The following is a 57,671-nucleotide window of genomic DNA, read 5'->3' as shown; positions in this document are numbered from 1 at the left end:
CTTTTTGAAAATTATACTTATCCAAATCAGATTTGCTCATGTAGCTTTCGTCTACTTTATCAAACCACAGCAATGCTTTTGGATAATTGCCTTGTTCGAAAAAAAACTGAGCCACTTCCTTGTATGCCTGATTTTGTTTGGTACTTGTTGGGTAATCATTCACAAATTTTTCCATCAGCGCATCTGCATTCGACTGATTGGTTCTTATGGCGCAATTGGCGATATAATAGGCACAATCAGACTGCACTTCTTCTGTGGTTGCTTTGTTTTTTATACCTTCGAAAATAAGTTGGGCAGAAGTATATTGTTTGTCGTTATATAAAGCCAGCGCTTTGTCAAAATCTTTTAAATCGTAGGTATAAATAGCTGATTTTTGTGCTAAAACCGTGGTAGAGATTAAGAGAATTTGGATTAAAAAGAACCAGGAAAGTTTACGCATTTTTATTTTATTTAGTATTCAAATGTATCATTTAATACCCTTTATAACGAAACGTTTCGGGCATTTATTATGAACAAATTTTGAAACTGCTTTTATTTTTTTAACTTGCTAACGCTCAAAATACTGGTTTCCAAAGTTTCTAAAAACGATACCCTTCTCGTTACCGAAGTGCGCATTAAGGATGGGAACGGCATCCTTTTTCTGGCTTCTTTAGCCAGGAAAAGATATAGTGAACAGCCTGACCCGCTTTTTTCTGGCGGGTAATGCCAAAAAAATGATACTAATTTTTGTCTAATCGCTATTTTCATGTGCTTTTGTTAGGAAATCATTGAAATTTATTTTGAATCCAACCGTTATCTTAGTACTTTTACCATTCAAATCAAATTTACTATGTCAAGAACCGTACTGTCTCTTAAAGATGTCACTATATACCAAGAAGGAAGAAAAATTTTATCTCAGATTAATTTAGAAGTTCAACACGGAGAATTTATCTATATTATTGGAAAAACAGGTTCTGGAAAAAGTAGTTTCATGAAAACTTTGTACGGTGATTTGCCACTTACGGAAGGCGAAGGAAACATCGTGGAGTTTGATTTGGCTGCTTTGAAAGAAAATGATATTCCGTTTTTACGACGTAAAATTGGAATTGTTTTTCAAGATTTTAAATTGCTTCCAGATCGTTCTGTAAAAGACAATATGCTTTTTGTTCTTAAAGCAACAGGCTGGGTTGACAAAGAAGGAATGGAACGCAAAATTGATGAAGTTCTGGATAAAGTGGGAATGAAAGATTTTGTGAATAAAATGCCACATCAACTCTCTGGTGGTGAGCAACAACGTGTTGCTATAGCACGCGCTTTGCTAAATGATCCCGAATTTATTCTGGCCGATGAGCCTACCGGAAACCTTGATCCACAAACGAGTTCGGAGGTTCTAGAGGTTTTGAAAAAAATTAACGCCAACGGAAAAACTATCATTATGGCGACTCACGATTATGCTTTATTGATGAAATTCCCGTCTAAAACACTAAAATGTGAAGATGAGCGTATTTTTGAAGTGGTGCAAAGAACGGTGTAATGCTCTCGATACTAATTCCGGTTTATAATTATGATGTTTTTGCCTTGGTTGAAGCACTTCATAAACAATGCTTGGAACTAAAAATTGAATTTGAAATTCTTTGTTTGGATGATGCTTCAACACAATTTATTGTTGAAAACCAAAAAATTAAGGAATTTATAAATACTTCTTTTCTGGTATTAGAAGACAATATTGGTCGGAGTGCTATCAGGAATTTATTAGCCCAAAAGGCGCAGTATGAAAATTTGCTTTTTCTGGACGCTGATACAATTCCCGTTGATCCTGATTTTATTACTACTTACGTTTCTGAAATTAACACTGTCAAGAAAATTGTTTATGGAGGGATTTTGTATCAAACTGCAGAACCTAAAAAAGAAGCAATTTTACGATGGATTTACGGAAAAAAAAGAGAAGCTTTGAGTGTTGAGCAACGCAATCAAAATCCATTCATTAGCTTTTTGACCTTGAATTTCTTGATTAAAAAAAGTGTTTTTTCTACAGTGAAGCTCAATGAAAGCATTCCAAATCTCAGACACGAAGATACTTTGTTTTCGTATGAATTAATGCAAAATCAAATTGAGATTGCTCATATTAAAAACCCAGTTTATCATTTAGGGATTGAAGATAGCAAAACTTTTTTGAGAAAGTCTGAAGAAGCAGTTGTAGGCTTGAAAAACTTAGTAGATTCTCAATTGATTTCTTCTGAATATGTTAAGTTGTCTTATTATTTTGAACTCTTAAAAAAATATTATCTTACATCATTATTTGCCTTGGGATTTAAAATTTTCAAACCTTTGTTTCGCAAACAACTATTGAGCAAAAATCCTTCGATGTTGCTTTTTGATTTGTATCGATTGGGGTATTATTGTGGTTTAAATTAATTTTTTACAATTGATTCAAATAGGTTTTTCCATTGATTCATAATACTTTCTAAATCATATTTTTCTACACTTTCAATGGCTTTTTTCCCCATTTCTATTCGTAAATTTTCATCTTCTATTAAAAGGTTTAATTTTTCAACAAAAGAATCTTTATTTCCGTCTTCAATAAGAAACCCGTTTTCATTATCCCGTATGATTGCTTTTGGCCCAACTGGACAATCATAAGCGATACATGGTAATCCACAAGCCATTGCTTCAAGAAGTACCATTGGTAGAGCTTCATTTCTAGAAGTCATTACCAGAAGGGAAGCTTCTTTATATTTCTCCTCTATGTTTTTTACCGGGTTCAAAAATCTTATATTGGACTCAATATCAAACTTTTTTACTATATTTTGAAGTTCTAAGTCTTTATCTATCTTACCGTAAATTTCCAACAACCAATCGGGATGTTTTTGCACTACAACCTGCCAGATTTGTAATAATCTATCTATTCCTTTCTCATAAGAATGCCTTGCAACAGCAATAATTTTTGTTTCTTTTAAATTAGCCCATGTTGTTGTTTCCAACCACAAAGGATTGGATATTAAAATGCCATTAAAAAGTGTCCATTCTTTTAAGCTTTCTTCGGATAATGCCACAAAAAATAAAAATTTAGAAGCACAATAATTTCGATATTTATATTTTAGTGTGTTCCTAAGTCCTAAAAAACGAGATTCTTTGTATTCATTAAATCTCGAACCATGAGCTTCAAAAATCATAGGAACATTTGTATGTAGTAATAACGGAATTGAGAATGATTTTAAAGCAAAATCACAAACAATTATACAATCGGGTTGAAACTCTTTAATATATTTTTTTAGTTCTTTTTTATATCGAAATAAGTTAAAAACTTTAACATTATTCAAGGTAATGTCATGAAAGTTAATTTTATCATTAAATTCAAAAAAAAGATTCTCATTACCTTGATTTTGAGTTACAATAGCAATCTCATAACCAAATTTTTCTATCAGATAATTTGTTTTTATTGATAAAACCCTTTGTACTCCTCCTTCTTCGTTTGCTCTTTGCGTTATATAGAGTAATTTCATTTTTTAAATTCCAAAAATTCACTATAGTCTCGAATATAATCTTCTTCATCAAAAACTTCGGAAGCTAAAACAAGGCAAACTGCACCCGACGAAAAATTTTCAAGCTCGCGCCAAATATTATTCTTAATCAGTAATCCTTTATCAGGCTTGTTTAAAGTAATCGTACTTACTGTTTCACCATCTTTTAAAACCACATCAAAACTTCCTGAAATTGCAATTAGAATTTGCTGTAGTTTTTTGTGGGAATGACCTCCTCTTTTTGATGAACTTGGAATATCATATAAATAATAGACTCTTTTTATTTCAAACGGAATAGTAGCATTTTCAATTACTGCGATGTTGCCTAAAATATTTTCAACTTTTGGAAAATTAATTAGATCTATATTCATAATTCTATATCAATTTTATATTTTTTGTGAGACAATATCATATCTGAATTCTTATTTTCGTACCAAATATATAACTCTTTAAAAGTATTATGCAAGATAATTCACTGGTGACTATTATTTGTCTGTGTTATAATCACGAAAAGTATGTTGTTGAGAGTTTGCTTTCGGTGATAAATCAGGAGTATCCTTTTATTGAGTTAATCGTTGTTGATGATTGTAGCACTGATCAATCTAAAGAATTTATTTCTAAATGGTGTCTTGATTTTCCTGAAATTCAATTCATTGCTAACCCAACCAATTTAGGAAATACAAAATCTTTTAATAAAGCGCTAAAATTAGCCAAAGGTAATTTTATTATTGATTTGGCTGCTGATGATATTTTATTACCTAATTGTGTTTATTTGCAGATCAAAACCTTTAAAGAAAGTAAATATAAAAATCTTGGAATTGTTTACGGAAATGCCGAATTAATAACTGAAAACGGCAAATTTGATTCTTTTTATTTTCCTGTGGACAGTCTTAAAAGAACAATTGAAGAGAGGCAAACTGGAGATATTTATTTGAATGTCATTTCTAATGGAAATAGTATCTGTTCTATTTCTTCAATGGTTAAGAAAACTGTTCTTGACGATTTGAAAGGTTATGATGAAAATTTAGCTTACGAAGATTTAGATCTTTGGATTAGAGCTGCACGTTCCTATGAAATAGATTATATTGATGCTGTTATAGTTCAGAAAAGAATTTTAGATACTTCTTTAACTTCTTCTTTTTTCAGCAAAAACAATCGAAAATTTAAAAAAATCAATCAATCCACTTATTTAATTTTAAAGAAAACATTGCTTTTAAATGTAAATAAAAAAGAAGACTTAGCACTCAAAAAAAGAGTACATCATGAAATAGTTCACACCTTTAAAATTAAAAGCTATAGTTTGTTTTGCAAAAATATTGGATTGCGATTATGGTTGTTTTGGAGAACGAGCTTTAAAAGATATTAAAACAATTTCAAAACAAATTTCTCTCAATATACTAAATGCCAAAGATGCTTAAAAAGTAAATCTTTCTTCTCAGTGCGTATATTTATAACTTTATTTCTTTAACCCTAACTGTAATTTCCAATTTTGATACAGTATAATTTTTACAATACGCAAATAACTAAATAACTGGTTCACGTTGGTGATAAGATTAGTTAGGATATTCAAATTACTCAATTAAATTAGTTTTTATACTCTTTTTCAAATGTTACTAAAGTGAGTTTAAAATGTCTTTTAATTATGTTTGAAAGATACATGTAAAGGATATCGGGAGGAAAGCAAAAGCATTTGTTAATTGTCGCTTTTTATTACAAATACTGCCACTTTGACATTGTGTTTTTTTAGGTCATTTGTCCGTCACTCTTCCGTCGGTCTTCCGTCCAAAGCTTGTGTGGTTTTTTTAGAATATCTATTCATTTTATGCCATATCGACAGAAATAGTATTTCATTATTTTACCTTTTTTTTCCACTTCAAAAATAATTCCCAAACTTCTGTCAATTCAACTAATTTTAATAACCAACAAAGAAAAATATAAGTCATAAGTCCAACTATGATTCCTAAAAACAATTGAAACATGACATCGGTTGTAAAGCTCAGCAAAACAAATACAACTGCTGCCATTACACTCGTAGCTGCAAAAATTGGTAACATGTCTTTTAGTTGACTTACAGCTCCATAACCATAAAGTTTTCCTGGGAGGTATGCATTGATAACAAATGACAATGCTGATGTAATAACATGACCAATTATAATGGCTTTTACTCCCAACGGAATTGTGATGATCATTGCTACAATTGTCAAGGGCAATTTAGACAAATCTACTTTTAAGAATAAATCTGAGCGACCCACTGCATTTAATAAATTCATATTGATGGCACTCATAGGAAGAAAGATACGCGCAAAGACCATCCATTGCAAAAGCGGAATCAGCGAAACCCATTTTTCAGTAAGTAACACTATTATAATAGGTTTTGCCAGTAAAGCAATAAGTGTCATCAGTGGAATAATCAAGAAAGCCGACATACGGATCATACGTTTGTATATAGAAACTAACTTTTCTTTATCGTTTTGTACGGATGCGAGAACAGGAAATGTAGCCTGTTGTATAACACTAACAATTGTTCCTGCTGATAGATCTGCAAAACTCTTAGCTCTTGTATAATAGCCCAGTGAAGCCGTTGGATAGAATCTGCCTAAACAGATATTATAGACATTATTTAAAAGCTGAGCATACAATCCAGCCATTAGAATTTTTGATCCGAAACCAAATAAAGAATTGAAAGATTTTTTTGAAAATGAAATTGACGGACTCCAACTGGCTAAAAACCATAACGAAAGAGATGAAGCCAAAGTTCCTGTGAGACTTTGAATTACTAATGCCCAGACTCCGTATCCTTTTACAGCTCCCACCACGCCAAATAATCCGCCTACAACTACCGCTATAACATTACTTTTCGCAATAGATTTAAAATCGAAAGCAATTGTTAGTTTTGTTTTTTGAACTATTGCAATAGCATTAAAGAACAAACCCAGACCTAATACTCGTATTAAATCTATTAATTGCGGTTGATTAAAAAAAACCGAGATATAAGGTGCCGAGAAAAAAAGAAGTAAGTAGAAAAAGCCACTTACAACTAAATTGAATAAAAATACGGTTGAAAAATCAATCTCTTTTCTATCTTGTTGTTGAATTAATCCCACTCCTAGACCACTTTCAACAAATGTTTGTGACAAGGCCATAAAAATTGCCAACATTCCTATTAACCCAAAATCCTCTGGTAGCAAAATTCTGGCAAGTATAATACTCACAACAAATTGTCCTATCTGAACAGCAAATTTATCAACAGCAGACCAAAAAATTCCTTTTGCTGCTATTGATTTTAGAGAGTTATTATACATCTATAAAAGATTAATTTTTTATTTTTTTAAAGCCGTACATCGATCACTTGCCCTGTATAGTTAGATAATAAAACCTGAATAGTTCTAAGGGCAACTGTTTCTGGTTTTAATAATGTACTCTCTGGCTCATTACCAAAATTTTTTATTCTCATAGGTGTTAACGTACGCTCTGGATTTATACAATTCACTTTAATACCGAACGTTTCCCATTCTTGCGAAATTGCTTGTGCAAAATTAACAATAGCAGCTTTGGTAGAAGAATAAATACTGTAAAAAGCTCTACCTCTTGTATACGAGCTAGAAGTAAAAAACAAAATATGCCCTTTTGATTTTTTTAAATAAGGTAATGAAGCAAGGGCAATATTGACCATTCCGAGATAATTAGTATGTATCGAATCTAACACATTATCATAATTCATAGTTTCTAATGGTTCTTTGTATAATATGCCAGCTGTATTAATAATAAAATCAATTTTTTGTTCTACTTGAAATACTTTTTCAATAGCATCTGTGACAGATTTAATATTAGAGACATCTACATTGTTTTCGCTGCGGGAAAAACTATAAACACGAATCCCGTTTAATTTTGCTAAGTCTACAATACTTTTTCCTATTCCATAACCACCTCCAAAAACAACCATGACTTTATTCTCTAAAGCTTTTTCGGATAATTCTATATCTTGAATTTCAACAGAGCGCAATTGAAACAATTTATCTAATAAATAAGTATCTTCCGGATATGTCAACTTCATATTAACCTCTTCGCCGTTTACCACATAGATATTTTCTTCAGGTAAATATTTTTTTACTACGCCACAATCATCGGTTGCCCTAAAATTTTCATCCTGAAGAGCCAATTGATAAGCATGCGCAATAACCTCCTGTTTAAATCCCTGAGGAGTTTGCCCTTTTAGCATTTTTATTCTCTCAGGAATTGCAGTTATCAGATCATCCTGAACTTCTATAATTGTATCCGCCGAATTAATAGCAACATCTACTGCTTTATAATGATCCAGCGCTTTTACAACATCATCAATAATTCTCTGACTCACCAATGGACGGGCAGCATCATGAAAAATTAAATTAGCATCTTTTGAATCATGGTATGCATTAATTGCTGCAAGACTTGAATGATATCGTTCTTTACCTCCTATTAAAACTCTTTTGACTTTTTTCCATCCATTTTTTATAATCATATCTTCAACCAAAAAAAGGTAATGATTGTTGATAACAATTGCAATTTCATCAATTAACTCATTTTTTTCAAACGCAGCAACAGCATGCTCTATCACCATCTTTCCCGCAACTTTAAAAAACTGCTTTGGTAAAGATTTTTCTACCCTAATTCCTGATCCTCCTGCTAAAATGACAGCTATATTCATCTATTATTCTTTAAATTATCAAAATAAATTATTCAAAAATTTGAGCTTCTAAGTAATGCATTATATTTTGAGATGCTGTTACATTATTCTTTTGTACTAAATTATTCTGAATAAAATCCTGACGTATTTCTCTCATCCAATCATTTTCATTCAACACCACATTCTCAATAAAATCTGTCAATTGTCTCTTTGTTCGAGATTGATAATGAACCGCTACAGCTTTTTCGCCAAATTCGCTCCATTCTTTCATCACAGACTCATTACGAATCATAAAAAGGGAAGGTTTTCCTGTAATGAGATATTCTGCCATAAACGAACCACAATCATGAATCAGCGCATCAGAGGTTAAAAAAAGAGCTGTATAATCAGCATTCTCAAACTGACCATTTTCTAAATTTAACCATTTATTATAATAATTATCCGTTTTTTCTTTACCCCAAATAGGATCATTTTCTAATTTAATTCTTAATAATGGATGCGGTTTAAATGCTATTTGCAATTTATCTTTATAAGTGGTGGCCAATTCTATAAAAAAATCAAAATACTCCAAAAAATTAGATACTTTATTGAGTTCCTTCATCGAATGATGCGGTGCCCATATCACCTTTTTTAGGGTTGCATTTTTATTTTTCCAAACTAAATTATCTGACATTTTAGTGCTTAACAACTTATCGAACCCTGGATACCCCGTTACAACGTTGTTTTTCCCTCTATTTCTTTGTTTTTCAAATGCTATTTTTTGATGAATAGGCGTTTCTGAAAAGATTCTCCAAACAAGGTTATGAAAATTTAAATCATAGAAAGCATCATAATTGGTTGTCATAATCGCATACGGAACATAGCAAGTCAAGGTTCTTGAAAAATGTTTTATATAATACCTATAATCTTGTAAACCTTCATAAGGATTTGTAAAAAAGACGATATCCGGACAATGCGTTTTTTTAATATCTAAATATTCTCCCGTTATGTTATCATAAGTTTTAATAATATCAAACCCTTTCTTTTTAAATGAATTATATGTTTTATTCATTTCAAAAAGCATATTTTCCATACCATAATCTACTACTGGACAAGCAAATAGCATAGGTTCAAATTTGGGATGTTGTAACATTAAATCAAAAAGTACATCATATTTCCAAACTGACTCGTGATTCAAAAAAAATGCAACTTTTACTATTTCTTTTTTTTTTATCTTTTTGATGGCTTTTAGATGTCTTTGTGGTGCTTTTCTAATTAAATAAGAAGTATAAATATCTCTAATTTTTAAAAAGTTATAAATTTTAATAAGTGAAATCCATAAATTTTCAGGTACGTATCGCTTTATGATCAATTTTAATGCTGTCATTATTACTCAATCAAAATTAATACTCATTTAAAATTTCGATAATAAAACCCACTTCACTTTCAGTCAAAATGGGGCTCATAGGCAAACTCAATACCTCGTTATGAATCTTTTCAGTGATCGGAAATGATAAGCTATTCCAAGCTGAGAAAGCCTTTTGTTTATGTGGTGGAATTGGGTAATGAATCATGGTTTGAATATTATTTTGAACTAAATATTCTTGCAATGCCGCTCTGTTTGGAGTTCGTATAACGAACAAATGAAAGACATGATTTTTTGAAGAATTCCAATAAGGAAGGCTTATTTTGTCGTTTTTAATTTCTGTTAAATAACGCTTTGCGATCGCTCTGCGTTTATTATTATCACTGTCTAAGTTAGGCAACTTTAGATTTAAAAAAGCTGCCTGCAACTCATCTAATCTCGAATTGAAACCAATGTAGTCGTTATAGTATTTTGCATTCGATCCGTAATTTCGAAGAGAATAAAGGACTTTTGCTAATTTTGGATCATTCGTAATAATAGCCCCGCCATCACCCAAGGCACCTAAATTTTTTCCGGGGTAAAAACTATACGCTGCGCTTGATTGCTGATTGTTTATTTTGGATTTTAGATTGCTGATCGCTCCATGTGATTGGGCAGAATCTTCAACAATAATAAAATTATTTGTCTCCGCAATTTCATTTATCATTTCCATTTCAGCCAGTTGTCCGTATAAATGAACTACTAAAATTGCTTTTGTTTTTGATGTGATTTTTTCTGCAATCAATTCTGGATCCAAATTGTACGTTTCTAATTTTGGCTCTACCAAAACAGGAATTAAATCCGCTTGTAAAATAGCCAAAATACTAGCTACATAAGTATTTGCAGGAACGATAACCTCATCGCCTTTCTCTAGTTTCCCCAACTGAATGTAACCTTTAAAAATCAAAACCAAAGCATCAAAACCATTACCAACACCTATGCAATAATTTGCATTGCAATATCTGGCGAATGATTCTTCAAATAGTTGCACTTCTTTTCCCAGAATGTACCAACCCCCATTCAAAACTGATTTCAATTTCAATTGAAAGTCTGCTTCGTACGGTTCGTTTATTTTTTTTAGGTCTAGAAATGGTATCATTTTATATTTTTTAAGCTTAATTTAAACAAAAACTTCGTTTAGTTTACTGTAATTTGCTGTTTCAACACTATAAAAATCTTGAACGATAGTACTGGCGTCAAAACTTTCTTTCCAGTATGACAAACCTTGATTGAGTTTTCTGCCTTGATTCTCATTCGAAATACCAAAATCTAAAAAACGTTTTTCAGCAAAAGCCTCATTAATTAAATATTGAAATAAGAAATCAAGACTTCCTAGATTTTCAGCATCTTCATTTTTTGAAATATACTGACAATGGACAACTGTTTCCGTTTCAAAAACAGTGACTCCAGCAACAATTTGATTTTCAAAATAGACATTAAATTGACGGATATTATCTGGAAACTTTGCTTTTAAATACACTATTTCGCTAATCGAATGGACCGGTTTTACTTGATGTTTTTTTTCTAAATTCGGAATTAAAATTGTATTCCAAAAGCTATCAAAATCAATCTCTTCCCTAATTTCTAATTGATTTGAAAGTGCTTTCTCAATACCTCGCTTTCTAATTTTTGAAAGATTATTTTCTTGCGATAAATCGATTACAGAAAGAGAATCTCGGCGAATGATTGTAGCTTCGGCTAAAAATAAAGCATATAAAATCTCGTCAGCAGGTTTTATATGGTAAATCGAGGGAAGTGTCTTTAGATATAATTTTTCTATTTTATTTTCATTTAAAAAGAGTAAAACAGACTGAAAAATTTCGATAACAGATTTTAATTTAGTCTGAGCCTTATACACCAGTCCACCATACGTCAAACCTTGATGAGAATGCAATTCTTTATCCTTTATATTTGCGGGCAAAACAGCCACTAATTTCTGATTTTCATAAACCAATAACGAAAAATCTTCAAACCGATCTTGATGATATTCCATAAAATCGCGATGGAACAAAAACGTAGCATTTTTGGCCTGATCTATAAAATCATTCCAGATATTATAATCTTGTTTAGCGTATTTTTTTACCTCGTATTTCATTATTTTTTTGCCACTGATTTATAGGATTTCAATAATTTTTAATCCACCAGACAAATCATTTGAATTTTTAAAATCTGTGACCAACTTATTTTTAAATTTTATTTATGCTCAAATGCGGGCAAATACCATTTGAATTTTACCGCCATTAACCGAACTGTGATGATCACTACAGAAGTTAATAAATATAAAATATCATCGTCCAGATTTAATTTCTTCAAAGCAAAAAAAACGGCACCTCCGAAAATACAAATGGTAGCATAGATTTCTCTTCTAAAAATAGTGGGAATCTCATTGCACAAAATATCCCGAATTACACCTCCAAAACAAGCGGTCATTGTACCTAAAGCAATACAAATTATGGGATGCAATCCGACCGAAATTCCTTTTTCAAGTCCGATAAGTGTAAAAACACCCAGTCCAATAGTGTCAAATAAAAACAAGGAGGTTCGTAATTTATCAAACTTTTTTCGGAACAAAATTGCCAAAATAAATCCTAAAATAATCACATAAACGTACTTCAAATCAAGCATCCAGCCTACTGGAGTTCTGCCAATTAAAACATCACGAAGCGTTCCTCCACCAACCGCAGTGACAAAAGCGATAATAAAAACCCCAAAAGGATCGAGCTTTTTATGCATCGCAGTTAATGCGCCCGACATTGCAAAGGCCATCGTACCGATAATATCTAATAATTGGAACATTTTTTTTAGGTGCTAAGATTCTAAGTATCTGAGTTGTTGAGATTGAATTGAAAATCAAAATTTTCAGCTACATATTCTGTGTATAAAAGTTATAATCTTTCAATACAATTCGAAGAAAATCTTTGTCATTACCTGATTGATTTTTGATTCCGGTAACACTCTCTATTTTAGAAACTAATTTGCGAATGGTTTCGTGATCGTTTTTAACATCTGCTTTTTGAAACGTTTCCTTGATGATACGCATATCATTATCTGATAATTTGATCACCAAAGGATATGTTGGTACATAAGCCACTCCTATTTCCTCGAGAATTGTATGGCTGATATTGATTTTATTTTTTAAAGTAATCACGGCCGTACCCGCTACCATGTCACCTAATCTCTGGCCTTGTTTGCTCGAAATAACCGTTATAAGTGCAATGATTCCGTTTAAAATCGTAATATCAATTAATCTGAAGAACCATCGCATCAAATAATCGCCAAATCCAGCCTGATAACCATCAATCTTTACAACTTTTATTTTGCTGATCTTTTTTCCGATGGTTTGACCCTCAAAAATACTCTCTAAAGTGATCGAATAAACCATAATTGGAAAATACATGAAGAAAATTATCGCCATTACGGACCAATTATCAAGATTTTTAAACAATCTGTCTATGTTTAATAGATAAAAAAAGACCATCCAAACCACAATTCCGTAAGCTATTTTTATAAGCAAATCCACGAAATAGGCCAGCATTCGCTCGCCTACAGAAGCAGAGATGAAATTTATTTTAACATTTTGTGTTGTATTTATAGATAATTCTGACATATTTTATATTTTAGCATGCAATGAGAGAAGTCGCCTTCATAAAACAAAATAAAGAAAAATGGCTGGAGTTTGAACTCGCTATTTTTGGTAAAGCTAAAAAAAATCCTGATGAGTTAGCTAATTTGTACATTCAAATGATGAATGATTTGTCGTATGCACAAACATATTACCCAAAAAGTAAGACTGTAATTTACTTAAATTACCTTGCATCACAGATTTATCAGAAGATTTACAAAACCAAACGAACAGAGAAAAACAGATTGATAGAGTTCTTCAAAATCGAGGTACCACTGCTGCTTTATGACTACAGAAGATATTTATTGTATGCTTTTGTGTTGTTTTTTCTAACAGTCGGGATCGGAGTGGTTTCTGCCATTTACGATCAAAATTTCGTTAGGTTGATTCTGGGGGATTATTACGTCAATATGACCTTAGAAAACATCAAAAAAGGAGATCCAATGGCGGTTTACGGATCAGGAAGCAACTGGGGAAGTTTTATCGGAATCACCATGAATAATCTATACGTGGGCGCAAGATGCTACATTTATGGTATCTTTTTCGGAATTGGTACTTTTTACATTTTCCTTCAAAATTGTATCATGTTAGGGTCTTTTCAGTACTTTTTTTATGAGCAAAATGTGTTTTGGAAAAGCGTTCGCGGCATCTGGATTCATGGTTCTATGGAAATTTTTGCTATTGTCATCGAAACAGCAGCTGGCTTTATTTTAGGTGCTTCTATTCTTTTTCCAAAGACTTTTTCGAGAATTAATTCATTCAAAATAGGTTTCAAAAATAGTTTCAAAATATTCCTGAGTACATTTCCTTTTACGATAAGTGCAGGATTTCTGGAAGGTTTCATCACACGATATTCTATTCAGATGCCCAATTGGCTCAGTAGTTTCATTATTTTATTCACCTTGAGTGTAATCTCTTTTTATTACCTGATTTATCCTTTTATTGTCCATAAAAAAACAACTTCAATATAATGTTTGAACTTTTTAAAAAACGAGATTTTAGCAGTTACATTTCAGATACTATTGCATTTTTTAAAACTTTTGGAAAACATTTTTTCAAGAACTACGCCATCATCAACGGTGGTTTTCTACTGATTTTATGTGTCCTGATGTATTTTATTTTTAAAATCTATTTTGAAGTTTTGTTTGCCAATACCGGAGCCGAACAAGGAAGCTATTTTTTGCAATATTTTAATGAAAATTTTGCTCTTTTTGTTGCTTCATTTATCCTTTTCGGAATTTTAATAATTGTTCTATCGTTGCTAAATGTGGCCTATCCAATTATTTATTTGCAACTTGTTGGAGAGAAGAAAGGTGCCGAAATTACAATTTCAGAAATCGTAGTGCGATTGAAACAAAACACAGGAAGATTATTAAAATTCTTTTTGGGATTATTGTTCATCATCATGCCGATTATCATATTGGTTTTTGCCTTGCTGATCGTTTTATGCTTTATACTTATTGGTTTTCCTTTGCTTCTCATTGCCGCTCCAGCTACTATGGCTTGGATTTACTTAAGCTTTTATACCTATCTTACCCAAGAAACGAGTTTCTTTACAGCAATAAAAAATGGTTTTTCTTTACTCAAACAGCAATTTTGGGGCATCGTCGGCACTACTTTTGTCGTGTTGATGCTCATACAAATAATACAAAGCTTTTTGACTATGATACCTTATTTAATTGGTATTGTTGCGTTTCTAACGTCTAATAGATCTGCCGGTTGGAATACAGACAATAGTTCCTCATTAGGCATTTTTATCTCTATAATCTTTATTTTTGCGGTGTTATTAAGTTATTTTTTCAACAACTTAGTCATTATCAACCAAGGAATTATCTATTATAGTTTAAGAGAAGAAAACGAAAACCTGACTTCTAACAGCCAAATTGACCTAATCGGAACCGATAATGAATAAAGTTTTACTCGTTTTTTCTTTTTTATTTTTCTGCACAATCTCGAATGCACAGGATTCTTTGGCTAAAGCCGAACCTCCAAAGATGGCCTCTGTAAAATTTACCGAAGAGGATATTTACATAGATGTTGACAGCCTTGAAGCCAAAACATTTGAGAAAAATTTCAAAAAAAAATACAAAGATTCCGAATTTGTTTACGAATATAAAACGCCTGAAAAAAATACCTGGGACCGATTTAAAGAATGGTTAGCCAATGTTTTTAAAGATTTATTTCGATTTAGCAGTAACGAGACTTCTATGAATTTTGTTTCGATTTTATTGAAAGTCATAGCGGTTTTAATTGTAGTTTCTGTCATTTATCTGATTGTAAAAGCCTTAATTAACAAAGAAGGACAATGGATTTTCGGAAAAGATTCTAATCGAAAAACTATTTATTATTCGGATATAGAGAAGAATATTCATTTGCTGGATTTTAAAAAATTAATCGAAGAAAGCCTCGAAAAAGGAGACAAAAGACTTTGTATCCGCTACTATTATCTTTGGTTATTGAAGGTAATGGCGCAAAATCATTATATCGAATGGGACATCGAAAAAACCAATACCGATTATTTGTACGAAATTCAGAGTCCTACTCACAAACAAGAGTTTACCTATTTGTCATACTTGTACAACTATATTTGGTACGGCGAATTTGAAATTGATGACAACATGTTCCAAAAAGCACAAATTAGCTTTAAAAATTCTATAAAAAAGTTTAGCAATGAATAAAACATTAAAAATATACATTGCTATTTTGGTCATTGTTTTTGCCCTTATTTTGGTGGCAGATCGCAACCGTCCAAAACCTATTGATTGGCGTCCGACTTACTCTGTAAACGATAAAATTCCGTTTGGGTTGTATGTTTTTAATAAAGAAATTGGCGGGCTTCTAAAAAATCAGAAGATAGAACGAGTTTCGGCAATCACACCTTACGAATTTTTAGATGCAAAATACGATGCTGATACGTTGGTTAACGACTACAAAATAAAAGGTACTTTTTTAACTATTTCAGAATTTGGAGGTATTGACGACCAATCGATTCAAGAGATTTTTTACTTTGTTTCTCACGGAAATAATGCTTTTTTGAGCATGAAAACATTTCCGCAGTCTTTGTTAGACAGTCTAAAACTAGATTATCGAGCCGATTTTCAGATTTCGGATAGTACCTCTTTCTGGATGGCCAATAAAACCGTGAGCTCGCAAAAATACCGCATGACAGAAGGAATGGGTGATTATTATTTTTCTAAAATTGATACGCTAAACACCACCGTTCTTGGGTATCAGGGCAATAAAGCTAAAGAAAAGAGAATCAATTTTATCCAGATACCGTATAAAAACGGGTATTTTTATTTGCACACGCAACCAGCTGCATTTACCAATTTTCATTTGCTTAAAGGAAATCATCATCAATATGCCCAAAATGTGCTTTCGTATCTGCCGGAAGGTGATGTTTTTTGGTACACGAAAGGACAAAATAGCGAAACAATTTCGGAATCACCTATGCGTTATATTTTAAGTCAGCCGGCCTTAAAATGGGCTTGGTACCTATTTTTAATCGGAATGCTGATTTTTATGCTTTTTAATGCTAAACGCAAACAGCGTGTGGTCCCGATCTTAAAACCGCTCCCTAACTTAACAGTCGATTTTACCAAAACCATCGGAAACTTGTATTATCAGGAAGGCGATCACGGCAATATTATCGACAAAAAAATTATTTATTTCCTAGAAAGAATCAGAAATGAATATCTAATAGAAACGACCAGGTTGGATGAGGATTTCATCAAAAAATTACATCATAAATCAGGCAAAGAGGAAGATGACATTCGAAATCTAGTCTTTCTAATCAATGAGCATCGAAAAAGTTATCACGGAAGCCTCGAAGAAGATTTAATCACAATTAATAATGCCATCGAGAAAATATTAAATTAAAAATTATTCAAAAGAAACATACCAAATCATGGACGAAATCAATACAACAACAGAACTCACCAACGAAAATGTGAATTTTGAAACCAGACTTAATTTAGCGCCGCTTTTAGACCACATCAACGACATCAAAAAAGAACTGGGAACGGTGATTGTAGGTCAGGAAAAAATGATCGATCAGCTTCTTGTAGCGATTTTATCAAACGGACACGTTTTGTTAGAAGGTGTACCAGGAGTAGCCAAAACAATTACGGCAAAATTATTGGCAAAAACATTGAATATTGGCTTTAGCCGAATTCAATTTACGCCAGATTTGATGCCTTCTGATATTTTAGGAACATCTATTTTTAACTTAAAAACTTCTGAATTTGAGTTTAAAAAAGGTCCGATTTTCTCTAATTTAATTTTAATTGACGAAATCAATCGTGCGCCTGCCAAAACACAAGCCGCACTTTTTGAGGTGATGGAAGAACGCCAGATCACGATTGACGGAACAAAGAATCTGCTTGAAACGCCATTTTTGGTCATTGCAACCCAAAACCCAATCGAACAGGAAGGAACTTATCGTTTGCCGGAAGCACAATTAGACCGTTTTTTATTCAAAATTACTATTGATTATCCAAAATTAGACGAAGAAATTCTCATCATTCAGAGAGAACATTTGTTGGAGAATCAAGGCAAATTAGAAGCTATAAAAACTATTCTTTCTGCAGAAAACATCAAAGCATATCAGGCCTTGATAAAGCAAATCAGAGTCGAGCAGAATTTACTGGAATACATTGCACGAATTGTGGTAAACACGCGCGAAAATGCCTTTTTGTACTTAGGAGCTTCACCTCGTGCCTCTATCGCTATTCTAAATGCTGCCAAAGGTTTTGCCGCCATTCGTGGTCGTGATTTTGTAACGCCGGAAGATATTAAAGAAGCAACTGTTCCCGTTTTGCAACACAGAGTTATTGTGGCGCCAGAGCGAGAAATGGAAGGAATCGCAAGCCCTGAAATCATTAAACAAATTATTGAAACAGTCGAAATTCCGAGATAACGTTTATCAAAATAACGATTTGCTGTCAGGAAAAGTGAGAAGTGAAACCTGAAACTTAAAAAGTTGCAACCATAAAAAACATAAAAACTTGAAATTTATAAAAAGTCTCTACCTCAATAACTTCTTTTTCTATGTGCTTTTGGGCATTATCGGATTGTTTGTTTGTGCTTTTATCTTTCCTAATTTATACAACGCCGTTTGGTTTATTATTCTGGTTTTAGGCACCTTTTTGGCGCTTGATATTCTGCTTTTGTACTTTACCAAAACCGGGATAGAAGCCACACGTGAAACTCCTGAAAAACTGTCGAACGGAGATCTGAATCCAGTGACAATTTCGATCAGAAATCGGTATACTTTTGCTATTTCAATTAAAATAATTGATGAAATTCCGTTTCAGTTTCAAGTACGTGATTTTAAAATTTTCAGAACCATAAAAGCAGCTGCCGAAGATAAAATCGGGTACGATTTACGTCCAACCCAGCGCGGAGAATATTATTTTGGCAGTTTGAATGTGTATGTTTCTTCACCTTTGAAATTAATTTCGAGAAGATTTACTTTCGATAAAAATAAAATGGTACCTACTTATCCGTCTTACATTCAGCTACGAAAATATGATCTGTTGGCTTTTTCGAACAATCTTTTTCAGTACGGAATCAAGAAAATTCGCCGAATTGGCCATACAATGGAATTCGAACAAATAAAAGAATATGTTCAAGGTGACGATTTAAGAACACTAAACTGGAAAGCGACTGCTAAGAAAAATGCGTTGATGGTCAACCAATTTCAAGACGAAAAATCGCAGTCAGTTTACATGGCAATAGACAAAGGACGTGTGATGCAAATGCCTTTTAACGGCTTGAGTTTACTGGATTACGCAATCAATTCTACCTTGGTTTTATCCAATGTGATTTTGAAAAAGCAAGACAAAGCTGGGATTTTTGCTTTTTCTAAAAAAGTTGAAAACAGAGTTTTTGCAGAAAAAAGAGGTTCGCAGATGCAAAAAATACTCGAAACGTTGTACAACATCAAAACTGACTTTTTTGAGAGTGATTACAGCCGATTGTATGTTGACATCAAGAAAAACATCAACCAGCGAAGTTTGATTATTTTGTATACTAATTTTGAAACTATGGATGGCTTAAATCGACAACTGCCTTATTTGAAAGGAATTGCCAAAAGTCATTTACTGGTAGTAGTGTTTTTTCAAAATACCGAATTGAACGCCATTATCAACAAAAAAACAGATACGATTCAGGAAGTGTATGACAAAGTAATTGCAGAAAAATTCATCTTCGAAAAACGTCTCATCGCCAACGAACTAAAGAAATACGGTATTCATACTGTTCTCACCCAGCCCGAAAATCTGACTTTGGATGCTATTAATAAATATTTGGAGATCAAGGCAAGAGGGATTTTATAGCTTTTTGTGAGATGGTTTTTGTGAAATGTAAAATCATCGCCTCAGCTAAAAAAACTGGAAATCGAAGAATATTAGAAATGTATTACCTTACTATAAAACCTTTTATCGCTTTATTTATGAAATGTTGCCACAATGAATAGATTAACAAAAGAGATTATTTGGTCGGTTGTACTGCTCATAATCAGTTACCTGGCATGTAATCCTAATCTAGTATTTCCACACAAAGAAACCAGCGTTGACATCAATATCCATGACACCTATTTTGTCATAGAATCAACTAATATTTTAATTTTAACAATTCTCTTTGTCTTCTTCTTTACTTATTTAGTTAGGATGATTAGCACTCGTTTTAGAATTATTACTATCAATTCTATATTTCTTCTCTCCAATCTTTTGATGATTGTTTTAATAGCGCAAGTCATAAAAATTATAAAAATCTTTACGATAGAAGCTGGAATAACTATTTATCCCCCACTTTCTGCCCCACCCCAGATACATCGGGATAATGCATTTGAAGCGCTATTTTATTTTTTTGTTATCGCAGAAATTATAGTGGTTGCGACATTCATTTTTTCAAGTTTAAAAACCATAGCTATTTTGAAAAGAGCCATAAAAACAAAATAATTCCAATCTAAATTTTATAAAACCAATTAAAATCAACCAGACCAAATGAAAAAATCGTTCTTTATTGTTTTTTTACTCGCTGCTTTTATTTCAAAAATAAATGCACAGGAAAAAGATACCGCTCAGGCATATTATGATAAAATAGAGAAATCTATTAAGTACGAAAGTGGCAGGATTATACTAGCTGAAGGAGATGGAGCATTAAATGTCCCTAAAGGATTCAAATTTTTAAACGCAGAACAAACCCAGCATGTTTTGACTGATTTATGGGGAAATCCCAAGGATGAAGGTGTACTAGGTGCTTTGGTTCCTGATGGAAAGGGTGTAACAGGTACAAGTAGCTGGATGTTCATAATAAGCTATCAAGGAGATGGTTATGTAAAAGATGATGATGCAAATGACATTGACTACGACGATTTATTGAAAACCATGCAGGAGGATACAAAAACAGGAAATGAAGAGAGAAAAAAAGGAGGATATTCAGAGGTGCATTTGATTGGCTGGGCATCAAAACCCTTTTATGATAGTAATTTAAAAGTACTTCACTGGGCAAAAGAATTAAAATTTGGCACCGATGAATTTAACACTTTAAATTATGATTTGCGAGTTTTAGGACGTAAAGGAATGTATAATATATCTGCCGTTGCATCAATGAGCGAACTTAAAGAAGTAAAAGCAAGTATTCCGGAAATTTTAAAAAGTGTTGAATTTGATAAAGGAAATAAATATTTAGATTTTGATGCAGATACTGACACTGTTGCTGCTTGGACAATTGGTGGACTTGTAGCAGGGAAAGTTCTAGCAAAAGTTGGTTTTTTTGCGATTATTGCAAAATTTGGGAAAATCATATTTTTTGGACTTATAGCAGCATTTGCAGGTGCAAAGAAATTTTTATTTGGTAAAAAAGATCAGGTGATGACCAAACCAAAAGAAGATGAATTATTAGAAGAAACCACTTCTTCTGAGGAATAACTAAATGATAAGAAACGCTTCAATAATTATGGAGCGTTTCTTTTTTAGCCTTTCTTTAAAACCTTGTACCTGTAAAACCTTTACCTCTTTAAAAAAAAACTCAGTACCTTAGCACCTTAAAAACTTAGTCGCTTATAAAAATGAAACAAATTACTTCTGTACAAAATCCGTTTATAAAATCGCTCGTTTTATTGCAGGAAAAGGCAAAAGCCCGCAAACAAACCGGAACATTTTTGATAGAAGGTTTACGTGAAATTTCGCTAGCACTAAAAGGAAGTTACGAACTAGAAACCATTTTGTTTTTACCAGAATTGGTGACGGAGCATGAGATTTCGAAACTGGTCAATTCTTCTGTTCAATTGATCGAAATTAACAGAGAAGTCTATCAAAAGCTAGCCTATCGCGACACCACAGAGGGCGTACTTGCAGTTGCAAAAACAAAATCAATGCAATTATCTGACTTAAAATTATCTGATAATCCATTAATTTTAGTTGCCGAAGCACCCGAAAAACCAGGAAACATTGGAGCCCTTTTGCGTACTGCGGATGCTGCAAATCTGGATGCGGTTTTGATTGCCAATCCAAAAAGTGATTTGTACAACCCCAATATCGTACGATCTAGTGTAGGCTGTTTATTTACCAACCAAATTGCCACCGGAACAACGTCCGAAATTATTGCTTTTCTGCAGGAAAAAAGAATTGCTTTTTACTGTGCTACTTTACAAAATTCGACTTCTTATCATACACAGAACTTTACAACTTCAACTGCTTTGGTTGTGGGTACAGAAGCAACGGGACTAACGCAGGACTGGCGAGATGCCGCTACTCAAAATATCATCATACCTATGCAAGGCGAAATCGACAGCATGAATGTTTCGGTGGCAGCAGCTATTTTAATCTTTGAGGCTAAACGGCAGAGAGGATTTTAGATTTAGATTTTTAGTTAATGATTATGAATTGATAGTCAATGACTTTCTGATCGATATTTTTGGTTTAATTGAAGTTTCATTATTGTGAATTGAAGCTTGATAATTATTCTTCTGAGGAACAAAATTTGTGTTTTTGGCCTTTATTTTGTTTTTCAAAATCAAAAATTTAAACTCCAAAATCAGCAATGGTTTCCCTTGCGTATATTCAAACTAATGCTTATTTTTAAGGATTGAACCTGCCGTTATGATAGAAATAGATATTGAAAAAGAAAATAAAGCAATTGCACACGAATACAAAGAATTACTTCGAATTAGTTACCAAACATTATCGGTTACCGACAAAAAACTTATTCGAAAAGCTTTTGATGTAGCTGTTGATGCTCATAAAGAACAGCGACGCAAATCTGGCGAGGCGTATATCTTTCATCCTATTGCAGTTGCAAAAATTGTAGCCTCAGAAATTGGTTTGGGAGCTACGGCAATTGCTGCGGCTTTATTACACGATGTGGTCGAAGATACTCCTGTTACTGTGGAAGATATTGAACGTTTATTTAATCCGAAAGTAGCGCAATTGGTTGAAGGTCTTACCAAAATTTCAATGGTTCAAAAAGATCTGAACGCTTCTATGCAGGCAGAAAATTTCAGAAAAATGATTCTGACCCTGAATGATGATGTTCGTGTTATTTTGATTAAACTAGCCGATCGTTTGCACAACATGCAAACTATGGAGTCGATGGTAGAATACAAACAGACCAAAATCGCCTCGGAAACGCTTTATATTTACGCACCACTCGCCCATCGTTTAGGTCTTTATAACATTAAAACCAAACTAGAAGATTTAGGTTTAAAATATACTGAACCAGCAGTTTACAACGACATTGTTAGTAAAATTAGGGAAACAAAAGAAGAACAAGACGCATACATCAAAGATATTTCGGATGTTTTGAAAAAGTCTTTAGATGATGAAAATATCGATTATATCATCAAGGGCCGCCCAAAATCTATTTATTCGATTCGTCGAAAAATGCGTGCCCAAAATGTAAGTTTTGATGAAGTGTACGACAAATTTGCGCTTCGAATTGTGTATAAATCCGACCAACACGACGAAAAATTTGTGGCTTGGAAAATCTATTCTATCGTAACCGACCATTACAGGCCCAGCCCGAGTCGTTTGCGTGACTGGATTTCATCGCCAAAATCAACGGGCTACGAGGCTTTGCACATTACTGTTATGGGGCCAAAAGGTCGCTGGGTCGAAGTACAGGTACGAAGCGAGCGTATGGACGAAATTGCAGAAAAAGGATATGCGGCGCACTATAAATACAAAAATGGAGCAAACGAAGAAAGTGGCCTGGATGTGTGGCTGAATTTACTTCGTGAAGCTCTGGAAAATCAAGAAACCAATGCGGTTGATTTTGTAGAAGATTTTAAAATGAATTTGTATTCAAAAGAAATCTTTGTTTTTACACCCAAAGGCGAAATTAAATCGTTGCCAAAAGGTGCAACGTCACTTGATTTTGCCTTTAGTATTCACTCCGAAATCGGAATCAAAACAAGAGGAACACGCGTTAATGGACGTTTGGTACCGCTAAATCACGAACTTAAAAGTGGCGATCAAGTCGAAGTGATTACTTCGGCCAACCAAAAACCAACAGTCAACTGGCTAGAATATGTAACCACGGCCAGAGCGAAAACTAAAATTAAAAACGTCCTTAACGAAAACACCAAGAAAATTGCCGAAGAAGGAAAAGAGTTGCTTACGCGTAAGCTAAAACACTTAAAAATTACTATCAACGAACAAGTTATCAATGAGTTGGTTAATTTTTTCAAACTCAAAACCAGTTTAGATTTATTTTACAGAGTTGGAATTGGCGCTATCGAAAATCAGCAGTTAAAAGATTACGCGGCACAGAAAAGCAATTCGATCATCAATTTCTTTAAAAATAAAATCAAAAGAAATAAAGATACTGCAGATGATGACATTCACAAACAAGTCATCAGTAGTAACTATGATATGCTGGTTTTTGGCACTGAACATGACAAACTCGATTATAAACTTTCGCCATGCTGTAACCCAATTCCGGGTGATGATGTTTTTGGTTTTGTAACGATTAATGAAGGGATTAAAGTTCATAAAAAAGACTGTCCGAATGCTATCGGGATGCAGTCGAATTATGCGTATCGCATCATGAGTGCCAAATGGATCGATTCGTCTCAAGAAGAATTTAAAGCTATTATCAACATAACCGGAATGGATGTTTTAGGACTTACCAACCAGCTAACCAAGGTAATTTCGAACAATATGAGCGTCAATATACAGAGTATTTCGCTAAGTACCGATGCCGGAATTTTTCACGGTCAAGTAGCTGTGATTGTTCAGAACAATACGATTTTGAAAAAGATGATCACGGCGATAAAGAAAATTGACGGAGTTGATAAAGTGACAAGAGAGTATAGAACCTAACTTTTTGACTGTTCAGGAAAGGTTTTATAACGAAACTTTTATTCATTAAAAATAAAAAATTATCTTTGCCGGATATGACACTCATTTCAACTGACAACACTAAAAATCAAGAAATTGTAAAAAATGTTTTTACAATGTATCTTGAGCAAAAAGGGCATCGCAAAACTCCTGAGCGTTATGCTATACTTCAGGAAATTTACGATAGCGAAGAACATTTTGATATAGAAAACCTCTACATAAAGATGAAAAACAAAAACTACCGTGTGAGTAGAGCCACTTTGTATAACACGATCGAGTTATTGTTGGACTGCGCTTTGGTTAGAAAGCATCAATTTGGGCAAAATCAGGCTTACTACGAAAAATCATATTTTGATAAACAGCACGATCATATTATCATGACTGATTCTGGTGAAGTAATCGAATTTTGTGACCCAAGAATTCAAACCATCAAAAAAACCATCGAAGAAATATTTGATATCGAAATAACGAATCATTCTTTGTATTTCTATGGCAACAAAAAGCAAAAACAATAATCCACAACAGGATATTATTCAAAAATAAAAAAAGAAAATTAACTACATTAATCAGTAGGACATTCAACTTGTCCTAACGCAAATTAAAACAGAATGACCGTAGATTTATTACTAGGATTACAATGGGGAGATGAAGGTAAAGGAAAAATTGTAGACGTTCTTACCTCAAATTATGATATTATTGCCCGTTTTCAGGGAGGACCAAACGCAGGACACACATTAGAATTTGACGGAATAAAACATGTACTAAGAACCATTCCTTCTGGAATTTTTCATAAAAAATCAATCAACATTATTGGTAATGGAGTTGTAATAGATCCGGTAGTTTTTCAAAAAGAAATTGAAGGTTTAGAGAAATTCAACCTTGATATTAAAAGTAAATTGATCATTTCGAGAAAAGCACATTTAATTTTACCAACACACCGTTTATTAGATGCTGCCTCTGAAGCATCAAAAGGAAAGGCAAAAATTGGTTCTACTCTTAAAGGAATTGGACCAACTTACATGGACAAAACGGGTAGAAATGGCTTGCGTGTTGGCGATATAGAATTGGAAGATTTTAAAGAACGCTACAGAGCATTGGCAGACAAACATGAGGCAATGATTGCTTTTTATGATGTGGCCATTCAGTACAATCTTGAAGAACTTGAAAAAGAGTTTTTTGAGGCTATTGAAGAATTAAAAAAATTAGATTTTATTGACAGTGAAGAATACATGTACCAAGCTCAAAAAGCAGGTAAATCTATTTTATGCGAGGGTGCTCAGGGTTCGTTGTTGGATGTTGATTTTGGAACATATCCTTTTGTAACATCATCAAACACAACTGCTGCAGGAGCCTGTACTGGTTTGGGAATTGCTCCTAACAAAATCAAAGAAGTATACGGAATTTTTAAAGCCTATGTAACTCGTGTGGGTAGCGGCCCATTCCCTACTGAACTTTTTGACGAAGATGGGGCTACAATGGCAAGAGTTGGAAACGAATTTGGATCTGTTACAGGAAGACAAAGACGTTGTGGATGGTTAGATTTGGTAGCTTTAAAATATGCTATTCAGGTAAACGGAGTGACGCAATTAATGATGATGAAAGGCGATGTTCTTTCAGGTTTTGAAACGTTGAAAGTTTGTACTGAATACAACTACAAAGGACAAAATATCACTCACTTTCCTTATAATATCGAGCCAGAAAATGTGACTCCTGTTTATAAAGAATTTAAAGGATGGCAAGCAGATTTGACTGGAATGACCACTTATGAGCAATTGCCAATTGAGCTGAAAGAATATATTGAATTTATTGAGAAAGAAGTTGAAGTGCCAATCAAAATTGTATCGGTTGGGCCAGACAGAAAGCAAACGATAATGAAATAACAACTACTAAACGCTCTGATAACCAGGGCGTTTTTTTATACAAAAATAATTTTCTCTATGAGTAACCCAACAATTAAAATAACTGAAACTTCTTTGTTATCAGACAATTGGTATGTACTAAATAAAGTTACGTTTACTTATCAAAATAAAAACGGCAAGACCGAGCAACATATTCGTGAAGTGTATGACCGTGGAAACGGTGCTGCAATTTTGCTATATAATTCAGCTAAAAAAACGGTTGTTCTTACGAGACAATTTCGCTTACCTACTTTCCTTAACGGAAATAAATCCGGAATGATGATTGAGGTTTGCGCCGGGCTTTTGGATCACGATAATCCTGAGCAAGCTGTGATTCGGGAAACAGAAGAAGAAACTGGTTACCTCTTGCAAAAAGTAGAGAAAGTGTTTGAAACGTATATGTCTCCAGGATCTGTCACAGAGATTTTATACCTATTTGTGGGTGAATACGATCAAAGTATGAAAGTTAGCGAAGGAGGCGGACTTGACAGCGAGCAAGAAAATATTGAAGTCCTGGAATATACTTTTGAAGAAGCTTACGCCATGATTGAATCTGGGGAAATAACAGATGCTAAAACTATTATGTTATTGCAGCATGCGAGAATAAAAGGGTTGGTTTAGTATAATAATTTGAAATAGTTTATGTCGCAAAAATCAGAAAACAATATTTGGAAAGATTTCGCAAAAGAAACTGATGGAATTTTTAAAGAAGGCTATTCGTGGATTTCTGACTCAACAGAAATTGAATATAAAAAGTGGAAAATAATATTTGATAATTTCACCATTTGGTCAGGAAAATATAGTGCAGAAACAACACGAATAATTACACCGATTATTCTGATCGATAATTTTAGATTTGAAATTTATCGAGAAGGATTTACAAGGAAAATAGAAAAATTATTTGGTGCTCAAGATCTAAAAATAGATGATAATCAATTTGATAAATCTTTCATTATCAAATCAAATAATAAATTTAAAATTAAAAAATTATTACAAAACAAAGAACTCAAAAATCAGTTAGAACTTCAAAAAGAAGTTAATCTTCAAATATCTGATCAGAAAGGAATATGGGGAGAAAAATTGCCGAAAGACCAATTTGAATTGTCTTTTTTTCTTAATAGGAAAGTTCGTGATTTGGAACTTTTAAAAGCTATATTAAAACTTTTTAAGATCATTTTAGATGACTTACATGAAATGAAAGCAATAGAATGAAAATCCAATAAAAAAATCAAAAAATTGTGTAAGCGGTTTCAAAAGTCAATAAATAACTTTACAGACATAAAAAATACCATTTATGAAAAAGTTATACTTAGCCTGCAATATACTCCTTTTGCTTGTTTTAGTTTTATTAGGTTCCTGCAAAAAAAATGAAACCAATAAAACACCAGAAAAGAAACCTTATAAGACGATCCAACGTACAAAACCCAAATCGATTTCTTATACATTAGTAAATACTAAAACTTGGCTCGAAGCAAATAAAACAGATACTACAAAATTAGCGATTGCGTATGCTGTAAACCGAACAGACGAGCGCAATTTTACTAAACTCGATTCGGTTATCGTACCTACTGACTTCAGCGGCGATTTGGTTTATTATTTGCCATTTCCATTGCACGTTGCTGCTTTAGAAAACGTCACTAAAGTACTTATTTTCTCTTACCCTACCCAAACATTTGCCGCTTACGAAAATGGCGAACTCGTTTATGAGGGTCCAACCAACATGGGAAGAAAAAAAGACCAAACCCCAACGGGATTGTTTTTTACCAACTGGAAAGCCGAAAAAACGACCAGCACCTTTAACGATGAGTGGGACTTAAAATGGAATTTTAATATTGAAAATAAGGTAAGTATACCCACTTTACACCGAACAAATATTAACTTGAATCGCCTTTTATAGGGCGATTTTTTAATTTATAGAAATTATGACAATAATAGGATGGATTGTAATGACTTATATAGGCATACTAATTTTAGTAATGCATATATGCGTATTTTTTATGTTCAGAGAGTATTTTATTTCTCGCAGGGGTGAAAAAAGAAGTAAATCTCAAAACCGTAGTATATAGCAGACACTAATGTCCCGACAGCAATTACTCCAGTCATCCAAACAATTTTATGATTTGTTGAAATAGTCGATTTTGTTAATTCAATTTGACTCTGATGTAAAAGTCTGTTTTCTTTTTCAAGGGATAATTTAGAATAGTATGTGTTAACATAACCACTTTCTTTAATAAAAGTATAACCATGAGTGGTCAATGAATAATATTTTATTGGATGTGTTCCAAAGTCTTCGATGTGCAAGTCCTCTGTTAATTCTTTGATATAATTATCCTGAATAAGACGCTCCAAATTCTTTTCAATAATGAAGTTAGTGATATAGTGTGAAAGAAGTATATCCTGACGTAAAAAGATGCATATTTCATGTATTGTCAATTTATTGCTTTCTTTCTTACTTAAAAGAAAAAGCATCTTATCTAAAATTTCTAAGTCAAACATTTATTAAAGTTTACAATAACACGAATATAATCAATTTACTAACAACTAAGGGTTTTAGTAATCTACTTAAATTCTATTATAACAATCTATAGTTAATGTAGTATTTCAGACCTTTAAACACGTACTCTTAGAGTATATTTGTATCATTTAAAGTTTATCCATGTTTATGTTGTGTTAAAACAACAACAAAAATTTGTGTTTAGTGTATTTTAAATACATATTTTAATTACATTTGCACTGTACAAATATTATTATTAGTATTAATAATGTATATAATTACTAAACTAAATTACGGATTTCCATAAGTTAGTTAAATAAAGAAAACCCAGTAGCGCTAACTACTGAGTTACTTTTAAAGTCTTACTTAATATAGAGTAAGATGTAGTTAATAAATTGTACAATTGCATCGATTGCGCCAATGAAAGAAGCAATTTCGAGAACAATAGTAATGAATTTTCCCCAGCGGGGCATTTTAGCCGTAGGATTACTCTCTACGCAGTCTATTTCACAATAGTCCTTTTTGTTTTTCATAGTGATGAAAATTTAAGTTAAACAATGAACTTTAAAGCTTCTGTACTTTGAGGCTTTATTTATTCTATAAAGGTAGCCCTTATCTTTATTTCAGATAATACACATTTTAATACATTCAAACAAAGTTATTAACAATATGGACAGCGTTTTACCGCTGTATTTAATCACAATAAAAGCCACTCAGTAATTGAAGTGGCTTTTTTAATTCTTAATATCATGAAAAAAGCATCTGAAAATTTTGATTACGCTCCACTTTGTCAATTCTTAGAAAAAGATGGAAGTAAAAAAGCACTCAAAATGCTGGAAAAAATAAAAGAAATGAAGACAAATGATGAATTTATCATCTTTAAAATTGAATTGGGATATAAAGCGTTGTTAAATGCCTTTTAATTTTTCCTTTAATAATTTTAGTAGCTCGACAATTTCACTACGTTCAGGAGTTGGAGGAATGCCATCTATTATTTTTCTTCCAAATCTATCAATAATTTCTGATTGAATTTTGATAATCTCTAATAGGTTCTCATTTGTCATAATCTAAGTATTTAAAAGTTAAGCTAATATAAGCAAATTACTATTTTTTATCATAAACCAAAGTACCTGTAGGAGATGTAACTCTAATTTGTTTATCAGATATTTTGAGAAAAGTGTAAGTTTGATTTATTCCACCCACACTAAATTTGGTAACATAAGAGCTTTTTCCTATTATTTCCTCTGCTTTGTATTGACCGTTAGAGCTTTCAATAGTAGATTTCCAACATGTTGAAAGACCAACTCCAAATATGCACCAGTCATCCGATTTAAAATCAAAACCGCTTTGAGCATCACCTGTACCCATTGACCATTTTCCCTGTATCCAAGTGGGCGGATTTAAAGGCGATGAATTATTTTTGGAATCATCGGATGAAGAACAGCCAAAAATTAGAAATAAAATACAAAAGTAGAATAGTTTATTCATAGTATAAAAGTTAAGGTTTAATTACAGTCTTTAAAGTTATCACACGCTATTTTCAAAGCCCCTTTAGATAAAAAACCTATTAAATCATCAGCTACGGAATTATACGATAAGTCGTATTTTCCATACCTAACTTTATTTACATAATAAGCTTCAAATTCAGTAACAGATCTTTTTGATTCTTCATAACTGTAGCCCTTATTTTTAGAAGAAGCATATAGATATAAAGTAGAAGAATTGATCGATTCCTGTATTCGTTTTAAATTGTAGTCGTACCTAGATTGTTTAGAACTTAATGTCTTTTGAACAAGGTCAACATCGATAGAAGATTGTGGTTGCTTTATTTCGTAACCTTGATGTTTATTTTCGTAGTATTCCCACTGATTAAGATAAGAATTGTATTGCTTGTAGCCTGTCAAATTACCTCGACTATCAAAATATTCAAATCGTTTGAGATAAGTATTATACTTTTCTGTAGCTGTTTGAGCAAATGAGTTTACTGTAAAGAGAAGTAGTAAAAAGTAGATAGCTTTCATAGGTTTTAGATTTATTATCACTAAAACCCTAAGTGAAGTTGTTATACAAAAAAGCGTGGGTTTGTAACCGTACCAAGAATCGGGGTTCTGGACAAACCTTGCACCAAGATAAGTTACGCCCACGCCAAAGCATGAGCATAGTCTTATTATCGTGTGGTGCATTTTGAAATTGTCCAGATTTCGATACCATGATAATAGCTAACGCTAATATTTTAATGACAGTAAAAGTAATAAATTACAACAGATTTCAAAGATTTGTCTTTAAAAAATAACCTAACTACATTTGTATTCAAGTCTTTAAAGAATAAAATTCATTCAATTATAGCATTTAGTTACACTAAAATTTTGTTTAAGTGTAAAAATGTTCTAAATTTGGCGAAAGAAAAAAGAAGACCCATGTTTAATAAGGATTTTAATTCGATACTTGAAGTCGCAAGGGAGTTTGCAACAGAAGAAAAGTGTATAGAACATTTAGAAGCACTCTATTGGAATAATATTCCTGTAAGTCCTTTTCACGAGGATAGTAAGGTTTATAAATGTAAAGGCAATAAGTATAAATGCAAAACAAGTGGTAAATACTTTACTGTAAAGACAGGTTCTATGTTCGACAATACCAAAATTGAGTTACCTAAGTGGTTTATGGCTATATTTCTAGTTACTAACCATAAAAAAGGAATCAGTTCTGTACAACTTGGTAAAGATTTACAAATCAGTCAAAAATCCGCTTGGTTCATGCTTATGAGAATCCGAAAATGTTTTGGTATTGAAAACGATATTGATGATAAATTTGGGGGTATTTGCGAAGCTGACGAATCCTTTTTCGGCGGGAAAAATAAAAACCGACATAAAGACAAAAAAGTTCCAATGTCACAAGGAAGAAGCTTTAAAGACAAAACACCTGTCATAGGAATATTACAAAGAGGCGATTATGAAATAGTAGACGGTAAAAAAGTTATGTTATCTCACAGTAAAGTAAAATGTATTGTCGGGAAGAACACTAAAAGCGAAACAATCCAACCGTTTATAAAATCTGTTCTTATTAAAGACAGCGTTTTAATTTCTGACGAATGGTGGGGATATAGAGGATTAGATAGTATGTACGACCATCATGTTGTTGACCACGGAAAGAAACAATATGTAAATTACGATAATCCTGAGATACACAGTAATTCTATGGAGGGATTTTGGGGAATAATGAAACGCTCTTACAATGGTATCTATAATTGGTGGTCAAGAAAACACATTCAAAATTATGTAGACGAACATGTATACAGATTTAACCTTAGAGAATTAAACAACTCTGAAAGATTTAATTACCTGATTAAAAATTCGCAAATAAGAACTAAATACAAACAATTAACCACTTAGAATATGAAAGAAAAAACTAAAGAATATCAAGTTGCTTTAGCAATTCAGCACGTTGCTGAGGCTTTAAACTTGGATACTCTTCTAATTGCTTACGAATCGAAGCCTTACTCTCTAAAAGAGAGGTTTCAAATACTTTTCTTTGGTCGTCTGTAAGACAACTTTCTAAAGCTTTAATTCTTAGCCCTTGTACTATAAGGCTCATATTAACATTATTTCTATCTTTTATATCCATCTTAACAAACTAATAGTTATACACATAGTTAAGAATAATTTTATAAATAGCCTAATAAAGAGCATCAAATAAAAATTCACTAATTTTGAACTTTAAATACAATGATTTGAAAATATTAGAAAAAGAAAAGCTTTTGCAAGACGAAAGCATACATAAAACAGAATTTGAAAAACAATGGTATTTCAGTCTTGAAGACATAGCAATATATTTACAAGAAGATTTATCAGAGGTTGAAAATATAGAACTTCCGTTATTAATTGACGGACAACGAAAGACAGTACAAACTGCAACTTTTGAGGATATTGAAAAAGGGCGAAAAAAAGAACCTTTATCAGAATTTAATAAAGTACTATTAAAAGCTAGACACTTTAAGAAATAAACAACACAAGCCTTACAGAAATGTAGGGCTTTTTTATTAATCTAAAATTTTACAAAAAATGGAAACACAACTGAAACAAAGACTAACAGAAATTAGCAACGTAGCTTTAGAAAACACAAATAGCCCTAAAGAATACTTAGAGCTATTAAGTAAAATGATTAAATTAGTTTACGAGACTGGCTCTAATTCATAATTATAGAATGGCTTTTCTTCCCATTCATTTGTATATTTGTTGTAGTATTTACAGAAAAATCTATCTGGGTTTTTAGTGCCTGATAAAGTTTTTGGATTTGCTTCTGAACCGTATAAAGTATTTTCCATTACTACCATTTTAAATTCTGTTGTGCTTCTGTGAAATACAAGATCACCTTTTTTAATTTCTGCCATAGTTTTTAGAATTAGTTGATTAACAAATATAATAAAAATCTTATATCATTAACCCGCCCACAAAAAACTGAAAAATCAAAAATTTCGGTGTAAAGTGGGTATACTTACCGAAAATAAATTAGGAGTTGGTTTTCACGAATATGAATTACCAGGATATCCCGCTTCGCATTCGTGTTTGCGCCTGTTGGAAGCGGATGCAAAATATCTTTATAAATGGGCAGATGAATGGGTTCTGGCCGACAGCGAAAATGTAAAAGTAAAAGGAACTCCTGTTCTTGTTTTTGGAAAATATAATTTTGACACTCCAAAACCGTGGCTGCAACTGGCTAAAAACCCGAAAGCGTTAAATATTTCTGAAGCTGAAATTAAAAAAGAGTTAAAACCTTTTATTCAAAAAATTTTAGAGAATCAAAAAGTAAGAGAGACAGAAAAACAAACTGCTACTCTTTAAAAAAATATTTTTTCTCCAGTAAAAGCAGCTTATAATTGATCTATAAGCTGCTTTTTTTTGTTTTAAGCAAAAAGTGAAAATTTAGTCAAAATAAAATTTTCATTGATAATAATTTGTATACTTTCGTTGAATAAAGTACCCATAATTATCTATGCTAATTTTTACACATGAAAAAATCATTTTTATTACTTTTTATTATTCTACCGTTTTTTAATTACGGACAATCGAATGAAATTTTAGACTTCAAACCTGGTTATACACCTGAAACTATTTACAATCAAACAGTAACTAATTCTTCAGATTATGAAATGACATATTCAGGATCTGAAAAATTACTAGAAGTACTCAAGAAAAATGGAACCGAGAATCCAGTCAAAGTAAAAAATGTATTTAATGTAGAAACTGTTGCTAAAACAGGTAAAATGGGTAAAGATGGAAATTTTCCTATTACAATAGAATATTTGCAATCATCTGATATAGATGGAAAAAATATAATTCCAAACGGAACTCTTTTATTTGGTAATGCCACACTTTCAAGCATGCCAAAATTGGATTCGATCGCAGCCAAAGGAATGGAAGAAAATTTAAAAAATAGTATTTTTCAGATGGTTCAAAGCACCTTTAATCAATTAGCCATGCCAGAAAAAAAATTAAAAGCAGGAGAATCTTTTTCTCAGGAAAGTCCGCTAGCAATTCCTTTGGCTGGAATTAACCTTGAAATGGTCATCACAACTACCTACAATTTAAAAAACATTACTACGAAATCTGCTTTTTTTGATATTGTACAGGTATATTCAATGAAAATTTCTGATACTGGCTTTGAGACGGGTGGCTCTGGAAATGGAACAGGAAAATTAGTTTATAATATTCCTAATCATTTTATAAGCGAAAACACTTTAGACATGGAATTAAATCTTAAACTAAAACACACCGATTTTAATATCGATTTGATATCAAAAAGCGCTTATAGTCAAGTTGTTAAAATCTCTAAAAAATAAACTAAAAAAGGCATAAGAATTAAACTCTTATGCCTTTTATTTATATTGAAAACTAAAAATTATCTTGAATAATTCGGAGCTTCTTTAGTAATGGTAACGTTGTGCGGGTGACTTTCTGTGATTCCGCTTGAGGTGATTCTAACAAAACGTCCAGTTTCTTGTAAAGTCGGAATATCTTTTGAGCCACAGTAGCCCATTCCTGCGCGAAGACCACCAATAAACTGTAGCATACTCTCGTTTAACTCTCCTTTGTAAGGCACACGACCTACGATTCCTTCTGGAACTAATTTCTTTACATCGTCTTCAACATCTTGAAAATAACGGTCTTTAGAACCACCTTGCATGGCTTCTACAGAACCCATTCCGCGGTATGATTTGAATTTTCTTCCTTCGAAGATAATTGTTTCACCTGGAGATTCTTTGGTACCTGCTAACAAAGATCCTAACATTACGCAATCAGCACCAGCGGCAATTGCTTTTGGGATATCACCAGTGTAACGAATTCCACCATCTGCAATAACGGGAACTCCTGTACCTTTTATAGCCGCAGCTACTTCAAGAACGGCAGAAAACTGAGGAAAACCAACTCCTGCTACGATACGAGTAGTACAGATAGAACCCGGTCCGATACCTACTTTTACACCATCAGCACCGTTTGCAACTAAATATTTAGCCGCTTCTGGCGTAGCAATATTTCCGACAATTACGTCAATATTTGGGAATTTTGTTTTTACTTCTTTTAATGTATTTACAACACCTTCAGTATGTCCGTGAGCCGTATCGATGATAATAGCATCTACACCAGCAGCTACCAATGCTGCAGCTCTCTCTACAGCATCACCTGTAACTCCAATGGCGGCAGCAACTCTCAAACGACCAAAAACATCTTTGTTGGCGATTGGTTTTTGAGTTAGTTTGGTAATATCTCTAAAAGTGATCAAACCTACCAACTCATTTTTGTCATTTACAACAGGTAATTTTTCGATTTTATGACCTTGTAACACTACTTCTGCTTGCTCTAATGAAGTTCCTTCAGAAACAGTCACTAAATTTTGGCTTGTCATTACCTCTATGATAGGCCTTGCACCGTTTTTCTCGAAACGTAAGTCACGATTGGTAACAATTCCTTTTAGGATTTTGTTTTCGTCAACGATTGGGATTCCGCCAATTCCGAATTCTTTCATGGCGTTTTTTGCGTCTGCAATGGTAGAAGTCATTGGCAAAGTAACCGGATCGATGATCATTCCAGATTCTGCACGCTTTACTTTTCGAACCTTCGCCGCTTGTTGCTCGATGGTCATGTTTTTATGTAAAACACCTATTCCGCCCTCTTGCGCCATGGCGATTGCCATTGCACTTTCGGTAACGGTGTCCATAGCAGCAGATACTATAGGAACGTTTAGTGTTATATTTCTTGAAAATTTTGATTTGATACTCACTTCGCGTGGAAGCACATTCGAGTAGTTAGGTACTAGTAATACATCATCGTAAGTTAAACCTTCGCCGATAATCTTGGAGTTGTGTGCTATCATGTTGCAATTTCTTGTTGAATTGCGTGCAAATATAGTGAATAAATTGGAAACTTGTACATTAACTCTTTGAGATTTTTTTGAATCGAAAACGAAATCGTTTGCCAATTGCCCTAGCCCAGATGGTAACGGAAAGCCACGAAAAGTAAAACATCATTTTTTCTTGGACATAAAAAGCGACCAACGGAAGCTCTTTTATGGCCTTAGAAAAAAATTGTTTTGCTAGAGTGCTTGCAGTGTACAGCTGGAATTGCTACTAAAATAACTACTCTTCTGGATCCTGAAAGACAAAATTGAGGCCGAATTGAAATGCCATACTATTGGCTTTTGAAACATCTTTGAATTCTAAAACATTATCTACGAGCGCGTAAATATTGAATTTTCCGAGGGTGCCAGAAAGTCCCAAACCAATATTTGTGTTCGAAAAAGTATCGAAAGTATACGTGGTTTTAACATCTAGTTTTTTAAAAATACTGCGTTTATAGAAAGCCGTAAAAGCAACTAATGGCTCTTTTTGAGTGGTCATAGCAAACAACTGAGCACCAACTGCATTTCTGTATTTTCGAGTCTCCTGTGATTTACAATTGCAATCCTGATCGGAGCGGTATTCTTCAAATGAATACTGAATAGACGCATTGATTTTTGTGGGTCTGTTAGTCGTATATTTGTTGTATAAAGTGTCGCGTGGAATGGCTTTTTCGAACTCATCGAAAACATTTTCCGGCTCGTCTATACTGCTAAAATTGGGTTGGACACCATCGTACTGGTACCTGCCCTTATACGTAAAAGTCTCGATATCTTTGGACTGTTTTATGAATCCCAGATCGATAATACTCGCCGTAAATTGCCAATTCTCTTGTCTGTAATAGGTAATTCCTGCATCGAATCCGAGGCCTAAACTCCCAGCAAAAAAGGTGTTATGCAAAAGATCTTTTGGAATACTGCCGTCGTACTCGTCTTTGTTGAACTTTGAAATTCCAGAGGTTCTTAGCTCAAGATTAGAGTCGATAATCTGATTGTAAATATTAGGGCTGGTGTTGCTTTGCCCCGTAAAAATAAATCCAGAATTTTTTGTAGAAGTAGCATTAGCACCGCTTGAGTATATTTTGGCTCGACCACCAAGCACTACTTTTTTATTGATTTTTTTATGAAAACCCACATGAAAAACAGAAAGCACTTCGGCTTTTAGATTCAAATCGGCTAAATTGAAAGATTTTCCGATGTAATTTTGATTGCCATCAATGGCCAAAATAGCAGCGTCTTTTGGAAAATACATTAAAAAATCGAATTCCTGATAGCCCCCAAAAGAAACATACGACTGACTGTTTGCGCCGCCTACCCGAAAACCTCCCGAAAACAACTCAAGCTGCTGATTGATATAGGTTTTATCCTTATTGGAAGATTTTTCGATGACATTTCGTAATTTATCATTAAAATCAACTCCGTTATTTGCAAATAAATCATATGCAGAAAAGCTGCTTGAACCTATATTTGCCGAAATTCCAGAGAGTAAAGGAACCCCAAAATAGTATTTGTAAGACACATCAGCACCTGGATTTACTAATAAAGATTGTGGAACTGCGGTGAAATTATACAACAACTGCTTATTTTGCGAAAAGCAGTAAAACCCCGCTAATAAAGACAGAATAAGTGCTATACTTTTCATTTGATTTCAGTATAAGCAGTTGCACTTGAACGCAATTTTAAAGTACCTGTCGTATTTTCGTTTAATGGAGGTCCAGCCTTTAAGTTGATCAAAAAAGCCAGTTTAGTGGTCTGTTTCAAAAGGTCTAATCGCTGGTTTTCAAAAATTTCATTAAATTGTAAAACCGTTAGCGTTCCTGAGTAAGCAGGCGCTTTGTATCGTAAAGTCTGAAGTTGCTGATCATTGTTGTCCAGAAGTAGTAAACTGATCGTAAAAGCTCGATTGATGGTGTTGGTGATTTCAAAATTAAATTCGGCTTTGACCAAATTATCTTTAAAAAACTTATTTTTAAAAACATCAAATTCCTGAGCATCAAAAGCAATGGACTGCTCTGCCCCATTATCAAAAAATTGATTAGCAGGAACATCAAAATAAACCAGATTACCAACAAATATGGGCTCGAGCTTAAAATCATCAACTTGATTAAAGTCTAAATCACTGCTACATGAAATAAACAATAACGGCAAACATAAAATTCTGAAAATTTTATTTTTGAGGTGCAATTTCATGACTAAAACATTTAGATTTAGAGAAACAACGTTTTCAGGACATCACTTATTATTGCTTGGGGTACGTAAATATAACTTTTTTAATGATAAGCGCCAAACAATTTTGAAGCTTCGTTGTAGGCACTTTCAAAACTCAAAGAATTGAGACCTGTCTGAGATTTATTTGCTGTAAAATACGACAATAGTTTCTCTGTAGGCATGTTTCCGGTTAAAATATCAGTGGCCATCGGGCAACCTCCAAAACCCTGAATTGCACCGTCAAATCTGGTACAGCCGGCTTTATAAGCAGCGTCTATTTTTTCGAACCAACTGGCTGGAGTCGTATGCAAATGAGCGCCAAACTCGATCTCGGGATATTTCGGAATTAAATTAGAAAAAAGATAGGTAATCACTTCTGGCGTCGAACTTCCAACAGTATCAGAAAGCGACAGGATTTTTACGCCCATTTTAGAGAGTTTTTCTGTCCATTCGCCTACAATTTCAACATTCCATGGGTCTCCATAAGGATTTCCGAAACCCATCGAAAGATACGTTACGACTTCTTTATTGTTTTTATCGGCTATTTCGAGGATTTGGTTTAAAGTCACCAAAGATTCGGCAATCGTTTTGTGCGTATTTCGCATCTGAAAATTCTCTGAGATAGAAAAAGGAAAACCTAAATAACGAATTGCCTGATGTTCTGAAGCCAACGCAGCCCCTTGAGTATTGGCAATTATGGCCAGCAATTTACTGGTGGTTTGTGACAAATCGAGTTGCGCCAAAACAGCTGCCGTGTCCTGCATTTGCGGAATCGCTTTGGGAGAGACAAAACTGCCAAAATCTATTGTATCAAAACCTACTCTGAGCAACGCTTGAATATAAGCTACTTTTCTCTCGGTTGGAATAAAAGTTTTTATGCCCTGCATAGCATCACGAGGACATTCGATAATTTTGATTTTTGTATTCAAAGCGCTTCTTTTATAAAGGCTAAGTTACTATCTTTTTTAAAGAAATAAAAGTTACAATTCTCTTTCTGTCAAATTATTATCAATAAATGTTATTATTTTTGATTTATTGCTAAAAAAAGCACTATAATTGTTTTAAAATCTTTTTGTTTATTGATTTTATTAAAGCGGGACCCTCATAAATAAAACCTGTATAAAGCTGCACCAAACTAGCACCTGCCTGTAGTTTTTCTAGAGCATCATCTGCAGAATGAATACCACCCACACCAATAATTGGAAATGCTTTGTTGCTTTTTTCAGAAAGGAAACGAATTACTTCTGTCGAACGCTTGGTTAATGGTTTTCCTGACAATCCACCCATTTCTGACTGATTGGCAGATTGTAAACCCTCACGGGAAATAGTAGTATTGGTCGCAATCACGCCCGCAATCTGAGTCGTTTTTACAATATCTATAATGTCTAATAATTGCTCATCTGTAAGGTCTGGAGCAATCTTCAACAATATTGGTTTTACTTTTTGAGTACTTGTTTTTTGTTTTTCAATATTTCTGTTTTGCAAAGTTTGAAGCAAAGCTGTCAAAGGTTCTTTGTCTTGCAGAGCTCTTAAATTTGGGGTATTTGGCGAACTCACATTGACTACAAAATAATCAACATGATCAAACAAAGCATCAAAGCAAATGAGGTAATCGTCAACGGCATTTTCGTTAGGAGTCACTTTGTTTTTACCAATATTTCCTCCAATTAAAACTCCTGAATTCTTTTTCAAGCGTGTTACAGCTTCCAGAACGCCACCGTTATTAAATCCCATTCTGTTAATAATTGCCTGATCTTCTTTGAGGCGAAACAATCGTTTTTTAGGATTTCCCTCCTGCCCGACAGGCGTCACTGTTCCGATTTCGATAAATCCAAAACCAAAATCTGAAAGCTCTTTATACAGCTTGGCATCTTTATCAAATCCTGCCGCAAGCCCAACAGGATTTTTAAATTTAATTCCGAAAAGTTCACGCTCTAGACGCGCATCTTTTACTTCGTAAATTGATCTGATAATTGATGAGACTCCCGGTATTTTTGAAATGAATTTTACAAAAGAAAAAGTAAAATAATGTACCTCTTCTGGGTCATATAAAAAAAGTATCGGTCGAATTATCAGTTTGTACATAGTAGTTGTTGTTTTGAGTGTGCAAATTTAATTATTATACGCTAAAATGCATCTTTTTTAGAGCAAACAAATTTTTATCTTTGTTATCCGACTCAAAAATAGAACTAACACCATTTTTAAAATCATTTACGAATTTTAGTATTTTAGTGTTAATTTATTTTTAAACAGACAATTAGAAAAAGATAAAACGCTTAATTCTAATAGTATAAAGATCATTTTTACTTTACATCTTAAACCAAATGCAATATTTTTTGTCTAATCAGTATTAAACCAAAAATAATTTAGAAATGAAAAATATATTAAATTCACTTAAAATGCCGATTCTCATTGGGATTATGGGATCATTATTTTTAATTTCCATGAGCGGATGGGCACAGCGCAACACTAGCGATCGCAGAGCTAGTAGCACTCAATCAGCAAGACCGTCAACTTCTTCTTCAAAAATTAGAGACCGAAAGATTACTAACGATAGAAGGAATTCTGACGCAAGCAACAACAAAGTGGTTCGAAGAAACACAACCGTAAGAAACACCACTGTCAATAAAAGCCGAAATAATGTGACGGTCAACGTAAACAATAATGTAAATGTACGTAACAATCGTAACACTATTGTGAGAAGAAATACTGTTGTGTATGCCCGACAACCTTATAGATATGGCGGTTATAGATATCATACTTATCACCCGTATTATTACCATCCTTACAGACCATTTTATTGGGGACCAGTATGGCATCCTTGGGGATTTTTTGTTAGAACATTGGCCGTTACAGCAGTTGTAGTTCGTATTGAAAATACTCAATATCATTACGATCAAGGTGTTTGGTATTCTCCTGCGACCGGCGGTTACGAAGCCATTCCTGGTCCCGTTGGCGGAACTGTAAATTATATACCAAGTGGCGTACAGACTGTAAATACAGGAACCGTAAACAATTACTACTACGGAGGTACTTACTATGAAAAAGAAGGAAGTTCGTATAGAGTGGTTGCACCGACAGCTGGAACTATTGTAGAAAGCTTACCTGAAGGAGGCGAAGAAGTTACCATTGGAGATCTAAAATACATCAAATTTGGAGAAACGTATTATCAGCCGATACAAGATGATGGAAAAGATAAATATGAAGTTGTTCTTGTTGAAAAAGACAATTAAAAATTTTTATTTTGAATAAAATATAGATTTTAATTAGTTGTGATTCTGCAAAAAGGATGTTTAAAAATTATATTTTTTGACCTTATTGAATAACATTTATTTAATAGGGTCATTTTTATTTATGATCCCTCAAAAAATACTGAATATGAAAAACTTAAAATAACAAATAAACCAAAACATATCAGCTAAACTTCTAATTACGAAGTATTCTTGCTGCTAAAATTTAGCTCTATTTACATTTTTACAAAAAAATCAATCGTTTTTATATTGATTAACTTGCCTCAATAATTGTTTATATTTGCTAAAAAATTAAAAAATGCAACACCTTATAGATCGTTTTATCAGTTATGTAACTATTGACACAGAATCGGATCCAAATTCTCAAACTACACCAAGCACTGAAAAACAATGGAATCTTGCTCATAAATTAGTAGAAGAGCTAAAAACAATTGGCCTAGAAGACGTTACCATAGACGACAAAGCCTATATCATGGCGACTTTGCCAAGCAATGTTGCGCATGAAGTACCTACAATTGGATTTATCTCCCACTTTGATACGTCGCCAGATTTTAGTGGGGCAAATGTAAAACCGCAAATTATTGAAAATTACGACGGAAAAGATATTGTTTTGAATGCGAAAAAAAACATCATTTTATCTCCCAATTATTTCAAAGATTTATTACAATATAAAGGTCAAACCCTTATCACCACTGATGGAACTACTTTGTTGGGTGCCGACGATAAAGCAGGAATCACAGAAATTGTTTCGGCAATGGAATATTTAGTACAGCATCCTGAAATTAAACACGGAAAAATTAGAATTGGTTTTACGCCTGATGAAGAAATTGGTCGTGGAGCGCATCATTTTGATGTAGCCAAATTTGGCGCGCAATGGGCTTATACGATGGATGGAAGCCAAATTGGGGAATTAGAATATGAAAATTTTAATGCCGCTGGCGCTAAAATTACCTTCAAAGGAAAAAGTGTTCATCCGGGTTATGCTAAGGGAAAAATGATCAACTCTATGTTGATTGCCAATGATTTTATTAATGCTCTTCCGAAAGGAGAAACTCCTCAGGAAACGAGAGGCTATGAAGGTTTTTTTCACGTTCATCACGTAACAGGAAGCATCGAAGAAACGGTTTTAGAACTTATTATTCGCGATCACAACAAGGCAAAATTTGAGAAGCGAAAAGATTTAATTGAGAAAATCGCCAAAAAAATCAATAAAAAATACGCCAAACAATTTGGAGAAGATATTGCAATTGCTGAAGTAAAAGATCAGTATTACAATATGAAAGAAAAAGTGACTCCCGTAAAATATATCGTAGATATTGCCGAAAAAGCGATGAGGGAACTCAACATCAAACCGATCATAAAACCTATTCGTGGCGGAACAGATGGTTCGCAATTATCATACATGGGATTGCCTTGCCCGAACATTTTTGCCGGTGGTCATAACTTTCATGGAAAATACGAATATGTTCCTGCAGAAAGCATTCAGAAAGCAACTGAAGTTATTGTAAAAATTGCTGAATTAACGGCTATTCCAGGTATTTTCGACTTAAAAGAAACAACTAAAAGCAGAAAATAAAAAATATACTGACGGTTCAAAGATTCTTTTTGAATAAAGAATTTTAGTCTCAATTGTAACTTCAAGACTGAGCAAAAAAAATCCTAAATCCCTGAGTATATCTACTTTGGAATTTAGGATTTTTGTATTGAAATTTTAGAAATTATGCTTTTTTAACGGCAAGAGCAGCTGTTTTCTCTACAGAAATAGCAGATCTGTCAATTTTTAATTTTCCAGACATGGTTTCGATTACCAATGTTGCCTCAGAAAGTTCAACCACTTTTCCGTGAATTCCACCAATAGTGATGATTTTATCTCCCACTTTTAGGCTTTGAGCAAATTCTTTTTCTCTTTTTGCTTTCTTCTGAGCTGGCATAATCATAAAGAAATAAAGTACAACGAACATTAGCAAATAAGGAGCAAATTTTATTAAATCTGACATAATATAGTTTTATTTTTGTTATTATTAATTTTAAAAATTTTTGGGTTTACAAATTTGAGTTTTTCTATTACATCAAACCTCTTCCCACTTTTACCATTTTTTTATTGGCTTGTAATTCTTTTACCAGATTATCTAAAATCCCATTGATAAAAATACTACTTTTTGGAGTAGAATATTCTTTGGCGATTTCTAAATATTCGTTAAGTGTTACTTTTACAGGGATAGAAGGGAATTTTAAAAATTCGCAAATCGCCATTTTCAAAATAATGGTATCAATTTCGGCAATTCTGTCGCTGTCCCAGTTTGGTGTTTTATCATCGTATTCTTTTGCCAGAATCGATTCGTTTAAAACTGTTCTTCTAAACAAATCTTTGGCAAAATCTTTATCTTCTACATCTTTGTACAATTTTGGCACTCTAAAATCATCTGAATCTTCTGTTTTTATTGCCTTCAATTGTTTGATGATATGTGTGTTTACAACAGGAATATCATCAACCCAGGTAAGTTTATCGTCTTCTAAATACTCGTATAATTTTTCGTTAGGAACAATAACCTCAGCAAATAAATCGATTACAAATTGTCTGTCTTCTTCAAAAGTATTCGTGGTGTTACTCATGTACTTAACATACAAATCACTTGCTTTTATATCATTCAAAAGCAATAAAATATAATCATCGTTTAAGGACCAATTGTTGATCTTACGATTTTCAAGAGCAATACTTAACGAGTTACTTTCGGCAAGAAGTTGAAAAATTTTGTTTTTGATAAATTTCTCATTCGGATTACGTTCTGCAGCAGTTGCCAGATGTTTTTTACTTGAAAGATGCAAAAAAACAGACTCTTTTTTACAAATTTCGATCAACGAAGAAAGCATTATAAGGTATAAATCCTGAATATTATCGATGCTGTAAAAAAGAAATTTCTCTTCTTTTTCGAGATTATCAGAACCACTTTGATGCATTGCATAAATGGATTGCATTACTTTGACGCGTATGTGTCTTCTATTTACCACCTTGTAAGAACATTTAAAAATTAGTCTGCAAAATTAAGTATTTAACAATTGATATTAAAATTAAAACCAATAAAAAAAGCATTGAAGTCAAAGAACTTTAAAAATAAAAAAAGTCTAAAAAACCTGTTTGTAAGATTTTTTAGACTTTAAATAAGCATTGCAAAAAACAGTAAACTGTTATTATTTTTTGCTATTTTCTATTTTTCTCAAATCGATTCGATTTTGAGCAATTGTCAATGCCGCTTTATGTGTAGTCATACCGTTTGCCACAGCATACTCTATAATTTCTAAAGTTGTATTGTAGATATTTTCGGTTTTACTCATGATTTCGGCTTTGCCATAATGCTCAAGCTCTGCATACACATTGATAATTCCACCAGCATTGATTAAGAAATCAGGTGCATACAAAATGCCTCTTTCCTGCAATCTTGCTCCATGAATATTCTCATCTGCCAACTGATTGTTTGCAGCACCGGCAATCACTTTAGCTTTAATTTTATTAACAGTATTATCGTTAATAGTGGCTCCCATTGCACATGGCGCATAAATATCTACATCGGCAGTGTACAAATCTTCACCTGAATAAATCGTGGCGTTGTATTTTTGAGCTACTTCGTATAATTTTTCTTCGTTGATATCCGCAATTGTAACGATTGCTCCTTCTTTAGTTAAATATTCAACCAAAGCTTCACCAACGTGGCCAATTCCTTGTACCAAAACTTTTTTACCTTCTAAAACATCCGAACCAAATTGGCTTTTAGCGGCAGCTTTCATACCCAAATAAACTCCGTAAGCTGTTACGGGAGAAGGATTTCCTGAGCCACCTCTTTCTTCAGAGATACCAGTAACATAAGGCGTTACATCTCTTACCGTATCCATGTCTTTTGTTTCCATTCCGACATCTTCGGCAGTAATATATCTTCCACCTAGAGAGTGTACAAATTCACCAAACTTACGCATCAGTTCTGGCGTTTTTTGCGTTTTAGCATCTCCAATAATGACAGCTTTACCACCACCAATATTCAATCCAGTGATAGCTGATTTATAGGTCATACCTCTAGAAAGACGCAAAACATCGTTTAAAGCATCCCATTCAGAAGTATAATTAAACATTCTAGTACCTCCTAAAGCTGGTCCCATAACTGAATTATGAATACCAATAATTGCTTTTAAACCTGTATCTTTGTCATTGCAAAATACAATTTGTTCGTGATCGTCAAAAGATAACTGACCAAAAACAGGATCCATTTTTTGAAGTTCCTTTCCAGTTGCAAAAGTTGCATCCATAGTGTTACGATTTATTTGTTAAAATTATGAATTTATCAAAAAGACTATTCAAACTTAAATAAAAAATACACATGTGCTAATTTTTTAGTTTTAAATTAGCAATACAATAAATAGTATGAGTTGCGAATATTGACGCTCCTATTATAATATTTTGAGAATAATTTACAAAATCAATCGGTTTAAACATCGAATATCTTATAAAAATGAAAGAATTACGTTATTTAGATAAATATTTTATTAAATACAAATACAGTTTTTCACTCGGTATTTTAATCACTATAATCGCACAAATATTTTCCTTATTTACACCAAAACTTATTAGTAAGTCTTTGAATGCCATCGAAAAGTTTGATAAATTACCAGCATCTCAGCAAACTTCACAGGTTGTTATTGATTCATATCGTCAGGATTTAATTCATAACGTGCTCTTAATCATCGCCACAACAATTGTTGCCGGTTTTTTAACTTTCTTGATGCGCCAGACTTTGATCGTAATGTCGCGTCACATCGAGTTTGATTTGAAAAACGAAGTATTTAAACAATACGAAAATTTATCACAGAACTTCTACAAACAAAACCGTACGGGGGATTTAATGAGCCGTATCAGCGAAGACGTTTCAAAGGTTCGTATGTACGTTGGGCCAGCCGTGATGTACACGATTAATACTTTTATTCGGTTTGCGATCGTGATCCTATATATGTATAATGTGTCGCCCAGATTAACCCTATACACTATTTTGCCATTGCCCATTCTGTCGTATTGCATCTTCAAACTAAGTTCAGAAATCAATAAACGAAGCACCATTTTTCAGCAATATTTATCTAAAGTATCCAGTTTTTCTCAAGAAATATTTTCGGGAATTCGTGTTATAAAAGCACATTCGTTAGAAAATCAGCATCAAAATAATATGATAGCACTTGCAGACGAAAGCAAAAGTAAAAGTTTGAATCTGGCAAAAGTACAATCATTATTTGGCCCCTTAATGATTGCCTTAATCGGAATAAGTAATCTTGTTGTAATTTATTTTGGAGGTGTAATGTACATCAACGGAACCATCAAAAGTCTTGGTACAATCGCCGAGTTTATTTTGTATGTAAATATGCTTACCTGGCCGGTAGCTTCTCTAGGATGGGTTTCATCGATGGTACAGGAGGCAGAAGCATCACAGAAACGTTTGAATGAGTTTTTGAAAATCGAACCCGAAATCAAAAACAACAATCCAAATACATCTGATATTGAAGGCTCTATTGCTTTTGAAAATGTGAGTTACACGTATGAAGATACAGAAATAGAGGCTTTAAAAAATATTTCTTTTACCGTAAAAAAAGGAGAGACGCTAGCCATTTTAGGAAAAACAGGTTCTGGAAAGTCTACAATATTATCTCTAATCTCACGTTTATATGATGTAACCGATGGAAAAATTACAATTGATCACAACGAAATCAGCACTTTGAATCTTAATGATTTAAGAAACAATATCGGAATTGTGCCTCAGGATGCTTTTTTGTTTTCGGATACCATTAAAAATAATATCAAATTTGGAAATCAAGATGCCACTGATGAAGAAGTAATTGAAGCAGCAAAGAATGCTGTAGTACATGATAATATTATCACATTTAACAAACAATACGACACTGTTTTAGGAGAACGAGGCATAACACTTTCGGGTGGGCAAAAACAACGTGTTTCTATCGCTAGAGCCATTATTAAAAATCCGGCTATTTTGTTGTTTGATGATTGCTTGTCTGCAGTTGATACTGAAACAGAAGAAACAATTTTGAATAATTTATTTAAAATTTGTAAAAATAAGACTACTATAATTGTAAGTCACCGCATTTCATCGGCAAAAAATGCCGATAAAATAATTATTCTCGAAGATGGACGTATATTACAACAAGGCTCTCATAATCAATTAATAAATCAAAAAGGTTATTATTCAGCGTTATATTTAAAACAACTTTCAGAAAAAGAATTACTTTAATTGTTGTGTAATCGATAATTTTTTATGATTTTTGAGTACTATTAATTCCAAAAATGATAGAACGTATTATGAGAGAAAACGACATGTTAGAAAAAGAAGAGATTTTTTCTAAAGTATTACGAGCAGGAAGAAGAACTTATTTCTTTGATGTGAGAGCTACCAAAGCTGATGACTATTACATTACAATTACAGAAAGTAAAAAGTTTACTGAAGAAGATGGTTCTTTTCATTTTAAAAAACACAAAATTTATTTATACAAAGAAGATTTTAGTGCTTTTGCCGAAATACTAGAAGAAATGACTTCGTATGTCTTGAACCACAAAGGCGAAGAAGTAATATCTGAAAGACATCAAAAAGATTTTAAGAAAGAATACGGTTCTGATAAAGCAGAAGAAACCTCCTCACAAATATCAAGTTTTACCGATATTGATTTTGACGATATTTAATTCTAAAATATTTTTAGAAAGTACGAGTCCAATATGTCCTGCATTTTGGACTTTTTTTATACATTTAAATTTCTATTTTAAAAAAATATAAAATGAAAAAACTCCTTATTTTGCTTGGTTTTTTCCTTATCGTAATTGTTTCATTTGGACAGAAATTAGCATACGAGACAAAATCAAACATTCAATATTACAACTCAGCAATCAATACATCTGACAGTTATATCAATGAACGATGCCTCTTAGACCTCTATTATCCAAAAAACTCCAAAGGTTTTGCTACTATAGTTTGGTTTCACGGAGGAGGATTAACAGGCGGAAATAAAGAAATTCCGGAAGCCCTAAAAGATCAAGGATTTGCCATTATTGGTGTTAATTACAGATTATCACCAAAAGTAAAAGCCGAAAAATGTATTGAAGATGCGGCAGCCGCAGTCGCTTGGGCATTCAACCATATTGCAGAATATGGAGGCGATACTTCACTACTATTTGTTTCGGGACATTCTGCAGGCGGATATTTGACCACAATGATTGGTTTGGATAAAAAATGGCTGCAAAAAGAAACGATCGATGCTAATAAAATTGCCGGACTCATACCCTTTAGCGGTCAATGTATCACTCATTTTGAGATTAGAAGAGAAAACGGAATTCCAGAAACACAGCCAACAATTGATACTTTTGCGCCTTTATTTTATGTTCGTGCAGATGCTCCACCACTTTTATTAATTACAGGTGATCGCGAATTGGAGATGTTAGGTCGATACGAAGAGAATGCCTATCTGGCCAGAATGATGAAAATTGCGGGACACAAAAAAACCAAACTTTTTGAATTGGACGGATACGGCCACGGAATGACCGAACCCGGCTTTCCTTTGCTTGTCAATGAAGTAAATCGAATTATTAAAGAACAACGACCACAAAAATAATTGAAGCATAAAAATCCCAGCAATGGAAACAAAATTATTAATATTACCAGGACTTGGAAATTCTGGTGAGAAACACTGGCAAACTTTTTGGCATAAAAAATTCGAAACCTCAAGCCGAATCATTCATGACAATTGGGACGAACCTATTCTGGAAGAATGGCTGTCAAGACTGAACGAAGAAATTGATAAACTGGATAGTCCAACTATTTTGGTAGCGCATAGTCTGGCCGTTTCATTAGTACTGCATTGGGCACAAAATGTTAGCAGTAAAAACGTGGTAGGCGCTTTACTTGTAGCTCCCGCCGATGTCGACTCGGCTGAACATACGCCAAAATCGGTTCGTAATTTTTCGCCAATGCCTCTTTTTCAATTACCGTTTCCTTCTATTTTGGTGGCCAGCGAAAATGATCCTTACGCCTCTTTTGAAAGAAAAGAATATTTTGCAAAAATGTGGGGAAGCGATTTTGTTAACGTAGGCCAAAAAGGTCACATTAACTCGGATTCGGATTTAAAATATTGGGAAGAAGGTCAGCTAATATTAGAACAGTTGATTGCTAAAATCGAGGGGAGCAAAAAATAAAACTCGATAAAAGTCTGTATTCTTAAATTCTAACCAAAAAAAAGCAACAATATCAAAAACAAACTAACCTATACGCAAACCGTTTTCGATCTTAAAATCGGGAGCTAACAAGATAACATCTCCTTCCTCGCCTACCGCACCTAGCACCAAACATTCGCTCATAAATTTGCCTATTTGTTTTTTAGGAAAATTAACAACTGCTACTATTTGCCTATTGACCAAATCTTCTACGGAATACCGTTTAGTGATCTGTGCCGAAGATTTTCTGATACCGATTTCAGATCCAAAATCAATGGTAAGCTGAAAAGCTGGTTTTCTCGCTTCTGGAAAATCATTTACCTCGATTATTGTACCTACACGCATGTCTGTCCTTTCAAATTCACTCCAAGTCAAATCCATTTTTTATTTCTTAAATAATTATTTTACAAACGTATTAATTTTGCAATTGACAGCCTTAATTCTGTAAGATATTTTTCTAATAAAGAATTAGTTTTACAAAAGCGATTAAGTAAAACAACTCTTTAAAAAAATAAAATGGAAAATATTCTCATTCAAAACGACACCACTTTAAGAGATTCACACTTTGATGTGCAACATCCTAATAGTGATAAATTTATAGAAACGGAACAAAATGTTAAGTTATATGTAAAGGATTATGGACAAGGAAAACCCGTAATTCTTATTCATGGCTGGCCACTTTCTAATGAAATGTGGGAATATCAAATCGACTTTCTGGTTCAGAACAATTATCGTGTAATTGCCTATGATCGAAGAGGATTTGGCAAATCATCGCAACCCTGGAACGGTTATGATTACGACACTTTAACAGATGATTTAAAACAAATTATCGATCAGCTAGAGTTAGAAAACGTAACTCTTGTAGGCTTTTCTATGGGTGGTGGCGAAGTGGTTCGTTATTTTAGCCGTCATGGCGGAAAAGGAGTTACAAAAGCGGTTTTATTATCATCTGTTATCCCCTTTTTATTACAGACAGAAGACAATCCTTACGGGCATCCAAAGGAAAAAAGTGAAGGCACTGCGGAGGCTATCAAAGATGACAGAATTGCTTTTATAGATAATTTTGGCAAAACTTTTTTTGGTGTTAACATTATCAATAAACCTTTGAGTAATCCGCTGCTTGAATATTATCGAGCGCTTTGTTCTGCCGGATCTCCAAGAGCTACCTTAAAATGTGCTGAGTCTTTTTCGAATACTGATTTTAGAGATGAATTACAGACCATTAAAGTACCAACTTTGATCATTCACGGAGATGACGATAAAATTGTTCCTATCGAACTTACCTCAGAAAAAGCTGCAAAAGCCATCACAAACAATACTTACATTGTCTATGAAGGTGCTCCACACGGTTTATTTTATACCGAAAAAGAAAAATTAAATCAGGATTTACTACACTTCCTGAATTCATAATTTTTTTACCAATACCCAAAGGATGTACTGTTTTTTTTTGAGCAAGAACTTATTCTTTGGGTATTTTTTACCTTTACTACCGCTTTATTACAAAAATTAAAAGTTAAATTTGAAGAACTAATTTTCTGTAAAAAATGGCACAGACAGCTTCAAATAGGTTTCCGCTTGGAACTATTGCTCCCAATTTCAAATTAAAAGATACCAACTCGAATGACACTTATTCATTTGAAGATTTAAAAGGATCAAAAGGAACATTGGTTCTTTTCATAGCCAACAATTGTCCTTTTGTGCTTCACGCTGTTCCCGAAATCATCATGATAGCCAATGATTATCGTGTACAAGGACTTGGTGTACTCGCTATTTCGAGTAATGACAGCATCAGTAATCCCGAAAATTCACCCGAGATGATGACCGAATTTGCCTTTCAGCATAAAATCGATTTTCCTTATTTATTTGATGAAAGTCAAGAAGTTGCAAAAGCATACTATGCTTCCTGCACGCCAGACATTTACCTGTTTGATAGTCAGGATAAATTATTTTATCATGGACAACTGGATGATTCGAGACCAGGAAATGAAATTCCGTTAAGCGGAAGTGATTTACGAAGTGCTATCGATGCCTTAATTTACAACAGAAGTTTAAAAAATCCTCAAAAGCCAAATATGGGTTGTGGCATAAAATGGAAATAAAAAAAGCATTCGCCGAAGAAAATGCTTTTTTTTAAATTTTACAATTGCGATGTAATATAATTAGATATTGAAGCCATTTGCGTATCGTCTAAATGTGCTTTTTTCTGCATTCTTACCAAAATAGGTTTCCATTGTTCCTGACTAAATTTCTTAGGTTCGTATAATTTGTGACATTTTGCACAATTATTATCATACAGGTTTTGCCCTACGACCAACTCAGGAGTTAGTTCAACTGTTTTTGCTGCAGTCGCATTTTCAGTAGTTGTAGCTGGAACTGATGGTGTTTTTGTAGCGCACGAAAATAAAACGAGTGCGATGGAAATAGATAAAATTCTTGATTTCATGTTTAGTTTATTTTGGAGTAAATATAAAAAATCCCATCTGGATTCAACCAGACGGGATTGTTATTTTAAGTAAAACTTTAATTAAAATTAAAATTTTTATAGACTATTTAACGTCCATTAATTCAACATCAAAAATTAAAGTTGCGTTTGGCGGAATTACTCCTCCTGCACCCGCAGCTCCGTAAGCCAAATCAGACGGAATTACAAAACGAGCTTTGTCTCCTACTTGTAGCAAAGCGATCCCTTCATCCCAACCTTCAATAACCTGACCCTGACCTAATCTAAATTCGATTGGTTTTTTACGTGGATAAGATGAATCAAAAACTTTTCCTGTTTCTAAAGATCCTTCGTAATGAACAGCAACTGTTTTACCTGCTTCTGCTTTTTTACCGTCTCCTTTTTGAATCATTTTGTAACGCAAACCACTTTCTGTTTTATCAAAACCAGCGGCAAGCTGCTCCATTTTAGCCTCAGATTCTGCTTTTAGAGCAGCATCACGCTTTAGACGAGCACCTTTTAAAGCGATAAAAGCTTCAATAGCATTAAATTTTTGAGCTTCTTCTCCAACTCTGATAATTTCTAAAGTTTCAAGAGCATCTCCCTGAGCTACAGCATCGACAACATCCTGACCTTCGATAACATGACCAAAAACAGTATGTTTACCATCTAACCAAGAAGTTGGAACATGCGTAATGTAAAACTGAGAACCATTGGTAGCAGGTCCTGAATTTGCCATTGCCAAAACTCCCGGACGATCGTGTTTCAAACTTGGATGAAATTCATCATCAAATTTATAACCTGGATCTCCAGTTCCAGTACCTTTTGGACAACCACCTTGGATCATAAAATCAGGAATTACTCTATGAAAAGATAATCCGTCGTAAAATTTAGTTCCCTGAGGTTTTACTTTATTCTCCATATTTCCTTCTGCAAGAGCTACAAAATTCCCTACTGTTCCTGGTGTTAAGTCATGAGTTAGTTTCACTAAAATCGAACCTTTGCTTGTGTTGAATTTAGCGTATATTCCGTTTTCCATTGTTGTTATTTTTTAATTTTGAATGCAAATTTACGAATTAATTTTATATCAATTTGCGGTTTCTATTGTTTTAGATTTTGATTTAAATGTAACGCTATAAACAATTAATGCCAAAATGGCCAAAACAGCACAACCGATCGCTACGGCATGCCATTGACCTATTTTCCATAATAATAATCCGTATGCAGAACCAGCGGCCGTTCCTAAAAAACTAAACGACATAAATACAGTATTCAATCTGTTTCTAGCTTCCGGAACTAATGAATATACTCTGGTTTGGTTCGAAATATGAACGCCTTGAATACCTATGTCTATAAAAACAATTCCGATAATCACTCCGATAACACTTTCTATCGAAAAGTAAAAAATAATAAAACTGATCAGCATCAATAAACAACCATAACCTACAGCAACACGAGGATTTCCCTTGTCACCCATTTTACCAACCAGCGGAGCTGCCAAAGCTCCGGAAGCACCTACAATCCCGAAAAGACCAATTGTAGCACTGTTGAAATTAAATGGAGCACCCGAAAGTAATAAAACCATAGTAGTCCAAAACGCACCAAATTGTGCAAAGCAAAAGACATTAATCAAGGTCGCTTCGCGCAAAACTGGTTGTGTTTTTATTAAGGTAAAAAGTGATTGTATTAATTGACCGTATGTACCCGAAAACTGTGGTTTATTGACTGGTAATTTCTTTTGGATAGCAAAAAATATCAAAAGACAAATTCCTGCAGCGATCCAAAACATGGATCTCCAGCCTAAAACCTGACCTATAAACCCGCTTAGAGTTCGCGACAACAAAATACCAACCAGCAGACCGCTCATGATCGTTCCGATGACTTTGCCTCTTTGTTCCTGACTCGTTAATGACGCTGCCAAAGGCAAAATAAGCTGCGGAACAATTGAGGTGATTCCTATAAGTAAAGATGCTATTTGCAAAATAAAGAAACTTTTGGCCGTAGCCGCAATAATTAGAGCGATTACGGATGCTAAGGTGGTCATTAGAATTTGCTTTTTTCTTTCGATTTTATCGCCCAATGGCACCATAAAAAACAATCCGATTGCGTAACCCGCCTGAGTCAGGTAGGTTATCGTTCCCGCATTGGCTTCAGGAATTTTAAATTCGTTGGCAATTAAAACAATTAAAGGCTGGCAGTAATAGAGATTTGCAACTATAAGTCCAGTGCAAGCTGCCATAAATAATACACTCGTTTTGGATAAATTCATTAGGCAAAAATACTATTCTAATTTAGAACTAAAGTTTAAAAAAATATAAAATTTCAAACTAAAAACCGCACCTGTTTTGAATTTAATATGTTCTTCCCTGCATGAAATCCTCCCGAATAGGACTAAAAACATCCGTTAGAATTCCATTTTCTAAACAAACAACGCCATGAATTGCGTGAGGCGGAATATAAAAACTGTCTCCTTCTTCTAAAGTCTGAGTAACACCATTAATGGTTACATCAAATTTTCCGCTGGAAATATACGTTACCTGAGTATGATAATGATCGTGCAAAGCTCCAATAGCACCTTTTTCAAAATGTACGCTAACCAGCATTACGCGATCATCAAAAGCCATAATTTTGCGTTTAACGCCTTCTCCAACCACTTCCCACTCTATTTCTGCTCCTTTTATAAATTCTTTGCTGGTACCGAAACTTTGCATATTACCTATTTTATTGATATTACTACAAAAATACTTTTTTCAGGCAATATTTAGGATTAAATCAATTTTTTTGAGATAAAGTCATGACTTTTTATTATTGAATCGAAGGGATTTGGATTGTAATTATTTTCCTGCTCTACAAAGAAATGGTGCATTCCGGATTGCTTTGCTTCCATGAAAATGGATTTAAAATCAATAGAACCTGAACCAATTTCAGTATTTAATTTTCGATTTACTTTATCCATATCTTTTACATGCCACATGGTGAATCGGCCGGGATTTTGCTGAAATAAATCAACTGGATTTAAACCTGAAAAAACGACCCAATACAAATCTATTTCAAAATAAACCAACTGTTTATCTGTTTCTTGGAGTAATATCTGGTAGCCTGAAGTACCGTTGTGATTTTCAAATTCAAAATCATGATTATGGTAAGCCAGTTTTAAACCTTCGTTTTGACACATTTTTCCCGCTTCGTTAAGAGCTGCACCTATTTTTTTATAATCGTCTGTATTTTTTCTGTAAGGCTCATCAACCCAAGGAATTGTTAAGTATTCACTCTTTAAAATTTTCGCTGCTTCGATGGCTGCTTTGAGTTCTGTTTTATTTCCATCAACCAAAAAGCTCCCCAAATTATAATGTCCACTGACAGATTTCAGTCCGTTTAAATCCAGAATTTGTTTTAATGCTATTGGTGACAATCCCCAAAATTGGTCTTTAATAGAAAATCCATAGGTTTCTGCGTTTGTATACCCAGCTTTTGCTACTTTTTCTAAAGTTCCTTTTGCGTTGTTCGAGAGTTCCTTTCGCAAAGTATAAAGCTGTAAACCTATTTCCTTTTTATCCATTGTAAAAGCTAATGAAGGTGCAATCAGAACAGCTGTTGCAGCCAAACCATTGTTGATTATAAAAGTACGTCGTGTTACCATTTTCAAAATAATATTCTCAATGTAAAGTTACTATTTCACTAATGAATAAACTCTATTTGAAAATCGATTTGTCTTATTTAAAAAGCTAAAATCAAAAATAAACGGAAAAATTTCTCCTTTTAAATTGAATTACCAACTCGAAAATAAATATTTAATTGTCGATAATTTGTATTCATTAAAGCGCTTAAAGTGTATTTATGAAAAAGAAGAGAAGCAGGAAAATGGATAATTGAATTAAAAAATAATATCAAAATTATTCATTTGATGAATTTAAAACATTAAGTAAAGTTTTACAAATAAAAAAACATCCAATTTGAGAAGATACTTTTTTATTACAATTAAAAAAAAAAAACTTTACTCACTTTACACTCAACAAATTATCAGCTCCAATTAATTTATCGGCATCAATTTGCTGTGGCGGATATTCTTGTTTTTCATTTCTCCATGAAGAAACTTTTCCTTCAGTATTGATGTAAACAAACATATATTTCCAATAGTTTGCGCCCACCATTGTAGAACCATTCTGGCTATGAGAATTTGTATAAATCTGATCAGCGTAAATAAGTATTTCGCCTTTAGCATCATTATTCAAAGTACGAACAGGCGCACCTAAACTCTTCATAACTTTATTTTTTGTCTGTCCGATTAATTTATCTCCATCATTTTTAGAACTAGAGCATGCACAGATTATTAATGTCGCGGTTAGTAAAATAATTTTTTTCATAAGATTACTATTTTAGGTGTTTTAGTCAAATTTTAATCATAAAGATTAATACTATAATAGTAGGCGTTATAATATATAAAAAACTTACATAAAGATACTGTAATTTTATACAATTACCACTTAAATAATTAAAATTCAATTAATTAAATTCAGAAACTCCTATTTATTACCTTATTGACATATAACACTATATACCAGCAAATTCTTTAATTTTTAAGGCTTTGTTTTTTAAATTTCTCAAACATTTACTTTGTATCTTTGCCACTCATAAATTTTGAAGAAAAACAATGCGAATTGATATCATTACCATTTTACCCGAATTATTAAAAAGTCCGTTTGAGGCTTCGATTATGAAACGTGCTATCGACAAAGGTTTGGTAGAAGTTCATTTTCATAATCTTCGTGATTATACCACCAACAAACAAAAAAGTGTTGACGATTATCCGTTTGGCGGAGGTGCAGGAATGGTAATGACGGTGCAGCCAATTGATGCCTGTATAACGCATTTGAAAAGCGAAAGAACTTATGATGAAATAATTTATATGTCTCCAGACGGAGAAACTCTGAACCAGAAGATGGCCAACACAATGTCGATGTATGAAAATATTATCATTTTATGCGGACATTACAAAGGAGTAGATCAGCGTGTGCGAGATCATTTTATTACGAGAGAAATTTCGATTGGCGATTATGTTTTGTCGGGAGGAGAATTGGGCGCGTTGGTTTTGTCGGATGCTTTGATTCGTTTAATTCCAGGTGTTTTAAGCGACGAAACTTCGGCTTTAACAGATAGTTTCCAGGATAATTTACTTTCGGGACCCATATATACCAGACCTGCAGATTATAAAGGATGGAAAGTTCCAGACGT

At 33.3% G+C, this 57,671-nt stretch carries 63 protein-coding genes (2 of these 63 running past the window's edge); 32 read left to right on the top strand and 31 right to left on the bottom strand.

Annotated features, from left to right (window positions below; all coding sequences use genetic code 11):
• On the bottom strand, positions 1-439 hold the 5' end (the start) of the coding sequence (locus tag LNP22_RS10575; protein WP_229973426.1) for a tetratricopeptide repeat protein. 2,576 nt of this gene lie to the left of the window's left edge; the window shows 439 of its 3,015 coding nt (coding positions 1-439); its start codon is at positions 437-439; its stop codon lies beyond the left edge, outside the window.
• Positions 440-829: 390 nt separating this feature from the next.
• Between LNP22_RS10575 and LNP22_RS10570 the strand changes: the two genes are divergently transcribed.
• Positions 830-1,513, top strand: a complete 684-nt coding sequence (locus LNP22_RS10570; RefSeq protein WP_229973425.1) for a cell division ATP-binding protein FtsE — start codon at positions 830-832, stop codon at positions 1,511-1,513.
• Positions 1,513-2,394 carry a glycosyltransferase family 2 protein gene (locus LNP22_RS10565; RefSeq protein ID WP_229973424.1) on the top strand — a complete coding sequence of 294 codons (882 nt, stop codon included), beginning with the start codon at positions 1,513-1,515 and terminating at the stop codon, positions 2,392-2,394. Before LNP22_RS10570 ends, LNP22_RS10565 begins: the two co-directional genes overlap by 1 nt.
• Here LNP22_RS10565 and LNP22_RS10560 read toward each other — a convergent pair.
• Both LNP22_RS10560 and LNP22_RS10555 read right to left on the bottom strand, forming a co-directional pair.
• Entirely contained in the window at positions 2,391-3,482 is a 1,092-nt protein-coding gene (locus LNP22_RS10560; RefSeq protein WP_229973423.1) for a glycosyltransferase family 4 protein, read from the bottom strand. The genes LNP22_RS10565 and LNP22_RS10560 overlap by 4 nt on opposite strands.
• Positions 3,479-3,871: a sugar 3,4-ketoisomerase gene (locus tag LNP22_RS10555; protein ID WP_229973422.1), complete on the bottom strand. Its 393-nt coding sequence runs from the start codon at positions 3,869-3,871 to the stop codon at positions 3,479-3,481. The genes LNP22_RS10560 and LNP22_RS10555 overlap by 4 nt, the downstream gene beginning before the upstream one ends.
• An 89-nt stretch (positions 3,872-3,960) precedes the next feature.
• On the opposite strand from LNP22_RS10555, the gene LNP22_RS10550 reads away from it, so the two are divergent.
• Positions 3,961-4,866 (top strand): glycosyltransferase, encoded by a 906-nt coding sequence (locus tag LNP22_RS10550; RefSeq protein WP_229973421.1) that lies wholly within the window; start codon positions 3,961-3,963, stop codon positions 4,864-4,866.
• Between the two features lie 484 nt (positions 4,867-5,350).
• Here LNP22_RS10550 and LNP22_RS10545 read toward each other — a convergent pair whose 3' ends face one another.
• The 7 genes from LNP22_RS10545 to LNP22_RS10515 all read right to left on the bottom strand — a co-directional run bounded on the left by LNP22_RS10545 (position 5,351) and on the right by LNP22_RS10515 (position 13,154).
• Positions 5,351-6,802, bottom strand: a complete 1,452-nt coding sequence (locus tag LNP22_RS10545) for a lipopolysaccharide biosynthesis protein (RefSeq protein WP_229973420.1) — start codon at positions 6,800-6,802, stop codon at positions 5,351-5,353.
• A 26-nt stretch (positions 6,803-6,828) separates the two neighbouring features.
• Positions 6,829-8,184, bottom strand: coding sequence for a bifunctional cytidylyltransferase/SDR family oxidoreductase (locus LNP22_RS10540; RefSeq protein WP_229973419.1), 1,356 nt, complete (start codon positions 8,182-8,184; stop codon positions 6,829-6,831).
• A 28-nt stretch (positions 8,185-8,212) separates the two neighbouring features.
• A complete protein-coding gene (locus LNP22_RS10535; RefSeq protein ID WP_229973418.1) occupies positions 8,213-9,529 on the bottom strand; it encodes a CDP-glycerol glycerophosphotransferase family protein in 1,317 nt (438 codons plus the stop codon).
• Between the two features lie 16 nt (positions 9,530-9,545).
• Complete coding sequence (locus LNP22_RS10530; RefSeq protein WP_229973417.1) at positions 9,546-10,646, bottom strand: DegT/DnrJ/EryC1/StrS family aminotransferase; 1,101 nt, start codon at positions 10,644-10,646, stop codon at positions 9,546-9,548.
• 21 nt (positions 10,647-10,667) lie between these two features.
• The gene (locus LNP22_RS10525; protein WP_229973416.1) at positions 10,668-11,642 is read right to left on the bottom strand and encodes a GNAT family protein; all 975 of its coding nucleotides are present in this window, start codon (positions 11,640-11,642) and stop codon (positions 10,668-10,670) included.
• A gap of 98 nt (positions 11,643-11,740) precedes the next feature.
• Entirely contained in the window at positions 11,741-12,343 is a 603-nt protein-coding gene (locus LNP22_RS10520; protein ID WP_229973415.1) for a trimeric intracellular cation channel family protein, read from the bottom strand.
• Between the two features lie 67 nt (positions 12,344-12,410).
• A complete protein-coding gene (locus LNP22_RS10515) occupies positions 12,411-13,154 on the bottom strand; it encodes an RDD family protein (protein ID WP_229973414.1) in 744 nt (247 codons plus the stop codon).
• Between the two features lie 20 nt (positions 13,155-13,174).
• Between LNP22_RS10515 and LNP22_RS10510 the strand changes: the two genes are divergently transcribed.
• From LNP22_RS10510 to LNP22_RS10440, 15 genes are all read left to right on the top strand, one after another.
• On the top strand, positions 13,175-14,140 hold the full coding sequence (locus LNP22_RS10510) for a stage II sporulation protein M (RefSeq protein WP_229973413.1): 966 nt from the start codon (positions 13,175-13,177) through the stop codon (positions 14,138-14,140).
• Entirely contained in the window at positions 14,140-15,081 is a 942-nt protein-coding gene (locus LNP22_RS10505; RefSeq protein ID WP_229973412.1) for a hypothetical protein, read from the top strand. Before LNP22_RS10510 ends, LNP22_RS10505 begins: the two co-directional genes overlap by 1 nt.
• Positions 15,074-15,847: a DUF4129 domain-containing protein gene (locus LNP22_RS10500; protein WP_210665591.1), complete on the top strand. Its 774-nt coding sequence runs from the start codon at positions 15,074-15,076 to the stop codon at positions 15,845-15,847. Before LNP22_RS10505 ends, LNP22_RS10500 begins: the two co-directional genes overlap by 8 nt.
• Positions 15,840-17,048: a DUF4350 domain-containing protein gene (locus tag LNP22_RS10495; RefSeq protein ID WP_229973411.1), complete on the top strand. Its 1,209-nt coding sequence runs from the start codon at positions 15,840-15,842 to the stop codon at positions 17,046-17,048. Before LNP22_RS10500 ends, LNP22_RS10495 begins: the two co-directional genes overlap by 8 nt.
• Before the next feature lie 28 nt (positions 17,049-17,076).
• Positions 17,077-18,087, top strand: a complete 1,011-nt coding sequence (locus tag LNP22_RS10490; protein ID WP_229973410.1) for an AAA family ATPase — start codon at positions 17,077-17,079, stop codon at positions 18,085-18,087.
• An 88-nt stretch (positions 18,088-18,175) separates the two neighbouring features.
• Positions 18,176-19,507, top strand: coding sequence for a DUF58 domain-containing protein (locus tag LNP22_RS10485; RefSeq protein WP_229973409.1), 1,332 nt, complete (start codon positions 18,176-18,178; stop codon positions 19,505-19,507).
• A 132-nt stretch (positions 19,508-19,639) separates the two neighbouring features.
• Positions 19,640-20,131, top strand: a complete 492-nt coding sequence (locus tag LNP22_RS10480; RefSeq protein WP_229973408.1) for a hypothetical protein — start codon at positions 19,640-19,642, stop codon at positions 20,129-20,131.
• 45 nt (positions 20,132-20,176) lie between these two features.
• The gene (locus tag LNP22_RS10475) at positions 20,177-21,103 is read left to right on the top strand and encodes a DUF2167 domain-containing protein (protein WP_229973407.1); all 927 of its coding nucleotides are present in this window, start codon (positions 20,177-20,179) and stop codon (positions 21,101-21,103) included.
• A 140-nt stretch (positions 21,104-21,243) separates the two neighbouring features.
• Positions 21,244-22,032, top strand: coding sequence for a TrmH family RNA methyltransferase (locus tag LNP22_RS10470; RefSeq protein WP_229973406.1), 789 nt, complete (start codon positions 21,244-21,246; stop codon positions 22,030-22,032).
• A 244-nt stretch (positions 22,033-22,276) separates the two neighbouring features.
• Entirely contained in the window at positions 22,277-24,496 is a 2,220-nt protein-coding gene (locus LNP22_RS10465; protein ID WP_229973405.1) for a RelA/SpoT family protein, read from the top strand.
• A gap of 74 nt (positions 24,497-24,570) precedes the next feature.
• Positions 24,571-25,029, top strand: a complete 459-nt coding sequence (locus tag LNP22_RS10460; protein WP_026981862.1) for a Fur family transcriptional regulator — start codon at positions 24,571-24,573, stop codon at positions 25,027-25,029.
• A 93-nt stretch (positions 25,030-25,122) separates the two neighbouring features.
• Positions 25,123-26,394 (top strand): adenylosuccinate synthase, encoded by a 1,272-nt coding sequence (locus LNP22_RS10455; protein WP_229973404.1) that lies wholly within the window; start codon positions 25,123-25,125, stop codon positions 26,392-26,394.
• Between the two features lie 57 nt (positions 26,395-26,451).
• The gene (locus tag LNP22_RS10450) at positions 26,452-27,033 is read left to right on the top strand and encodes an NUDIX domain-containing protein (protein WP_229973403.1); all 582 of its coding nucleotides are present in this window, start codon (positions 26,452-26,454) and stop codon (positions 27,031-27,033) included.
• 21 nt (positions 27,034-27,054) lie between these two features.
• On the top strand, positions 27,055-27,624 hold the full coding sequence (locus tag LNP22_RS10445) for a hypothetical protein (protein ID WP_229973402.1): 570 nt from the start codon (positions 27,055-27,057) through the stop codon (positions 27,622-27,624).
• Between the two features lie 82 nt (positions 27,625-27,706).
• Positions 27,707-28,309 carry a L,D-transpeptidase family protein gene (locus tag LNP22_RS10440; RefSeq protein WP_229973401.1) on the top strand — a complete coding sequence of 201 codons (603 nt, stop codon included), beginning with the start codon at positions 27,707-27,709 and terminating at the stop codon, positions 28,307-28,309.
• A 116-nt stretch (positions 28,310-28,425) separates the two neighbouring features.
• Here the strand turns inward: LNP22_RS10440 and LNP22_RS10435 are convergent, their stop codons facing one another.
• Complete coding sequence (locus LNP22_RS10435) at positions 28,426-28,908, bottom strand: hypothetical protein (protein WP_229973400.1); 483 nt, start codon at positions 28,906-28,908, stop codon at positions 28,426-28,428.
• Between the two features lie 747 nt (positions 28,909-29,655).
• On the opposite strand from LNP22_RS10435, the gene LNP22_RS10430 reads away from it, so the two are divergent.
• Positions 29,656-29,829, top strand: a complete 174-nt coding sequence (locus LNP22_RS10430) for a hypothetical protein (RefSeq protein ID WP_229973399.1) — start codon at positions 29,656-29,658, stop codon at positions 29,827-29,829.
• On the opposite strand, the gene LNP22_RS10425 is transcribed toward LNP22_RS10430, so the two are convergent.
• From LNP22_RS10425 to LNP22_RS10415, 3 genes are read right to left on the bottom strand one after another with little or no spacing between them, the layout of a single operon-like run.
• Positions 29,815-29,970, bottom strand: a complete 156-nt coding sequence (locus LNP22_RS10425; protein WP_229973398.1) for a hypothetical protein — start codon at positions 29,968-29,970, stop codon at positions 29,815-29,817. The two genes, LNP22_RS10430 and LNP22_RS10425, sit on opposite strands and share 15 nt — an antisense overlap.
• A 40-nt stretch (positions 29,971-30,010) precedes the next feature.
• Positions 30,011-30,394, bottom strand: coding sequence for a hypothetical protein (locus LNP22_RS10420; RefSeq protein WP_229973397.1), 384 nt, complete (start codon positions 30,392-30,394; stop codon positions 30,011-30,013).
• A 17-nt stretch (positions 30,395-30,411) separates the two neighbouring features.
• Positions 30,412-30,927: a hypothetical protein gene (locus tag LNP22_RS10415; protein ID WP_229973396.1), complete on the bottom strand. Its 516-nt coding sequence runs from the start codon at positions 30,925-30,927 to the stop codon at positions 30,412-30,414.
• A 396-nt stretch (positions 30,928-31,323) separates the two neighbouring features.
• On the opposite strand from LNP22_RS10415, the gene LNP22_RS10410 reads away from it, so the two are divergent.
• Positions 31,324-32,295: an IS1595 family transposase gene (locus LNP22_RS10410; protein WP_229976376.1), complete on the top strand. Its 972-nt coding sequence runs from the start codon at positions 31,324-31,326 to the stop codon at positions 32,293-32,295.
• A gap of 16 nt (positions 32,296-32,311) precedes the next feature.
• On the opposite strand, the gene LNP22_RS10405 is transcribed toward LNP22_RS10410, so the two are convergent.
• Positions 32,312-32,527: a hypothetical protein gene (locus tag LNP22_RS10405; protein WP_229973395.1), complete on the bottom strand. Its 216-nt coding sequence runs from the start codon at positions 32,525-32,527 to the stop codon at positions 32,312-32,314.
• A gap of 106 nt (positions 32,528-32,633) precedes the next feature.
• On the opposite strand from LNP22_RS10405, the gene LNP22_RS10400 reads away from it, so the two are divergent.
• Entirely contained in the window at positions 32,634-32,906 is a 273-nt protein-coding gene (locus LNP22_RS10400; RefSeq protein WP_229973394.1) for a hypothetical protein, read from the top strand.
• Between the two features lie 168 nt (positions 32,907-33,074).
• Here the strand turns inward: LNP22_RS10400 and LNP22_RS10395 are convergent, their stop codons facing one another.
• On the bottom strand, positions 33,075-33,293 hold the full coding sequence (locus tag LNP22_RS10395) for a hypothetical protein (RefSeq protein ID WP_229973393.1): 219 nt from the start codon (positions 33,291-33,293) through the stop codon (positions 33,075-33,077).
• Between the two features lie 94 nt (positions 33,294-33,387).
• Here LNP22_RS10395 and LNP22_RS10390 point away from each other — a divergent pair, with 94 nt between their 5' ends.
• Both LNP22_RS10390 and LNP22_RS10385 read left to right on the top strand, forming a co-directional pair.
• Positions 33,388-33,744, top strand: a complete 357-nt coding sequence (locus LNP22_RS10390) for a L,D-transpeptidase (RefSeq protein ID WP_346432340.1) — start codon at positions 33,388-33,390, stop codon at positions 33,742-33,744.
• A gap of 167 nt (positions 33,745-33,911) precedes the next feature.
• Positions 33,912-34,742, top strand: coding sequence for a hypothetical protein (locus LNP22_RS10385; RefSeq protein ID WP_229973392.1), 831 nt, complete (start codon positions 33,912-33,914; stop codon positions 34,740-34,742).
• 59 nt (positions 34,743-34,801) lie between these two features.
• On the opposite strand, the gene guaB is transcribed toward LNP22_RS10385, so the two are convergent.
• The 5 genes from guaB to LNP22_RS10360 all read right to left on the bottom strand — a co-directional run bounded on the left by guaB (position 34,802) and on the right by LNP22_RS10360 (position 40,588).
• On the bottom strand, positions 34,802-36,274 hold the full coding sequence (gene guaB / locus LNP22_RS10380) for an IMP dehydrogenase (RefSeq protein WP_210665579.1): 1,473 nt from the start codon (positions 36,272-36,274) through the stop codon (positions 34,802-34,804).
• Positions 36,275-36,536: 262 nt separating this feature from the next.
• Positions 36,537-37,937 (bottom strand): DUF5723 family protein, encoded by a 1,401-nt coding sequence (locus LNP22_RS10375; RefSeq protein ID WP_229973391.1) that lies wholly within the window; start codon positions 37,935-37,937, stop codon positions 36,537-36,539.
• Positions 37,934-38,485 carry a hypothetical protein gene (locus tag LNP22_RS10370; RefSeq protein ID WP_229973390.1) on the bottom strand — a complete coding sequence of 184 codons (552 nt, stop codon included), beginning with the start codon at positions 38,483-38,485 and terminating at the stop codon, positions 37,934-37,936. Before LNP22_RS10370 ends, LNP22_RS10375 begins: the two co-directional genes overlap by 4 nt.
• Positions 38,486-38,565: 80 nt before the next feature.
• Positions 38,566-39,432 carry a hydroxymethylglutaryl-CoA lyase gene (locus tag LNP22_RS10365; protein WP_229973389.1) on the bottom strand — a complete coding sequence of 289 codons (867 nt, stop codon included), beginning with the start codon at positions 39,430-39,432 and terminating at the stop codon, positions 38,566-38,568.
• Positions 39,433-39,553: 121 nt separating this feature from the next.
• Positions 39,554-40,588 (bottom strand): quinone-dependent dihydroorotate dehydrogenase, encoded by a 1,035-nt coding sequence (locus LNP22_RS10360; RefSeq protein ID WP_229973388.1) that lies wholly within the window; start codon positions 40,586-40,588, stop codon positions 39,554-39,556.
• A gap of 287 nt (positions 40,589-40,875) precedes the next feature.
• Here LNP22_RS10360 and LNP22_RS10355 point away from each other — a divergent pair, with 287 nt between their 5' ends.
• Positions 40,876-41,736 carry a DUF6515 family protein gene (locus tag LNP22_RS10355; protein ID WP_229973387.1) on the top strand — a complete coding sequence of 287 codons (861 nt, stop codon included), beginning with the start codon at positions 40,876-40,878 and terminating at the stop codon, positions 41,734-41,736.
• Between the two features lie 316 nt (positions 41,737-42,052).
• Positions 42,053-43,330 (top strand): peptidase T, encoded by a 1,278-nt coding sequence (gene pepT / locus LNP22_RS10350; RefSeq protein ID WP_229973386.1) that lies wholly within the window; start codon positions 42,053-42,055, stop codon positions 43,328-43,330.
• 142 nt (positions 43,331-43,472) lie between these two features.
• On the opposite strand, the gene yajC is transcribed toward pepT, so the two are convergent.
• The 3 genes from yajC to LNP22_RS10335 form a co-directional block, all read right to left on the bottom strand.
• A complete protein-coding gene (gene yajC, locus LNP22_RS10345) occupies positions 43,473-43,751 on the bottom strand; it encodes a preprotein translocase subunit YajC (RefSeq protein ID WP_229973385.1) in 279 nt (92 codons plus the stop codon).
• Positions 43,752-43,818: 67 nt separating this feature from the next.
• Complete coding sequence (nusB, locus tag LNP22_RS10340) at positions 43,819-44,730, bottom strand: transcription antitermination factor NusB (RefSeq protein WP_210665571.1); 912 nt, start codon at positions 44,728-44,730, stop codon at positions 43,819-43,821.
• 213 nt (positions 44,731-44,943) lie between these two features.
• Positions 44,944-46,050: a Glu/Leu/Phe/Val family dehydrogenase gene (locus LNP22_RS10335; protein ID WP_305070144.1), complete on the bottom strand. Its 1,107-nt coding sequence runs from the start codon at positions 46,048-46,050 to the stop codon at positions 44,944-44,946.
• Positions 46,051-46,253: 203 nt separating this feature from the next.
• Between LNP22_RS10335 and LNP22_RS10330 the strand changes: the two genes are divergently transcribed.
• The 4 genes from LNP22_RS10330 (at position 46,254) to LNP22_RS10315 (ending at position 49,981) form a co-directional block, all read left to right on the top strand.
• Positions 46,254-48,032: an ABC transporter ATP-binding protein gene (locus tag LNP22_RS10330; RefSeq protein WP_229973384.1), complete on the top strand. Its 1,779-nt coding sequence runs from the start codon at positions 46,254-46,256 to the stop codon at positions 48,030-48,032.
• Between the two features lie 68 nt (positions 48,033-48,100).
• Positions 48,101-48,478 carry a PUR family DNA/RNA-binding protein gene (locus LNP22_RS10325; RefSeq protein WP_210665614.1) on the top strand — a complete coding sequence of 126 codons (378 nt, stop codon included), beginning with the start codon at positions 48,101-48,103 and terminating at the stop codon, positions 48,476-48,478.
• Between the two features lie 92 nt (positions 48,479-48,570).
• Positions 48,571-49,401 (top strand): alpha/beta hydrolase, encoded by an 831-nt coding sequence (locus LNP22_RS10320; protein ID WP_229973383.1) that lies wholly within the window; start codon positions 48,571-48,573, stop codon positions 49,399-49,401.
• A gap of 22 nt (positions 49,402-49,423) precedes the next feature.
• Positions 49,424-49,981: an RBBP9/YdeN family alpha/beta hydrolase gene (locus LNP22_RS10315; RefSeq protein WP_229973382.1), complete on the top strand. Its 558-nt coding sequence runs from the start codon at positions 49,424-49,426 to the stop codon at positions 49,979-49,981.
• 63 nt (positions 49,982-50,044) lie between these two features.
• On the opposite strand, the gene LNP22_RS10310 is transcribed toward LNP22_RS10315, so the two are convergent.
• Positions 50,045-50,380 (bottom strand): tRNA-binding protein, encoded by a 336-nt coding sequence (locus LNP22_RS10310; RefSeq protein ID WP_229973381.1) that lies wholly within the window; start codon positions 50,378-50,380, stop codon positions 50,045-50,047.
• A gap of 135 nt (positions 50,381-50,515) precedes the next feature.
• Between LNP22_RS10310 and LNP22_RS10305 the strand changes: the two genes are divergently transcribed.
• The gene (locus tag LNP22_RS10305; protein WP_210665566.1) at positions 50,516-51,409 is read left to right on the top strand and encodes an alpha/beta fold hydrolase; all 894 of its coding nucleotides are present in this window, start codon (positions 50,516-50,518) and stop codon (positions 51,407-51,409) included.
• A 134-nt stretch (positions 51,410-51,543) separates the two neighbouring features.
• Positions 51,544-52,098: a thioredoxin family protein gene (locus LNP22_RS10300; protein WP_229973380.1), complete on the top strand. Its 555-nt coding sequence runs from the start codon at positions 51,544-51,546 to the stop codon at positions 52,096-52,098.
• Between the two features lie 38 nt (positions 52,099-52,136).
• Here LNP22_RS10300 and LNP22_RS10295 read toward each other — a convergent pair whose 3' ends face one another.
• From LNP22_RS10295 to LNP22_RS10270, 6 genes are all read right to left on the bottom strand, one after another.
• A complete protein-coding gene (locus tag LNP22_RS10295; RefSeq protein WP_229973379.1) occupies positions 52,137-52,442 on the bottom strand; it encodes a cytochrome c in 306 nt (101 codons plus the stop codon).
• Between the two features lie 103 nt (positions 52,443-52,545).
• Entirely contained in the window at positions 52,546-53,478 is a 933-nt protein-coding gene (locus LNP22_RS10290) for a peptidylprolyl isomerase (protein WP_210665563.1), read from the bottom strand.
• A 48-nt stretch (positions 53,479-53,526) separates the two neighbouring features.
• A complete protein-coding gene (locus LNP22_RS10285) occupies positions 53,527-54,678 on the bottom strand; it encodes an MFS transporter (protein ID WP_229973378.1) in 1,152 nt (383 codons plus the stop codon).
• A 112-nt stretch (positions 54,679-54,790) separates the two neighbouring features.
• The gene (locus LNP22_RS10280) at positions 54,791-55,150 is read right to left on the bottom strand and encodes a cupin domain-containing protein (protein ID WP_229973377.1); all 360 of its coding nucleotides are present in this window, start codon (positions 55,148-55,150) and stop codon (positions 54,791-54,793) included.
• 56 nt (positions 55,151-55,206) lie between these two features.
• Complete coding sequence (locus LNP22_RS10275) at positions 55,207-56,079, bottom strand: sugar phosphate isomerase/epimerase family protein (protein WP_229973376.1); 873 nt, start codon at positions 56,077-56,079, stop codon at positions 55,207-55,209.
• 358 nt (positions 56,080-56,437) lie between these two features.
• Positions 56,438-56,701: a hypothetical protein gene (locus LNP22_RS10270; protein ID WP_229973375.1), complete on the bottom strand. Its 264-nt coding sequence runs from the start codon at positions 56,699-56,701 to the stop codon at positions 56,438-56,440.
• A gap of 389 nt (positions 56,702-57,090) precedes the next feature.
• Between LNP22_RS10270 and trmD the strand changes: the two genes are divergently transcribed.
• On the top strand, positions 57,091-57,671 hold the 5' portion of the coding sequence (gene trmD / locus LNP22_RS10265; RefSeq protein WP_210665558.1) for a tRNA (guanosine(37)-N1)-methyltransferase TrmD. 100 nt of this gene lie beyond the right edge of the window; 581 of the gene's 681 nt are visible here — the first part of the coding sequence; its start codon is at positions 57,091-57,093; the stop codon falls past the right edge of the window.

The organism is Flavobacterium flavipigmentatum (assembly GCF_020911905.1).
GTDB classification, from domain to species: domain Bacteria; phylum Bacteroidota; class Bacteroidia; order Flavobacteriales; family Flavobacteriaceae; genus Flavobacterium; species Flavobacterium flavipigmentatum.
Note: the sequence above shows the minus strand (reverse complement) of the source record. Positions and strands in the feature narration are given on the sequence as shown.

Excerpts from the sequence above, each read along its gene's own strand:
- LNP22_RS10520 (WP_229973415.1), bottom strand. The coding sequence starts at position 12,343 with ATGTTCCAATTATTAGATATTATCGGTACGATGGCCTTTGCAATGTCG.
- LNP22_RS10375 (WP_229973391.1), bottom strand. The coding sequence starts at position 37,937 with ATGAAAAGTATAGCACTTATTCTGTCTTTATTAGCGGGGTTTTACTGC.
- LNP22_RS10565 (WP_229973424.1), top strand. The coding sequence starts at position 1,513 with ATGCTCTCGATACTAATTCCGGTTTATAATTATGATGTTTTTGCCTTG.
- LNP22_RS10295 (WP_229973379.1), bottom strand. The coding sequence starts at position 52,442 with ATGAAATCAAGAATTTTATCTATTTCCATCGCACTCGTTTTATTTTCG.
- LNP22_RS10430 (WP_229973399.1), top strand. The coding sequence starts at position 29,656 with ATGAAAAAAGCATCTGAAAATTTTGATTACGCTCCACTTTGTCAATTC.
- LNP22_RS10440 (WP_229973401.1), top strand. The coding sequence starts at position 27,707 with ATGAAAAAGTTATACTTAGCCTGCAATATACTCCTTTTGCTTGTTTTA.
- LNP22_RS10545 (WP_229973420.1), bottom strand. The coding sequence starts at position 6,802 with ATGTATAATAACTCTCTAAAATCAATAGCAGCAAAAGGAATTTTTTGG.
- LNP22_RS10490 (WP_229973410.1), top strand. The coding sequence starts at position 17,077 with ATGGACGAAATCAATACAACAACAGAACTCACCAACGAAAATGTGAAT.
- LNP22_RS10425 (WP_229973398.1), bottom strand. The coding sequence starts at position 29,970 with ATGACAAATGAGAACCTATTAGAGATTATCAAAATTCAATCAGAAATT.
- LNP22_RS10325 (WP_210665614.1), top strand. The coding sequence starts at position 48,101 with ATGAGAGAAAACGACATGTTAGAAAAAGAAGAGATTTTTTCTAAAGTA.
- LNP22_RS10305 (WP_210665566.1), top strand. The coding sequence starts at position 50,516 with ATGGAAAATATTCTCATTCAAAACGACACCACTTTAAGAGATTCACAC.
- LNP22_RS10290 (WP_210665563.1), bottom strand. The coding sequence starts at position 53,478 with ATGGAAAACGGAATATACGCTAAATTCAACACAAGCAAAGGTTCGATT.
- nusB (WP_210665571.1), bottom strand. The coding sequence starts at position 44,730 with ATGCAATCCATTTATGCAATGCATCAAAGTGGTTCTGATAATCTCGAA.
- LNP22_RS10550 (WP_229973421.1), top strand. The coding sequence starts at position 3,961 with ATGCAAGATAATTCACTGGTGACTATTATTTGTCTGTGTTATAATCAC.
- LNP22_RS10300 (WP_229973380.1), top strand. The coding sequence starts at position 51,544 with ATGGCACAGACAGCTTCAAATAGGTTTCCGCTTGGAACTATTGCTCCC.
- LNP22_RS10280 (WP_229973377.1), bottom strand. The coding sequence starts at position 55,150 with ATGCAAAGTTTCGGTACCAGCAAAGAATTTATAAAAGGAGCAGAAATA.
- LNP22_RS10530 (WP_229973417.1), bottom strand. The coding sequence starts at position 10,646 with ATGATACCATTTCTAGACCTAAAAAAAATAAACGAACCGTACGAAGCA.
- LNP22_RS10355 (WP_229973387.1), top strand. The coding sequence starts at position 40,876 with ATGAAAAATATATTAAATTCACTTAAAATGCCGATTCTCATTGGGATT.
- LNP22_RS10405 (WP_229973395.1), bottom strand. The coding sequence starts at position 32,527 with ATGGATATAAAAGATAGAAATAATGTTAATATGAGCCTTATAGTACAA.
- LNP22_RS10450 (WP_229973403.1), top strand. The coding sequence starts at position 26,452 with ATGAGTAACCCAACAATTAAAATAACTGAAACTTCTTTGTTATCAGAC.
- LNP22_RS10410 (WP_229976376.1), top strand. The coding sequence starts at position 31,324 with ATGTTTAATAAGGATTTTAATTCGATACTTGAAGTCGCAAGGGAGTTT.
- pepT (WP_229973386.1), top strand. The coding sequence starts at position 42,053 with ATGCAACACCTTATAGATCGTTTTATCAGTTATGTAACTATTGACACA.
- yajC (WP_229973385.1), bottom strand. The coding sequence starts at position 43,751 with ATGTCAGATTTAATAAAATTTGCTCCTTATTTGCTAATGTTCGTTGTA.
- LNP22_RS10435 (WP_229973400.1), bottom strand. The coding sequence starts at position 28,908 with ATGTTTGACTTAGAAATTTTAGATAAGATGCTTTTTCTTTTAAGTAAG.
- LNP22_RS10465 (WP_229973405.1), top strand. The coding sequence starts at position 22,277 with ATGATAGAAATAGATATTGAAAAAGAAAATAAAGCAATTGCACACGAA.
- LNP22_RS10415 (WP_229973396.1), bottom strand. The coding sequence starts at position 30,927 with ATGAAAGCTATCTACTTTTTACTACTTCTCTTTACAGTAAACTCATTT.
- LNP22_RS10335 (WP_305070144.1), bottom strand. The coding sequence starts at position 46,050 with ATGGATGCAACTTTTGCAACTGGAAAGGAACTTCAAAAAATGGATCCT.
- LNP22_RS10480 (WP_229973408.1), top strand. The coding sequence starts at position 19,640 with ATGAATAGATTAACAAAAGAGATTATTTGGTCGGTTGTACTGCTCATA.
- LNP22_RS10540 (WP_229973419.1), bottom strand. The coding sequence starts at position 8,184 with ATGAATATAGCTGTCATTTTAGCAGGAGGATCAGGAATTAGGGTAGAA.
- LNP22_RS10475 (WP_229973407.1), top strand. The coding sequence starts at position 20,177 with ATGAAAAAATCGTTCTTTATTGTTTTTTTACTCGCTGCTTTTATTTCA.
- LNP22_RS10460 (WP_026981862.1), top strand. The coding sequence starts at position 24,571 with ATGACACTCATTTCAACTGACAACACTAAAAATCAAGAAATTGTAAAA.
- LNP22_RS10310 (WP_229973381.1), bottom strand. The coding sequence starts at position 50,380 with ATGGATTTGACTTGGAGTGAATTTGAAAGGACAGACATGCGTGTAGGT.
- LNP22_RS10270 (WP_229973375.1), bottom strand. The coding sequence starts at position 56,701 with ATGAAGAGTTTAGGTGCGCCTGTTCGTACTTTGAATAATGATGCTAAA.
- LNP22_RS10285 (WP_229973378.1), bottom strand. The coding sequence starts at position 54,678 with ATGGCAGCTTGCACTGGACTTATAGTTGCAAATCTCTATTACTGCCAG.
- LNP22_RS10470 (WP_229973406.1), top strand. The coding sequence starts at position 21,244 with ATGAAACAAATTACTTCTGTACAAAATCCGTTTATAAAATCGCTCGTT.
- LNP22_RS10275 (WP_229973376.1), bottom strand. The coding sequence starts at position 56,079 with ATGGTAACACGACGTACTTTTATAATCAACAATGGTTTGGCTGCAACA.
- LNP22_RS10385 (WP_229973392.1), top strand. The coding sequence starts at position 33,912 with ATGAAAAAATCATTTTTATTACTTTTTATTATTCTACCGTTTTTTAAT.
- LNP22_RS10510 (WP_229973413.1), top strand. The coding sequence starts at position 13,175 with ATGAGAGAAGTCGCCTTCATAAAACAAAATAAAGAAAAATGGCTGGAG.
- LNP22_RS10560 (WP_229973423.1), bottom strand. The coding sequence starts at position 3,482 with ATGAAATTACTCTATATAACGCAAAGAGCAAACGAAGAAGGAGGAGTA.
- LNP22_RS10570 (WP_229973425.1), top strand. The coding sequence starts at position 830 with ATGTCAAGAACCGTACTGTCTCTTAAAGATGTCACTATATACCAAGAA.
- LNP22_RS10505 (WP_229973412.1), top strand. The coding sequence starts at position 14,140 with ATGTTTGAACTTTTTAAAAAACGAGATTTTAGCAGTTACATTTCAGAT.
- LNP22_RS10455 (WP_229973404.1), top strand. The coding sequence starts at position 25,123 with ATGACCGTAGATTTATTACTAGGATTACAATGGGGAGATGAAGGTAAA.
- LNP22_RS10395 (WP_229973393.1), bottom strand. The coding sequence starts at position 33,293 with ATGGCAGAAATTAAAAAAGGTGATCTTGTATTTCACAGAAGCACAACA.
- LNP22_RS10555 (WP_229973422.1), bottom strand. The coding sequence starts at position 3,871 with ATGAATATAGATCTAATTAATTTTCCAAAAGTTGAAAATATTTTAGGC.
- LNP22_RS10445 (WP_229973402.1), top strand. The coding sequence starts at position 27,055 with ATGTCGCAAAAATCAGAAAACAATATTTGGAAAGATTTCGCAAAAGAA.
- LNP22_RS10535 (WP_229973418.1), bottom strand. The coding sequence starts at position 9,529 with ATGACAGCATTAAAATTGATCATAAAGCGATACGTACCTGAAAATTTA.
- guaB (WP_210665579.1), bottom strand. The coding sequence starts at position 36,274 with ATGATAGCACACAACTCCAAGATTATCGGCGAAGGTTTAACTTACGAT.
- LNP22_RS10320 (WP_229973383.1), top strand. The coding sequence starts at position 48,571 with ATGAAAAAACTCCTTATTTTGCTTGGTTTTTTCCTTATCGTAATTGTT.
- LNP22_RS10495 (WP_229973411.1), top strand. The coding sequence starts at position 15,840 with ATGAATAAAACATTAAAAATATACATTGCTATTTTGGTCATTGTTTTT.
- LNP22_RS10515 (WP_229973414.1), bottom strand. The coding sequence starts at position 13,154 with ATGTCAGAATTATCTATAAATACAACACAAAATGTTAAAATAAATTTC.
- LNP22_RS10315 (WP_229973382.1), top strand. The coding sequence starts at position 49,424 with ATGGAAACAAAATTATTAATATTACCAGGACTTGGAAATTCTGGTGAG.
- LNP22_RS10360 (WP_229973388.1), bottom strand. The coding sequence starts at position 40,588 with ATGTACAAACTGATAATTCGACCGATACTTTTTTTATATGACCCAGAA.
- LNP22_RS10370 (WP_229973390.1), bottom strand. The coding sequence starts at position 38,485 with ATGAAATTGCACCTCAAAAATAAAATTTTCAGAATTTTATGTTTGCCG.
- LNP22_RS10420 (WP_229973397.1), bottom strand. The coding sequence starts at position 30,394 with ATGAATAAACTATTCTACTTTTGTATTTTATTTCTAATTTTTGGCTGT.
- LNP22_RS10500 (WP_210665591.1), top strand. The coding sequence starts at position 15,074 with ATGAATAAAGTTTTACTCGTTTTTTCTTTTTTATTTTTCTGCACAATC.
- LNP22_RS10330 (WP_229973384.1), top strand. The coding sequence starts at position 46,254 with ATGAAAGAATTACGTTATTTAGATAAATATTTTATTAAATACAAATAC.
- LNP22_RS10525 (WP_229973416.1), bottom strand. The coding sequence starts at position 11,642 with ATGAAATACGAGGTAAAAAAATACGCTAAACAAGATTATAATATCTGG.